The 57,671-nt window shown below is 52.9% G+C and carries 54 protein-coding genes, 1 tRNA gene, 2 rRNA genes, 1 pseudogene and 1 riboswitch (1 of these 59 cut by a window edge); of the genes and pseudogenes, 25 read left to right on the top strand and 33 right to left on the bottom strand.

Features of this window, described 5'->3' with window-relative positions:
- The 3 genes from KO503_RS00870 to KO503_RS00860 all read right to left on the bottom strand — a co-directional run.
- Positions 1-159, bottom strand: partial view of an NAD-dependent epimerase/dehydratase family protein gene (locus tag KO503_RS00870; RefSeq protein WP_215989708.1) — the start only. 852 nt of this gene lie to the left of the window's left edge; 159 of the gene's 1,011 nt are visible here — the first part of the coding sequence; the start codon lies at positions 157-159; its stop codon lies off the left edge, out of view.
- Positions 160-175: 16 nt separating this feature from the next.
- On the bottom strand, positions 176-1,342 hold the full coding sequence (locus KO503_RS00865) for a nucleotide sugar dehydrogenase (protein ID WP_215989707.1): 1,167 nt from the start codon (positions 1,340-1,342) through the stop codon (positions 176-178).
- Positions 1,343-1,461: 119 nt separating this feature from the next.
- Positions 1,462-2,160, bottom strand: coding sequence for a sugar transferase (locus KO503_RS00860; protein ID WP_252730883.1), 699 nt, complete (start codon positions 2,158-2,160; stop codon positions 1,462-1,464).
- A gap of 466 nt (positions 2,161-2,626) precedes the next feature.
- Between KO503_RS00860 and KO503_RS00855 the strand changes: the two genes are divergently transcribed.
- Positions 2,627-4,045 carry a coniferyl aldehyde dehydrogenase gene (locus KO503_RS00855; RefSeq protein ID WP_215989706.1) on the top strand — a complete coding sequence of 473 codons (1,419 nt, stop codon included), beginning with the start codon at positions 2,627-2,629 and terminating at the stop codon, positions 4,043-4,045.
- A gap of 84 nt (positions 4,046-4,129) precedes the next feature.
- Here the strand turns inward: KO503_RS00855 and ychF are convergent, their stop codons facing one another.
- Entirely contained in the window at positions 4,130-5,227 is a 1,098-nt protein-coding gene (ychF, locus tag KO503_RS00850) for a redox-regulated ATPase YchF (protein ID WP_215989705.1), read from the bottom strand.
- 139 nt (positions 5,228-5,366) lie between these two features.
- On the opposite strand from ychF, the gene trpA reads away from it, so the two are divergent.
- Positions 5,367-6,158 carry a tryptophan synthase subunit alpha gene (trpA, locus tag KO503_RS00845; RefSeq protein WP_215989704.1) on the top strand — a complete coding sequence of 264 codons (792 nt, stop codon included), beginning with the start codon at positions 5,367-5,369 and terminating at the stop codon, positions 6,156-6,158.
- Positions 6,159-6,265: 107 nt separating this feature from the next.
- Here trpA and KO503_RS00840 read toward each other — a convergent pair whose 3' ends face one another.
- Entirely contained in the window at positions 6,266-7,171 is a 906-nt protein-coding gene (locus KO503_RS00840; protein ID WP_215989703.1) for an alpha/beta hydrolase fold domain-containing protein, read from the bottom strand.
- A 186-nt stretch (positions 7,172-7,357) separates the two neighbouring features.
- Here KO503_RS00840 and KO503_RS00835 point away from each other — a divergent pair, with 186 nt between their 5' ends.
- From KO503_RS00835 to KO503_RS00825, 3 genes are all read left to right on the top strand, one after another.
- Complete coding sequence (locus tag KO503_RS00835; RefSeq protein WP_215989710.1) at positions 7,358-8,464, top strand: carboxynorspermidine decarboxylase; 1,107 nt, start codon at positions 7,358-7,360, stop codon at positions 8,462-8,464.
- A gap of 48 nt (positions 8,465-8,512) precedes the next feature.
- Positions 8,513-9,760 (top strand): saccharopine dehydrogenase family protein, encoded by a 1,248-nt coding sequence (locus KO503_RS00830; RefSeq protein ID WP_215989702.1) that lies wholly within the window; start codon positions 8,513-8,515, stop codon positions 9,758-9,760.
- A 159-nt stretch (positions 9,761-9,919) separates the two neighbouring features.
- Entirely contained in the window at positions 9,920-11,083 is a 1,164-nt protein-coding gene (locus tag KO503_RS00825) for an alpha-hydroxy acid oxidase (protein WP_215989701.1), read from the top strand.
- A 91-nt stretch (positions 11,084-11,174) separates the two neighbouring features.
- On the opposite strand, the gene KO503_RS00820 is transcribed toward KO503_RS00825, so the two are convergent.
- Entirely contained in the window at positions 11,175-12,329 is a 1,155-nt protein-coding gene (locus KO503_RS00820) for an MFS transporter (protein WP_215989700.1), read from the bottom strand.
- Positions 12,330-12,577: 248 nt separating this feature from the next.
- Here KO503_RS00820 and KO503_RS00815 point away from each other — a divergent pair, with 248 nt between their 5' ends.
- The 3 genes from KO503_RS00815 (at position 12,578) to KO503_RS00805 (ending at position 14,422) form a co-directional block, all read left to right on the top strand.
- Positions 12,578-13,204 carry a 50S ribosomal protein L25/general stress protein Ctc gene (locus KO503_RS00815; RefSeq protein ID WP_215989699.1) on the top strand — a complete coding sequence of 209 codons (627 nt, stop codon included), beginning with the start codon at positions 12,578-12,580 and terminating at the stop codon, positions 13,202-13,204.
- A gap of 127 nt (positions 13,205-13,331) precedes the next feature.
- Entirely contained in the window at positions 13,332-14,045 is a 714-nt protein-coding gene (pth, locus tag KO503_RS00810) for an aminoacyl-tRNA hydrolase (RefSeq protein WP_215989698.1), read from the top strand.
- Positions 14,042-14,422 carry a DUF2237 family protein gene (locus KO503_RS00805; protein ID WP_215989697.1) on the top strand — a complete coding sequence of 127 codons (381 nt, stop codon included), beginning with the start codon at positions 14,042-14,044 and terminating at the stop codon, positions 14,420-14,422. Before pth ends, KO503_RS00805 begins: the two co-directional genes overlap by 4 nt.
- A 76-nt stretch (positions 14,423-14,498) precedes the next feature.
- On the opposite strand, the gene trpB is transcribed toward KO503_RS00805, so the two are convergent.
- The 18 genes from trpB to miaB all read right to left on the bottom strand — a co-directional run bounded on the left by trpB (position 14,499) and on the right by miaB (position 32,040).
- On the bottom strand, positions 14,499-15,746 hold the full coding sequence (gene trpB, locus KO503_RS00800) for a tryptophan synthase subunit beta (RefSeq protein ID WP_215989696.1): 1,248 nt from the start codon (positions 15,744-15,746) through the stop codon (positions 14,499-14,501).
- Between the two features lie 164 nt (positions 15,747-15,910).
- Positions 15,911-16,552 carry a phosphoribosylanthranilate isomerase gene (locus KO503_RS00795; RefSeq protein ID WP_215989695.1) on the bottom strand — a complete coding sequence of 214 codons (642 nt, stop codon included), beginning with the start codon at positions 16,550-16,552 and terminating at the stop codon, positions 15,911-15,913.
- Positions 16,553-16,561: 9 nt separating this feature from the next.
- Positions 16,562-16,909 (bottom strand): lipopolysaccharide assembly protein LapA domain-containing protein, encoded by a 348-nt coding sequence (locus KO503_RS00790; protein ID WP_215989694.1) that lies wholly within the window; start codon positions 16,907-16,909, stop codon positions 16,562-16,564.
- Between the two features lie 10 nt (positions 16,910-16,919).
- Positions 16,920-17,201 (bottom strand): integration host factor subunit beta, encoded by a 282-nt coding sequence (gene ihfB, locus KO503_RS00785; RefSeq protein WP_085848881.1) that lies wholly within the window; start codon positions 17,199-17,201, stop codon positions 16,920-16,922.
- 373 nt (positions 17,202-17,574) lie between these two features.
- Positions 17,575-19,251 carry a 30S ribosomal protein S1 gene (gene rpsA, locus KO503_RS00780; protein WP_215989693.1) on the bottom strand — a complete coding sequence of 559 codons (1,677 nt, stop codon included), beginning with the start codon at positions 19,249-19,251 and terminating at the stop codon, positions 17,575-17,577.
- A 266-nt stretch (positions 19,252-19,517) separates the two neighbouring features.
- Entirely contained in the window at positions 19,518-20,150 is a 633-nt protein-coding gene (locus KO503_RS00775) for an NAD(P)H-dependent oxidoreductase (RefSeq protein ID WP_215989692.1), read from the bottom strand.
- 170 nt (positions 20,151-20,320) lie between these two features.
- Positions 20,321-20,929, bottom strand: coding sequence for a (d)CMP kinase (locus KO503_RS00770; RefSeq protein ID WP_215989691.1), 609 nt, complete (start codon positions 20,927-20,929; stop codon positions 20,321-20,323).
- A 67-nt stretch (positions 20,930-20,996) separates the two neighbouring features.
- Positions 20,997-22,346, bottom strand: a complete 1,350-nt coding sequence (aroA, locus tag KO503_RS00765) for a 3-phosphoshikimate 1-carboxyvinyltransferase (RefSeq protein ID WP_215989690.1) — start codon at positions 22,344-22,346, stop codon at positions 20,997-20,999.
- Positions 22,347-22,462: 116 nt separating this feature from the next.
- Positions 22,463-23,200, bottom strand: coding sequence for a tRNA (guanine(46)-N(7))-methyltransferase TrmB (gene trmB / locus KO503_RS00760; RefSeq protein WP_215989689.1), 738 nt, complete (start codon positions 23,198-23,200; stop codon positions 22,463-22,465).
- A gap of 109 nt (positions 23,201-23,309) precedes the next feature.
- Positions 23,310-23,774, bottom strand: coding sequence for a preQ(1) synthase (gene queF / locus KO503_RS00755; protein ID WP_215989688.1), 465 nt, complete (start codon positions 23,772-23,774; stop codon positions 23,310-23,312).
- Positions 23,775-23,874: 100 nt separating this feature from the next.
- A complete protein-coding gene (metK, locus tag KO503_RS00750; protein WP_215989687.1) occupies positions 23,875-25,056 on the bottom strand; it encodes a methionine adenosyltransferase in 1,182 nt (393 codons plus the stop codon).
- Positions 25,057-25,063: 7 nt separating this feature from the next.
- Positions 25,064-25,115: riboswitch (SAM-SAH riboswitch) on the bottom strand.
- A gap of 37 nt (positions 25,116-25,152) precedes the next feature.
- Positions 25,153-26,604: an apolipoprotein N-acyltransferase gene (lnt, locus tag KO503_RS00745; protein WP_215989686.1), complete on the bottom strand. Its 1,452-nt coding sequence runs from the start codon at positions 26,602-26,604 to the stop codon at positions 25,153-25,155.
- Between the two features lie 49 nt (positions 26,605-26,653).
- Positions 26,654-27,649, bottom strand: a complete 996-nt coding sequence (locus KO503_RS00740) for a transporter associated domain-containing protein (RefSeq protein ID WP_215989685.1) — start codon at positions 27,647-27,649, stop codon at positions 26,654-26,656.
- 42 nt (positions 27,650-27,691) lie between these two features.
- Positions 27,692-28,186 (bottom strand): rRNA maturation RNase YbeY, encoded by a 495-nt coding sequence (ybeY, locus tag KO503_RS00735; RefSeq protein ID WP_215989684.1) that lies wholly within the window; start codon positions 28,184-28,186, stop codon positions 27,692-27,694.
- 76 nt (positions 28,187-28,262) lie between these two features.
- Positions 28,263-29,306, bottom strand: coding sequence for a PhoH family protein (locus tag KO503_RS00730; RefSeq protein ID WP_252730880.1), 1,044 nt, complete (start codon positions 29,304-29,306; stop codon positions 28,263-28,265).
- A gap of 198 nt (positions 29,307-29,504) precedes the next feature.
- The gene (locus KO503_RS00725; protein ID WP_215989682.1) at positions 29,505-29,837 is read right to left on the bottom strand and encodes a hypothetical protein; all 333 of its coding nucleotides are present in this window, start codon (positions 29,835-29,837) and stop codon (positions 29,505-29,507) included.
- Between the two features lie 11 nt (positions 29,838-29,848).
- The gene (locus KO503_RS00720; protein WP_215989681.1) at positions 29,849-30,421 is read right to left on the bottom strand and encodes an OmpA family protein; all 573 of its coding nucleotides are present in this window, start codon (positions 30,419-30,421) and stop codon (positions 29,849-29,851) included.
- Between the two features lie 257 nt (positions 30,422-30,678).
- Positions 30,679-32,040, bottom strand: coding sequence for a tRNA (N6-isopentenyl adenosine(37)-C2)-methylthiotransferase MiaB (gene miaB / locus KO503_RS00715; RefSeq protein WP_215989680.1), 1,362 nt, complete (start codon positions 32,038-32,040; stop codon positions 30,679-30,681).
- Positions 32,041-32,277: 237 nt separating this feature from the next.
- On the opposite strand from miaB, the gene KO503_RS00710 reads away from it, so the two are divergent.
- The 3 genes from KO503_RS00710 to KO503_RS00700 all read left to right on the top strand — a co-directional run bounded on the left by KO503_RS00710 (position 32,278) and on the right by KO503_RS00700 (position 34,382).
- Entirely contained in the window at positions 32,278-33,138 is an 861-nt protein-coding gene (locus KO503_RS00710) for a glycosyltransferase family 2 protein (RefSeq protein ID WP_215989679.1), read from the top strand.
- A 170-nt stretch (positions 33,139-33,308) separates the two neighbouring features.
- Positions 33,309-33,737, top strand: a complete 429-nt coding sequence (locus KO503_RS00705; protein WP_215989678.1) for an FKBP-type peptidyl-prolyl cis-trans isomerase — start codon at positions 33,309-33,311, stop codon at positions 33,735-33,737.
- A 138-nt stretch (positions 33,738-33,875) separates the two neighbouring features.
- On the top strand, positions 33,876-34,382 hold the full coding sequence (locus KO503_RS00700; protein ID WP_215989677.1) for a hypothetical protein: 507 nt from the start codon (positions 33,876-33,878) through the stop codon (positions 34,380-34,382).
- A gap of 19 nt (positions 34,383-34,401) precedes the next feature.
- On the opposite strand, the gene irrA is transcribed toward KO503_RS00700, so the two are convergent.
- Complete coding sequence (gene irrA, locus KO503_RS00695; protein ID WP_215989676.1) at positions 34,402-34,839, bottom strand: iron response transcriptional regulator IrrA; 438 nt, start codon at positions 34,837-34,839, stop codon at positions 34,402-34,404.
- Positions 34,840-35,055: 216 nt separating this feature from the next.
- Between irrA and fabA the strand changes: the two genes are divergently transcribed.
- Positions 35,056-35,565 carry a bifunctional 3-hydroxydecanoyl-ACP dehydratase/trans-2-decenoyl-ACP isomerase gene (gene fabA / locus KO503_RS00690; RefSeq protein WP_215944684.1) on the top strand — a complete coding sequence of 170 codons (510 nt, stop codon included), beginning with the start codon at positions 35,056-35,058 and terminating at the stop codon, positions 35,563-35,565.
- Between the two features lie 87 nt (positions 35,566-35,652).
- On the opposite strand, the gene KO503_RS00685 is transcribed toward fabA, so the two are convergent.
- Positions 35,653-36,024, bottom strand: a complete 372-nt coding sequence (locus KO503_RS00685) for an STAS/SEC14 domain-containing protein (protein WP_215989675.1) — start codon at positions 36,022-36,024, stop codon at positions 35,653-35,655.
- Between the two features lie 174 nt (positions 36,025-36,198).
- Here KO503_RS00685 and fabB point away from each other — a divergent pair, with 174 nt between their 5' ends.
- The 3 genes from fabB (at position 36,199) to KO503_RS00670 (ending at position 38,991) form a co-directional block, all read left to right on the top strand.
- Positions 36,199-37,428, top strand: coding sequence for a beta-ketoacyl-ACP synthase I (fabB, locus tag KO503_RS00680; RefSeq protein ID WP_215989674.1), 1,230 nt, complete (start codon positions 36,199-36,201; stop codon positions 37,426-37,428).
- Between the two features lie 166 nt (positions 37,429-37,594).
- Positions 37,595-38,011 (top strand): hypothetical protein, encoded by a 417-nt coding sequence (locus KO503_RS00675; protein ID WP_215989673.1) that lies wholly within the window; start codon positions 37,595-37,597, stop codon positions 38,009-38,011.
- Between the two features lie 191 nt (positions 38,012-38,202).
- Positions 38,203-38,991: an enoyl-ACP reductase FabI gene (locus KO503_RS00670; RefSeq protein ID WP_215989672.1), complete on the top strand. Its 789-nt coding sequence runs from the start codon at positions 38,203-38,205 to the stop codon at positions 38,989-38,991.
- 212 nt (positions 38,992-39,203) lie between these two features.
- Here the strand turns inward: KO503_RS00670 and KO503_RS00665 are convergent, their stop codons facing one another.
- Positions 39,204-39,476: a hypothetical protein gene (locus KO503_RS00665; RefSeq protein WP_215989671.1), complete on the bottom strand. Its 273-nt coding sequence runs from the start codon at positions 39,474-39,476 to the stop codon at positions 39,204-39,206.
- Positions 39,477-39,666: 190 nt separating this feature from the next.
- Here KO503_RS00665 and KO503_RS00660 point away from each other — a divergent pair, with 190 nt between their 5' ends.
- From KO503_RS00660 to KO503_RS00640, 5 genes are all read left to right on the top strand, one after another.
- Entirely contained in the window at positions 39,667-40,446 is a 780-nt protein-coding gene (locus KO503_RS00660; RefSeq protein ID WP_215989670.1) for a hypothetical protein, read from the top strand.
- A 70-nt stretch (positions 40,447-40,516) separates the two neighbouring features.
- Positions 40,517-41,374, top strand: coding sequence for an alpha/beta fold hydrolase (locus KO503_RS00655; protein ID WP_215989669.1), 858 nt, complete (start codon positions 40,517-40,519; stop codon positions 41,372-41,374).
- Positions 41,375-41,432: 58 nt separating this feature from the next.
- A complete protein-coding gene (locus KO503_RS00650; RefSeq protein WP_215989709.1) occupies positions 41,433-42,218 on the top strand; it encodes an alpha/beta fold hydrolase in 786 nt (261 codons plus the stop codon).
- A 103-nt stretch (positions 42,219-42,321) separates the two neighbouring features.
- Complete coding sequence (locus KO503_RS00645; RefSeq protein ID WP_215989668.1) at positions 42,322-43,527, top strand: TCR/Tet family MFS transporter; 1,206 nt, start codon at positions 42,322-42,324, stop codon at positions 43,525-43,527.
- Positions 43,528-43,607: 80 nt separating this feature from the next.
- Positions 43,608-44,780 (top strand): winged helix-turn-helix domain-containing protein, encoded by a 1,173-nt coding sequence (locus KO503_RS00640; protein ID WP_215989667.1) that lies wholly within the window; start codon positions 43,608-43,610, stop codon positions 44,778-44,780.
- Here KO503_RS00640 and KO503_RS00635 read toward each other — a convergent pair.
- Positions 44,777-45,946: a hypothetical protein gene (locus KO503_RS00635; RefSeq protein ID WP_215989666.1), complete on the bottom strand. Its 1,170-nt coding sequence runs from the start codon at positions 45,944-45,946 to the stop codon at positions 44,777-44,779. The two genes, KO503_RS00640 and KO503_RS00635, sit on opposite strands and share 4 nt — an antisense overlap.
- A gap of 110 nt (positions 45,947-46,056) precedes the next feature.
- Between KO503_RS00635 and KO503_RS00630 the strand changes: the two genes are divergently transcribed.
- From KO503_RS00630 to KO503_RS00620, 3 genes are all read left to right on the top strand, one after another.
- Positions 46,057-46,806: an alpha/beta fold hydrolase gene (locus tag KO503_RS00630; protein ID WP_215989665.1), complete on the top strand. Its 750-nt coding sequence runs from the start codon at positions 46,057-46,059 to the stop codon at positions 46,804-46,806.
- Positions 46,803-48,380: a Mur ligase family protein gene (locus KO503_RS00625; RefSeq protein WP_215989664.1), complete on the top strand. Its 1,578-nt coding sequence runs from the start codon at positions 46,803-46,805 to the stop codon at positions 48,378-48,380. The genes KO503_RS00630 and KO503_RS00625 overlap by 4 nt, the downstream gene beginning before the upstream one ends.
- A gap of 695 nt (positions 48,381-49,075) precedes the next feature.
- A complete protein-coding gene (locus tag KO503_RS00620) occupies positions 49,076-50,431 on the top strand; it encodes a PepSY-associated TM helix domain-containing protein (RefSeq protein ID WP_303506917.1) in 1,356 nt (451 codons plus the stop codon).
- A gap of 445 nt (positions 50,432-50,876) precedes the next feature.
- Here KO503_RS00620 and KO503_RS00615 read toward each other — a convergent pair whose 3' ends face one another.
- Positions 50,877-51,140, bottom strand: coding sequence for a hypothetical protein (locus KO503_RS00615; protein WP_215989662.1), 264 nt, complete (start codon positions 51,138-51,140; stop codon positions 50,877-50,879).
- Positions 51,141-51,198: 58 nt separating this feature from the next.
- Positions 51,199-51,480 (bottom strand): annotated as a pseudogene (locus tag KO503_RS00610) (IS3 family transposase); the annotation flags it as partial.
- A 116-nt stretch (positions 51,481-51,596) separates the two neighbouring features.
- On the opposite strand from KO503_RS00610, the gene istA reads away from it, so the two are divergent.
- Both istA and istB read left to right on the top strand, forming a co-directional pair.
- Complete coding sequence (gene istA, locus KO503_RS00605) at positions 51,597-53,123, top strand: IS21 family transposase (RefSeq protein ID WP_215989661.1); 1,527 nt, start codon at positions 51,597-51,599, stop codon at positions 53,121-53,123.
- Positions 53,113-53,904, top strand: coding sequence for an IS21-like element helper ATPase IstB (gene istB, locus KO503_RS00600; RefSeq protein WP_215989660.1), 792 nt, complete (start codon positions 53,113-53,115; stop codon positions 53,902-53,904). The genes istA and istB overlap by 11 nt, the downstream gene beginning before the upstream one ends.
- Positions 53,905-54,024: 120 nt before the next feature.
- On the opposite strand, the gene KO503_RS00595 is transcribed toward istB, so the two are convergent.
- The 3 genes from KO503_RS00595 to KO503_RS00585 form a co-directional block, all read right to left on the bottom strand.
- Positions 54,025-54,101 (bottom strand) — tRNA-Met (locus tag KO503_RS00595).
- 83 nt (positions 54,102-54,184) lie between these two features.
- Positions 54,185-54,299, bottom strand: a 5S ribosomal RNA gene (gene rrf / locus KO503_RS00590).
- Positions 54,300-54,427: 128 nt separating this feature from the next.
- A 23S ribosomal RNA gene (locus KO503_RS00585) occupies positions 54,428-57,262 on the bottom strand.
- Positions 57,263-57,671: the final 409 nt, after the last annotated feature.

Genomic DNA, 57,671 nt, shown 5'->3' with positions numbered 1-57,671 from the left:
TGACTGCATCAACATCGCATGACGTCGCTCTTTGAGTGCCACATCGTAATAGTCAGACAGGCAATCGAGGCCAATCACTCGAAAGCCGTCATCCAAGAGGCGACGACAAACGAAAGAACCGATAAAGCCGGCCGAACCGGTGACAAGAGCAGTGCGCATTTGAGAAGTCCTTAGATCAGTCCGCGCCAAAGAGGTCGCGTGTGAATATTTTGGCGGTGACGTCTGAAATATCATCCGTGACGCGGTTGGCGACGATCACATCGGCTTCAGCCTTAAATGCCTCCAGATCGTTGACCACACGCGAGCCAAAGAAATCGGGATCCGTCATCACGGGTTCGTAAACGATGACTTCGATGCCCTTGGCTTTGACACGTTTCATGATGCCTTGGATCGATGACTGGCGGAAATTGTCGGACCCCGCTTTCATCACCAGCCTGTAGACGCCCACGATTTTCGGTTTGCGGGCGATGATTTGATCGGACAGAAAATCTTTGCGGGTGCGGTTGGCGTCGACGATGGCGCGGATCAAGTTTTGCGGCACTTCAGAGTAGTTCGCCAGCAATTGCTTGGTGTCTTTGGGCAGGCAATAGCCGCCGTAACCAAAGCTTGGATTGTTGTAATGCGCGCCGATCCGCGGGTCTAAACCGATGCCCTCGATGATCTGCTTGCTGTCCATGCCGCCGGCCATGGCGTAGCTGTCGAGTTCGTTGAAAAACGCCACACGCATAGCCAAATAGGTGTTGGCGAACAGCTTGATCGCCTCGGCCTCATCGGGATCGGTAAACAACACGTCCACGTCTTTTTTGACCGCCCCTTGCAGCAGTAAATCCGCAAAGACTTTAGCGCGATCTGAACGCTCGCCGACGATGATCCGGCTAGGATAAAGGTTGTCGTAAAGCGCTCGACCCTCGCGCAAAAATTCGGGGCTAAAGATCACTTGGGTGGTGTCGTATTCGTCGCGGATGCGATTGATAAACCCAACAGGAACGGTGGATTTAACCACGATCGTAGCTGTTGTATTGACCGAAATGACCAACTGGATAACTTGCTCGACCAGTGAGGTGTCAAAGTAATTGGTGTCGGCATCATAGTTCGTCGGCGCCGCGACAATCACGAAATCCGCGTTTTTATACGCCGCAGCCCCGTCCAAAGTCGCGCTTAGACGCAATTCCTTTTCGGCCAAAAACTGTTCAAGCTCGGCATCCACAATCGGGCTTTTGCGCGCATTGAGCATCTCAACACGCTCAGGTGAAATGTCCACGGCCACAACATCATTGTGCTGCGCCAAAAGCACGGCATTCGATAGGCCAACATAGCCAATTCCTGCAACAGCGATTTTCATAGGTTATCCATTTTAACTTAGCGCATATCTTCCAAAACTTCTGAGCTGCACCAAGTAAGCTACGGCCAGCCTGATCCGCCAAGCTCTAAACCTCAGAATCCCTCATTACGCAAATCATCCTATTGACCAGTCCGAAGCACCATAACTTTAACGGTTTGAAAGATGATCGAAATGTCGTTCCAAAACGAAACACGCGAAACATACTGCAAATCAATCTGAATGCGTTCGGCATATGTAATCGAATTACGCCCAGAGACTTGCCAAGGGCCTGTCACGCCTGGACGCACAGACAATACAGCATCTGCAGCTTCTTGATACTGAGAGCTAATTTCTTCCATTGTGACCGGACGCGGGCCAACAATTGACATCTCACCTTTAAATACATTGAAAAACTGAGGCAACTCATCGATCGATGTTTTGCGCAGCAGTGCACCAAGACGTGTAATTCTAGGGTCGTTTTCCAGTTTGAAGTCTGTAAGCCAAGTCGCTTTTTCAGCAGGGTTATTTTCCAAATATTCGAGCAGCTTTACATCTGCATCAGCCACCATAGTGCGAATTTTCCAGCACTTGAACTGACGTCCATCCTTGCCAACACGTTTGTGACCAAAAAAGAGTGACCCGCCATCCGACTTAATGAACGGCGCAACAATGCACAGCAAGACTATAACGAATGGAGCAACGAGAAGCGTGAAAGCAATATCAAACACGCGTTTAGAGAACATGGAGGTGATAGTGATCAAAGTGCTTTGTGTTTCCAAACGATCTGCGCCCTTAAACGTGTCGCGCTCGCCAGAAATGTTAGTCGAGATATGTGCCATCGAATTGCTCCAAGTCCTATCGAAAGTTCTTACATCAAGTGCTGAACGATAATTTTAATTACCACATTCATATGTTGAGTTCACCCACCTGTTACCAAATTATTAACTCTTCTAGTGTCTTTTTTTGCGAAACTTTTTTGTACTTTACGTTAAGGCACTGAAAACGAACAAAAGACATATTTCACACCTAACAACTATAAGGCGACTTGTTCAATTATTAGGCAACATTTGAACTTTATCCTTACATTAACCAAAGTTAGTCGCGATTCGTTTCGAACTTATATCGCGCCTTCGCATAGCTACAACTCTGGAATTCCCGCCTTGACCGGATAGGTGCGGATGATTGCTCATTCTTTTCTTTTTTAACAAAAGCCGCAACAGATCACTGCCCCCATAGATCAGTCAGCCCATATTCGGTAAGATCATGACAAATGCGCAGGCTGCGCCCAGAATAAAGTGCTATAAGATGAAGACTGATCCCGCCCTCTCTCAACTGCCCGCGCAGTTTAATACCCTAAGGACAGCGCACAGGACGGCGCGCACCGCTGACTTTGAAACGCGGCGGGCATGGCTGGATAGCTTGGAAGCGTTTCTCATAGATTTCGAACCTCAGCTGATCGCGTCAATGCAAGCTGATTTCACCCATCGCAGCCGCGAGGAATGTCTATCGCTCGATCTGGGTACATCCATAAGCCAAGTCCGATACCAGCGACGTCATCTGAAATGGTGGATGCGAAAGCACTATGTGCTGCCACCTATGACCTTTTGGCCTGCGCGCGCATATACTCAGGCACAACCGCGCGGCGTGGTCGGCATCATGGCCCCTTGGAATTTTCCGGTTTACTTAGCCATCGCTCCCCTTGCCGCAGCGCTTGCGGCGGGCAACCGCGTGATGATCAAACCCTCAGAGCTGAGCCCGCAGACATCGAAGGTCTTGGCCGAAGGGCTTGCACAGTATTTCAGTGCCGAAGTTGTTCAAGTGATCTTAGGCGGCGCAGATGTCGCCGCTGCGTTCTCTGCCCTGCCCTTTGATCATTTGCTGTTCACCGGCTCTACCGCCGTTGGCCGCAAAGTGGCGCAAGCTGCGGCGCAAAATCTAACGCCGGTGACATTGGAACTTGGCGGCAAATCCCCCGCCGTTGTCATGCCGTCTGCCGATCTGGATCAGGCGGCACGGCGGATTATCTGGGGCACAACAGTCAATGCAGGGCAAGTGTGCGTGGCCCCCGATTACGCTTTAGTGCCGCGCGATCAAATGGATGCATTTGTTACATTGGCAGAAAGCTATCTGCACACGTTCTATCCCAAAGGTGCCGCCAGCACAGACTATTGTGGCGTGATCTCCGAACGGCATTTGGCGCGGATGGATGATCTGTTGACCGAAGTTGAGGCACGCGATGTCAAAGTCATTCAACTTTCAGAAGAGGCCATCCCTGACGGTCAGCGCAAATGCGCACCAGCCTTGGTGATCGATCCGCCATTGGATTGCGCCATGATGACGCAAGAAATATTCGGGCCGATCCTACCCATTATTCCTTATGACACTGTAGAGCAGGCGTTGAGCTTCGTGAAGACGCGCGATCACCCGCTGGCGCTTTATGTCTTTGCGCAAGACAAAGAAGACCAAGACCTATGGCTTGAGCGCTCGACCTCTGGCGGAGTAACGATCAATGACACAGTGATTCATGTGGCCGTAGACAGCCTGCCCTTTGGCGGCGTTGGTGCATCAGGATATGGCGCCTATCACGGCAAGGCAGGGTTCGAGACCTTCAGCCATATGAAACCCGTTCTACACCAAGCCAAATGGAACGCTATGAGCCTGACAGAGCCGCCGATGACAGGCGTGAAAAAACGATTGATGAAACTGGCGCGTAAGTTGATGTAGTTGGATAGCGGCCCATCACCCTTCGAACCAACTCAAAAGGCCGCCCTCATCAGGCGGCCTTTTGGTATAAAATGATCAATAGGCTTACGTGTTGAACAAGAAGTGCATCACATCGCCGTCTTTGACGATGTAGCCTTTGCCCTCAGCACGCATTTTACCGGTTTCTTTGGCTTTTGTTTCACCTTTGCATTCGATGTAATCATCATAAGCAATGGTTTCCGCGCGGATAAAGCCGCGTTCAAAATCGCCGTGGATCACACCTGCAGCCGCAGGTGCGCCTGTGCCTGCAGGGATCGTCCAAGCGCGGGCTTCTTTTGGACCAACTGTGAAATAGGTTTCCAGTTTCAACAACTGATAGCCTTCGCGGATCAAACGGTCGAGACCCGCCTCTTCCAAGCCCATCTCGCCCAAGAACATCTCGGCTTCCTCAGCATCAAGCTGGGAAATCTCTTCTTCGATCTTGGCGGAAATCACCACGGCGCCCGCACCTTGTGCAGCGGCCATTTCAGCCACAGCCGCAGAATGCGCGTTGCCTTTTGAGGCATTTTCTTCTTCGACGTTGCACACATACAAGATCGGCTTTTGCGACAACAGCTGCAGCAAGCGCCACGCTTTGGCGTCGTCTTCATCCACTTGGACAGTCCGTGCAGGCTTGTCGTTTTCAATCGCGTCTTGAGCAGCAGCCAAAAGACGGTCTTGCTGGATAGCGTCTTTATCGTTGCCCTTGATTTTACGCACGAGACCAGAACGACGTTTGATGATGCTCTCAAGATCGGCCAGCATCAATTCGGTCTCAATCACGGAGGCATCGTCAACAGGATCAACGCGGCCCTCAACATGGGTCACATCGCCGTCTTCAAAACAGCGCACCACATGGGCAATCGCGTCACATTCGCGGATGTTGGCCAAGAACTGGTTACCAAGGCCCTCGCCTTTGGACGCCCCTTTGACCAACCCTGCGATGTCAACAAATGTCATACGCGTTGGAATGATGGTTTTCGAACCTGCGATTTCGGCCAAAGCGTCAAGGCGCCCGTCTGGCACGGCCACCTCGCCCACATTGGGCTCGATGGTACAAAACGGAAAGTTCGCGGCCTGCGCGGCTGCGGTTTTCGTCAAAGCGTTAAAAAGCGTCGACTTGCCCACGTTTGGCAGTCCAACGATACCCATCTTGAAACCCATGTCGCGTCCTTTTCCGTGTCGATTCCACGCGTATCTATGCGCCAATTTGCAATCGCGCAAGACCAACAGGCACGCTTGCCCATTGCACTTGGGCCAAAGATCGGCGAAACCTGAGCGCAAACGCAGAACGGAGCCTGATATGACACGGATCGACGATAAATTTGCCGCGCTGAAAGCCGCAGGGAAAAAAGCCTTCGTGGCCTATGTTATGGCGGGTGATCCTGACGAGGAAAAAGCGCTCGACATCATCAAAGCGCTGCCTGCCGCTGGCGTCGATATTATCGAGTTGGGCATCCCCTTCACCGATCCGATGGCAGATGGCCCCACCATTCAGCTTGCTGGCCAACGTGCGCTTGAGGCGGGCATGACCTTGCAAAAGACACTTGATATGGCCGCAGCCTTTCGCGCAGTCGACGACACCACTCCGATCGTGATGATGGGCTATTACAACCCGATCTATTCACGCGGCGTGGACACATTTCTGGCGGACGCGAAAGCGGCGGGCGTTGACGGCTTGATCATTGTCGATTTGCCCCCTGAGGAAGACGACGAGCTATGTATCCCAGCGCAAGCCGCAGGTCTGAACTTCATTCGCCTCGCGACACCCACCACAGACGCGCAGCGGTTGCCCAAGGTTTTGACCAATACCTCTGGCTTTGTGTACTATGTGTCGGTGAACGGCGTGACCGGCGCGGCTGAAGCGTCAGGCGACAGTGTTGGCCCTGAAGTGGCGCGGATCAAATCACACACGGATCTGCCCGTGATCGTTGGCTTTGGTGTGAACACGCCTCAGAAAGCCCGCGAAATCGCATCAATTGCAGATGGCACGGTTGTGGGTTCTGCGATTGTGAACCAGATCGCCCAAGGTAAATCTGTCGAAGAGGTTGCAGCTTTCGTGAAAGCCTTGGCTGATGGCGCGCACAGCGCCTAACGCGATTTGCGCTTCAATACGCACGCAGAATCAATATGCAAAGGGAGCCAACGCGGCTCCCTTTTTGATGCGACACGCGTTTGTTGATGCGACACGTCCAGCTCTGACTATAGCTGGCTTTTTAAGAAAAGTGCCGCCTGTTCCAAAGCATTGAAAGACGGGTGATAAAACTGACCGAAATGCGCAAAGCCATGTGGCATATTTTTGACCTGTGTATATGTGAACGTCACGCCAACTTGCGCCAATTCACCTGCCAACCATTTGGTGTCTGACGCCAAGCAGTCCAATTCAGCTTCGCACAGATAAGCAGGCGGCAGATCGTGCATATCAGCTTTGGACAAATCGCCATATTTCGGATCGCTGTGATCCGCGAGATACCAATCCCACATGCGCACCATGGCCTCGGTCGTCAGCCCATGATCGCCTGCGCCAAAAGCCTTGTGCGACGTTGTGTCAAACAGGCGTCGATAACAGCCATACCACAACAGCAGAGCCGAAATCACATGCCCCCGCCCCGCGTCGCGCAGACGCAAAGCCGCCCCCAACGCCAGATTGGCCCCCGCACTGTCACCAGCGAGAACGATCTTGGCATGGGGCTTTGTTTTGATCGTATCGTCAATAAGCTGCATCAGATAATCCAAGCCCGCAGGATAAGGGTGTTCGGGTGCAAGCGGATACTCGGGTCCCAAAACCTCATAGCCGGTCAATGCCGCCAGATCAGTCATAAGCCCACCATGCGTGACTGTATCGCAGGTCACCCAGCCTCCGCCATGGGCGAAAATGATCACCGCCCCGCGATCCGCAGATTTAGGCACAAAGCGCCGTAAAACACCAAGATCCATCACCTCAACCTGATCTGCCAAGCGCCCGACAAGCCCCACCCGCGCTTTGCGGGCCGCTTTGCGGATCATCGGCATATCTTCTTTAGCGTCGCCCACAAGGTTCGGCGCGGAAAACCGTTGCGAAATCTCAAGCAAAGCAGGATCGGGGCGTTTGGAACTTGTTTCAGTCATATCTTGGGCCAGCCATTTTCTAATCAGTTATAGACGTGTCTTTTCTGGAGACAGTTTTTGGCACAGGAGCGCCGCAACACAAGCGAAATCCACCCTTGGCAAAACGGGTTTCTCTTGCCCGAAAGGACAAAAACCACTACCTGAACCCTTCATATATTTTTGAGTGCAGCCGTGAGACCCCCGATGATCCAGACGCCATACTACCTCATCGACAAAGCCCGTCTTTTGCCAAACATGGAAAAGATCGCGCATCTGCGTGAAATGTCTGGTGCCAAGGCCTTGTTGGCGCTGAAATGTTTTGCCAGCTGGCCCGTGTTTGATTTCATGTCCGATTACATGGATGGCACCACCTCGTCGTCTTTATACGAGGTCAAGTTGGGCCGCGAAAAGTTCGGACCTTACAAAGGCAAAGAAACCCACGCCTATTCTGTCGCTTGGGCGGATCACGAAATCGACGAGGTCTTGCACGTCTCTGACAAAGTGATTTTCAACACAGCAGCACAACTCATGCGATTTGAACCCCAATCACGCGACCACACTCGCGGGTTACGCGTCAATCCCGGTGTGTCGACCTCCGACTTTGATCTGGCTGATCCGGCGCGGCCTTTCTCGCGTCTTGGCGAACACACGGCGGCGGGCATCGCCCCTGTCGCGGATTTAATCTCGGGCTTTATGTTTCACAACAATTGCGAAAACGACGATTTTGACCGCTTTGACGACATGCTCTGCCATATCGAGGACCGCTTTGGTGCGCTGATCAAGCAAATGAAATGGATCTCGCTTGGTGGCGGCATTCATTTCACCGGCGATGATTATCCGCTTGCGCGCTTTGCCGAACGCCTGAAACGCTTTGCTGGCGAAAACGAAGTGCAGGTCTATCTTGAACCTGGCGAGGCGGCGATCACGGGATCGACCACCTTAGAAGTCTCTGTGCTGGACACCCTACACAACGGCAAGAACCTTGCCATCGTCGACAGCTCCATCGAGGCGCATATGTTGGACCTCTTGATCTATCGTGAAAATGCTAAAATCAGCCCCAACATCGGCGCGCATGACTGGATGGTTTGCGGCAAATCTTGCTTGGCGGGTGATATATTTGGCGAATATAAATTCGAAAAACCACTTCAAACCGGCGACCGCCTGTCCATTCAGGACGCAGGCGGTTACACAATGGTTAAGAAGAACTGGTTTAACGGTGTTAAAATGCCTGCCATCGCCGTGCGCGAATTGGACGGGTCGGTCAATCTTGTGCGCGATTTTGACTATTCTGATTTCGTTGCGGCGCTGGGGTAAACCCGTAGGCTGCTCACACACCCAACCCACCAAAGGGGGTCTTTTGAATTGACTAAGAACGTACTCATCATCGGCGCTGGCGGCGTCGCTCAGGTCGTCTTGCACAAATGTGCGCAAAACAACGATGTGTTTGGCGAAATCCATATCGCCAGCCGCACGCTTTCCAAATGCGAAAGCTTGCTTGAGACTGTCGCAGACAAAAACGCGATGAAACAAGAGGGCGTTCTTGCGGCGCATCAAGTCGACGCGATGGACACAAGTGCAGTTGCAGCGCTGATCCGCAAAATTGACGCCGAGATCGTGATCAACGTTGGGTCTGCTTTCGTCAACATGACAGTGCTTGACGCCTGTATCGAAACAGGTGCCGCCTACATCGACACAGCGATCCATGAAGACCCTGCAAAAATTTGCGAAACGCCGCCGTGGTACGCAAATTATGAGTGGAAAAAACGCGATTTATGCGCCGAGAAAGGCATCACCGCCATCTTGGGCGCGGGCTTTGACCCAGGCGTTGTGAATGCCTTCGCGCGGTTTGCGATTGATGAATTCATGGACGAGGTCACATCTATCGACATCGTTGACATCAACGCGGGCGATCATGGCAAATATTTCTCGACCAACTTTGATCCAGAAATCAATTTCCGCGAATTCACCGGAACGGTCTATTCGTGGCAACAAGGCGCATGGCAAAGCAACGAGATGTTCGAAGTGGGCAAAGTCTGGGACATGCCTGTTGTTGGGCCATCGCAGGCCTATATGTCTGGTCATGACGAGGTACATTCGCTGTCAGCCAACTACCCGCAAGCCGATGTGCGCTTTTGGATGGGCTTCGGCGACCATTATATCAACGTCTTCACCGTCTTGAAGAACCTTGGCCTTTTGTCCGAGCAACCCGTTGTGACCGCCGAAGGGCAAGAAGTAGTACCACTTAAACTGGTCAAAGCTGTGCTGCCCGATCCATCGTCATTAGCGCCAAATTACACGGGCAAAACATGTATTGGCGATCTGGTCAAAGGCACCAAAGATGGCGAACCTGTCGAGGTATTTGTCTACAACGTGGCCGACCACAAAGACGCCTATAACGAGGTTGGGTCGCAAGGGATTTCCTATACCGCAGGCGTGCCACCTGTTGCCGCAGCGCTATTGGTCGCAAACGGCGCATGGGACACAAAAACCATGCGCAACGTGGAAGAACTTGATCCCAAACCGTTTTTCACCATCATGGACCGCATCGGCCTGCCGACACGCGTTCAAATCGGTGGACTGGGTGGCAAAGACCAAGCCTGGAACGCCTAAATCCGCACACAAAACACTCAAAAGCCCGTATCTTATGCGGGCTTTTGCGTTTCAGACCCGACTTTTCCGCAGCAAGCTGCGAAACATACGAAATTAGATTGCGCGGTATGGCCTGAATTGGTAACTGAACATAACCAATTCAGACCAAAGGGGTGCCTCATGGCCGTCATCACAAACATTGCTGATCTCAAAAGACAACACAAACGGCGCACACCAAAGATGTTCTACGACTACTGCGAAAGCGGGTCTTGGACCGAACAAACCTTTCGCGAGAACACCTCTGATTTTGATCAAATTCGGTTCCGCCAACGCATCGCCGTAGACATGACAGGGCGCTCGACCGAGACAAAGATGATCGGTCAAGACGTTGCCATGCCCGTGGCGCTTGCCCCTGTTGGATTGACCGGCATGCAATGTGCGGACGGCGAAATCAAAGCCGCGAAAGCTGCAGAAAAATTCGGCGTGCCGTTTACCCTGTCTACGATGTCTGTGTGCTCTATCGAAGAAGTCGCCAAGCACACGACCAAACCTTTTTGGTTCCAGCTTTATGTCATGCGCGACCAAGAGTTTTTGGAAGGGATCATCCAGCGCGCCAAAGACGCCAACTGTTCCGCGCTCGTTCTGACGCTCGATTTGCAAATCTTGGGCCAACGCCACAAAGATTTGAAAAACGGGTTGTCTGTGCCTTTGCGCCCAACAGTTGGCAACATGTTAGACCTCGCGACCAAATGGCGTTGGGGTATGGGCATGCTGGGCACAAAGAACAAATCTTTTGGCAATATTGTCGGCCATGCCCGCGGCGTCAGCAACATGGGGTCTTTGATGACATGGACAGCCGAGCAATTCGATCCGCGCCTCGATTGGGACAAAATCGCAAAAATCAAAGAAATGTGGGGCGGAAAGCTCATCCTTAAAGGCATCATGGAACCTGAAGACGCCCGCAAAGCCGTCGAAGTGGGCGCAGATGCCATCATCGTGTCGAACCATGGTGGACGTCAGCTGGATGGTGCTTTGTCATCAATCAAAATGCTGCCCGCGATCATCGATGCCGTGGGCGACCAGATCGAAGTGCATCTGGACAGTGGCATTCGCTCTGGGCAAGACGTGCTTAAAGCCATCGCAATGGGGGCAAAAGGCACTTATATTGGTCGCGCCTTTATTCACGGTCTTGGGGCCAATGGCGAAGCTGGCGTTACAAAAGCGCTTGAAGTGATCCACAAAGAAATGGATCTGACCATGGCGCTGTGCGGACGCAGGCATATCGAAACAATGGATCGCGAGACAGTTCTTGTGCCGAAAAACTTTGCTGGCGACTGGGCCTAATACACCTTAGACAACGAACTCTGCGCTCAACATCGGCTGAGCGCAGAGTTCATTTGATATTCTTACAAAACGAAATTCACACGCCTGAATGCTAAGTTGCGGCACGTTTTGATTTGATCATCAACACAGCCGGGATGATCGTTGCGACCAGACCTGCAACGATGACAAAGGCCACGCGCAACCCCCAGTGCTGAGACACAAATCCGATCAATGCAGGCCCAATAAAAAAGCCTGAAAATCCGAACATCCAAGCGCGAGACATCGCAATGGCGCGTTGTTCACGGTGCACAAGTTTGCCCAACAGTGAATTGGCCGTGGGAACAATCACCGCCATACCGACGGCTGAAATACCAATCCCCAACAAAGCAACCGTTTGCGTCGACGCAAGGGCCATCACCAAAGACCCGATCACGCCAAAAACGCCGGACCAAAGCACCACACGTTTTTCACCTAGTTTTTCTGTGAACACCTGCCCCAAAAGGCGCACGGTGAACATCACCAATCCCAGCGTGGTGGGGCCGAAACTGCCATGCCCGACAGCGCCCCCCAATTCGCGCTCGATGAATAAAGCCGACCAAGATTCCGTGGCGTTTTCGCCCACAAATGACACGAACAACATCACAGACACTGTCAGAATAAAGAACCATGGTAAGGACGCCGGCGCAGCGGCATCGCCCTCGTCTTTATGCATGGGCTTCCAGTTTTTTTCCCATGTCAGTAAAGACACTAGCAACAAGACCCCTCCCATAAGCGGAAAGACTTCGGCGATGCCCATACCAGATTGGCGCATCCAGCCCACAGCCAGCGCCGAAAGACCAAAGCACAGCGAAAACATCGCATGATTGACGTTCATCAAATGCAAACCGTGGCGTTCCTCAAGTTCGGACAGGCGCATGTTGGACGTGATGTCAAAACCAGACACCCCTGCCCCCAAAACCACCATCATCACAAACATAAACGGCAACGAATGCGCAAATACTGGCAGCTGCGACAGCAACGCCAAAAGCACGGCCAACACAGGCAGTTGATATTTTCCAAGCGCTTTCGCCACTTTAGGGGCCAGAAACATCGCCGCCATACCGCCGATGGCAGCCGTCATAAGGGCCCAGCCCAATTGCGCGTCAGAAGCGCCGACTTGCGCTTTCAGTTCCGGCACCATGGCCGAAAAGGTCCCCCAGTATAAGCCAACAATCCCGAGACCAAAAAACGGCGCCCGTGACACTTTCACAGCTTTCAAAATAGACATAGTACTCTCCCCCAGCGCGGCCCAAACGGGCGTCAGGTCAATTGTCGACCGCATCACTCAAAGCGCTTTGGTCAAGCTATTGGAAAGCGAAAAGTCATACAATACAACTTCGCGACCTCTCGGTTCACTCTTTGTGACCTTGGATTACAAAAAACTCTTTCAATTATAGGGAATCTCGCCTATACGCGCGACTTCACGCGGGTCTACAGCCTTGGAGGAGGCCCGCCCTAAAACATTGGAGAATTATTATGGCTGGTCAGATTCCTGATTTTGTAGCCACGGAACGTACGGGGACAGGCAAGGGCGCCGCTCGTCAAGCACGTCGCGACGGCTTGGTTCCAGGTATCGTTTACGGTGGTGAAGCAGATCCTTTGCCGATCAACATCCCGTTCAACGTTCTTTTGAAACGCCTCAAGCAAGGCCGTTTCTTATCCACTTTGTTCAACCTCAAAGTTGAAGGTCAAGAAGACGTTCGCGTCATCTGCCGTGGTGTTCAGCGCCACGTTGTTAAAGATCTTCCAACACACGTTGATTTCATGCGTCTTAAGCGCGATTCACGCATCAACCTCTTCATTCCTGTTGAGATTGTTGGCGAAGAAGAAGCACCTGGCATGAAAAAGGGTGGCGTTGTAACGCACGTTCGTACAGAGGTCGAGCTTATCGTGACTGCTGGCGACATTCCTGAGAAAATCACTCTGGACGTGTCTGCAGGTAACCTCGGTGATGTGTACCACATCTCTGACATCACGCTTCCTGCAGGTGCTAAATCTGTGATTGACCGTGATTTCGTTATCGCAAACATCACTGCACCAGCTGGTCTGGGTTCATCTGATGATGAAGACGAAGCGACAGAAGTAGAAGCAGCAGAAGCGTAAGCTTTTCCGCTCTTCGACAAAATTGAAACGCGGACCTTCGGGTTCGCGTTTTTTTGTGCGCAGCCTCAATCACCCGTAGCGTAACACGTCCTGTTCCCCTAAAATTCTTTCAAACAGGAGACCCCACATGAAGCTTTTCGTCGGCCTCGGCAATCCCGGTGCAAAATACGCAAGCAATCGCCACAACATCGGCTTTATGGTTGTTGACCGCATCGCCGAAGAGGCGGGATTTGCGCCTTGGCGTGCCAAATTTCAGGGAAAAGTGTCGGAAGGCAAACTCGGCAGCGAAAAGGTTGTCTTGCTCAAACCAGAAACCTTTATGAACCTCTCAGGACAAGCCGTGGGCGAAGCCATGCGGTTTTACAAACTTGAACCTGCTGATGTTGTGGTCTTCCACGATGAACTGGATTTGGCCCCCGGCAAAGCTCGCGTCAAAACCGGCGGCGGTCATGCGGGTCACAACGGTTTGCGATCCATGCACCAACACATCGGAGCCGATTATGACCGTGTGCGTTTGGGCATCGGCCACCCCGGTCACAAGGATCGTGTGGCAGGATATGTACTATCTGATTTTGCCAAAGCGGACCAAGACTGGCTGGATGACTTGATCCGTGGCTGCGTGGATGGCGCTGCGGCCTTGGCGCAAGGTGACAGTGCTAAATTCGGTAACGCTGTGGGTCTACGCGTCAATCCGCCACGTTCAAGCGGCGGCAAGCAGACTGCCAAACGACCAGAGGCCGCTCCCGTGACGGCCCCCAAGCCTGCCAAGGCTGCTGCACCGATAAGCGCACAGCCGGACGCCCGCAGCCCGCTCCAAAAGCTCAAGGATAAGTTCAAATGATCAAACCGCACACAAGTGAAAATGTACTGGGCGGTCCCTTGAAGCTTTGTTCGACGACACCGCTGACAGGCTACTTTCGCGATGGTGCTTGCAACACCTGCACTGAGGACACTGGGTCACATACCGTCTGCGCGGTCATGACCGATGAGTTTTTGGCTTATTCCAAATATGTCGGCAACGACTTGTCGACGCCGCATCCCGAGTTCGGGTTTGTTGGCCTGAAGGCTGGTGACGCTTGGTGCTTATGTGCTGGACGTTTTCTACAGGCCCATGACGAGGGCTGCGCGCCTAAAGTCAATCTAGCGGCCACACATATGCGGGCGCTCAATATTGTGCCTTTGGCAGTTTTAAAACTGCACGCCGTGGATGCGGCGTAGTCGCCACCTTCGTTAAAATGCAAAACGCGAGACATTAGATGCCTCGCGTTTTAAAATTTAAACGTCTCCGACGATGTTATTCAACGTCGCGTCCTTCAGCCCCCATTTCCATGCCCAAGTGACGCGCAACGGTGAAAATATCTTTGTCACCACGTCCACACATGTTCATGACGATCACGTGGTCTTTTGGCAATGTTGGTGCAATTTTCATCACATGAGCCAAGGCGTGGGACGGCTCAAGCGCTGGAATGATGCCTTCGGTGCGGCACGAGAATTGGAACGCCTCAAGCGCTTCTTTATCGGTAATGGACACATACTCAGCGCGTTTGGTATCATGTAGCCATGCGTGTTCAGGACCGATACCAGGATAATCAAGCCCCGCAGAAATCGAGAACCCTTCCAAAATCTGACCATCGTCATCTTGTAGCAAATAGGTGCGGTTGCCGTGCAAAACGCCAGGGCGTCCGCCAGTCAAAGAGGCACAATGTTCCATTTTGGAATTCACGCCTTTGCCGCCAGCCTCGACCCCAATGATGCGCACACTGTCGTCATCCAAAAACGGGTAGAACAGCCCCATCGCGTTGGACCCGCCACCGATGGAAGCGATCACTGTATCAGGCAAACGCCCCTCGCCCTCATGTTCAGGCAGCTGCCAGCGGACTTCTTTGCCAATGATCGCTTGGAAATCGCGCACCATTTCAGGGTAAGGGTGCGGCCCCGCCACTGTCCCGATGCAGTAAAACGTGTTGTGAACGTTCGTGACCCAATCGCGCAATCCATCGTTCATCGCGTCTTTCAACGTGCCACGGCCAGAGGTTACAGGCACCACTTCAGCGCCGAGCAATTTCATGCGGAACACGTTGGGCGCTTGGCGTTCAACGTCATGTGCGCCCATGTAAATCACGCATTCAAGACCGAACTTAGCACAGACGGTTGCCGTCGCCACACCGTGTTGGCCAGCGCCCGTTTCAGCGATGATGCGAGTCTTACCCATGCGCCGCGCCAAAATGATTTGGCCCAACACGTTGTTAATTTTATGCGCGCCGGTGTGGTTTAGCTCGTCGCGTTTGAGGTATATCTTCGCACCGCCAAGCTCGTTGGTCATGTTCTCAGCGAAATACAACGGGCTTGGACGGCCCACGTAATGCTTCCATAAATGATCCATCTCGGCCCAAAAGCTTGGGTCGGTTTTGGCTTTTTCAAACTCTTCCTCAAGGCTGAGGATCAATGGCATCAAGGTTTCAGACACAAAGCGCCCGCCATAGTTGCCAAAGCGGCCCTTTTCATCGGGACCATTCATAAAGCTGTTGAAAAGATCGTTCATCTGGAGGCTCCCAAAGTATGCCACACATGCGGCGTCATACGAAAATTCTTATCAGTCCCGAAGGATGTAGCGCACAGGTGCGGGGCGGTAAAGCGATGCAGCATTATGGTGGGCAAAATACTCAAACAAACGCCCGCGATCTGGGCATGGGCATTTTAAGGGCATCAAGCTGCGCGGATGGCTTTGATAAACGCGCGTATTTTAACAGGGTCTTTAACCCCCGGAGCACTTTCAACACCTGAGGATACATCCACCTGTTTCGCACCCGTCAGTTGAATGGCTTGCACAACGTTGTCGGGTGTCAATCCGCCAGCCAGCATCCAAGGCGCGTTCCAGCCACGTTTGGAAATGAGCCGCCAATCAAAACTCAGCCCATTGCCACCGGGCAAAGCCGCGCCCTTTGGCGCTTTGGCATCCACCAAAACCTGATCGCTAACCAAGCCATAGGCATCGAGCGCTTGGATGTCTTGTGGTGTAGAGACGCCAACAGCTTTCATCACAGGCAGGCCATAGCGCGCACGGATCGCTTTGACTCGCTCTAAGTCTTCTGCGCCGTGAAGTTGCAACATATCGACCGGCACTTCGCCCATCAGGCGGTCCAGCTCTTCATCCGTCGCATTTACAACCAAGGCCACCTTGGCCACGCCCACAGGCACATCTAAAGCCAGATCGCGCGCCACAGGCACGGATACATTGCGGGGGGATTTTTCAAAGAACACAAAGCCAAGGTACTGCGCGCCCGCCTCAACGGCAGACGCAACAGCCTCGGGCGTTTTCAGCCCACAAATCTTAACGCGAGTGTCCATGTGTCAGACTTATGCGTCGAGCAAAGCGAGCACTTCGTCGCCTTCTGATTTCGCTTTGGCGACTTTGAGCTTAGACACTTCGCGCGCGAGTTTATCTTTTTCGCGGCGATGCTTGGTGGCGGCTGCACGGTGTTTGTACTCGCGCATCCATTCCCAAACGAAACCGATCAACAGCCCCGCGATGATCGCGCCAAAAATGACGATGAACATCGGCAATGAGACTGAGTAACCAACACCCAAGTAGTCTGCCAACTCAGCGGGCAAAAGGTCAAGTGTCACAACGGCACGATTTGCCAAAGCAATCGTGATAAGCGCGACAGCAAGCGCCGCGAGGAAAACATAGCGGATGGTGCGCATTGGGCGCTCCTTACTCTTCGTTTAAACGGTCACGGAGCAATTTACCGGTCTTGAAAAACGGAACATGTTTTTCATCAACAGGAACACTTTCGCCAGTCCGTGGATTGCGCCCCATTCTGGCATCGCGCTTCTTAACTGAAAACGCGCCAAAACCGCGCAGCTCGACACGATCGCCTTTGGCCATAGCTTCGATAATTTCTTCAAAGATCGTATTCACGATCCGCTCGACGTCCCGTTGGTATAGATGCGGGTTGTCGTCTGCGATCTTCTGAATGAGTTCAGATCGGATCATGAAAAGGTCCCCCTAAAAAATTGGTGCTTCGCTTTTTAAGCATAGCTAGCTTCCAAGACTATAGGACGCGAATTTGCATCGTGGAATAGTTTCCTTAACGGTCAGGGCGATTTTTTGACCTCTAATGCGCTGATCTTGGGCCTAAATTCTGACAAAACACTGTTTTGACACCTGCGTCCGTCGTTTGGCGGCACAAAGATTTCAATTCGTGTCTTTGCGATTCGCACCTCTGGCGCAGATCCGGTGCTGATTTCAGCAATCTGGCGTCATGCAGTACGTCGCGCATTCCGGTCACATGAGCTGATCAACGAAAGACGGCCCCGCGCAAAACGCAGGGCCGTCAAATGGATAAGAGTATTTCGCTTGCGCGATATTAGTCTTCAGATTTCAAAGCTGCACCAAGGATGTCGCCCAAAGACGCACCTGAGTCAGAAGAACCGTACTGTTCAACCGCTTCTTTTTCTTCAGCGATTTCACGTGCTTTGATGGACAGGCCAAGACGACGTGTCTTTTGGTCCACATTGGTCACGCGTACGTCAAGCTTATCGCCAACGTTGAAACGCTCAGGACGCTGGTCAGCGCGATCACGTGCAAGGTCGGAACGACGGATGAAGGATTTCGCACCTTCGTACTCAACTTCAACGCCGCCTTCTTCGATCGCTGTCACAGTGACAGTCACGATAGAGCCGCGTTTCACGCCTTCAACTGCACCAGAGAAGCTGTCGTCGAGCGCTTTGATGGAGAGAGAGATACGCTCTTTCTCAACGTCAACTTCGGTGACAACCGCTTTAACAACGTCCGCTTTGCGGAAGTTCTGGATCGCATCTTCGCCGCGCTCTTCCCATGACAGGTCAGAGAGGTGAACCATGCCGTCGATGTCGCCTGGCAAGCCAACAAACAGACCGAATTCGGTGATGTTTTTAACTTCGCCTTCAACTTGTGTGCCCTCTGGGTGTGTTTCAGCGAACACTTCCCATGGATTACGTTGAGTCTGTTTGAGACCCAAAGATACACGACGTTTGGAAGAATCGATTTCCAAAACCATCACTTCTACTTCTTGTGATGTAGAAACGATTTTGCCTGGGTGTACGTTTTTCTTTGTCCAAGACATTTCAGAAACGTGTACGAGACCTTCAACACCTGGCTCAAGCTCAACGAATGCGCCGTAGTCAGTGATGTTTGTCACGCGGCCCATGTGAACTGTTTCGAGAGCGAATTTCGCTTCAACAGCATCCCAAGGATCGTCTTGCAATTGTTTCATGCCCAAGGAGATACGGTGTGTCTCTTTGTTGATTTTGATCACTTGAACGTTGATGCTCTCACCGATTGTGAGGATCTCGGATGGGTGATTCACACGACGCCATGCCATGTCAGTGACGTGGAGCAAACCGTCTACGCCGCCAAGGTCAACAAACGCACCATATTCGGTGATGTTCTTAACAACGCCTTCAACAGCTTGACCTTCAGTGAGGTTGCCGATGACTTCAGCGCGCTGTTCTGCACGAGATTCTTCAAGGATAGCACGACGTGATACAACGATGTTGCCACGGCGGCGGTCCATTTTCAAAATCTGGAACGGCTGCTTGAGACCCATCAATGGGCCAGCGTCACGCACTGGGCGTACGTCAACTTGGGAACCTGGCAAGAAGGCCACGGCGCCGCCGAGGTCAACTGTAAAGCCGCCTTTGACTCGACCAAAGATAGCACCGTCAACGCGCTCTTCAGCAGCGTAAGCTTTTTCAAGACGATCCCATGCTTCTTCGCGACGCGCTTTATCACGAGAAATAACAGCTTCGCCACGTGCGTTTTCAACACGGTCGAGGAACACTTCAACCTCATCGCCAACAGCGATGGAGGGAGCTTCGCCCGGGTTGGAGAATTCTTTAAGATCAACGCGGCCTTCCATTTTGTAGCCTACATCGATGATGGCTTGGCCAGCTTCGATTGCGATGATTTTACCTTTTACGACAGACCCTTCTTGAGGTGTGTCAATTTCAAAGCTTTCCGCGAGAAGAGCTTCGAAGTCTTCCATAGTGATGTTCTGAGCCATGTGGTCTCAATTTCCTTTTCAAAACGTATATTCGGGCCTCGTGGTTGTTTCCACGGGTCTTAGTTTCATTGCATCCCAAGCCGACATTGAGCGCCGCACATGATGGTGAACACACAAAAACAAAAAGAGCCTGAGGCATTCCCCCGGCTCTACTCACCACATCTGCGACTCTTTACGGTCTTTAGACAGGGCCGCGTATAGGTGTTTTCCGACCTGATAGCAAGAGGGGCAAGACCTATTGGCCCTGCCCCGCATGACAAAAGCGCTTATTCTACGAAGGTAAACATCTCGTCGCGTGACTTGCGGACCTTTGGCAAATTGACCAACCAGTCGTTCGCTTCGTCGCGATACCCTAACGCAAGTATGACTTGAGACTTCAGGCCTTTCGCGGCCAATCCAAGTGCTTCGTCTACAGCCGCCGGATCAAAACCTTCAATCGGGGTTGCATCAACGGCCTGTTCTGCTGCGGCCAACATTGCAAAACCGAGCGCGATATAAGCCTGACGCGCAGCGTGACCCGCATTTACGGCTTCAGGCAAAGAAAGATACAGAGCTTTTAGGCCTTCATAATAGGCCGTCGCCATTTCAGTCGGGCCGCCACGTGCGACTTCACCGCGCTCGCGTACCGCATCGATGCGCTCCGCTGTGTAATTGTCCCAAGCGGCGAAAACCAAGACATGAGAGCAATCTGCCATCAAAGACTCGTTCATTCCCATGGTTGGAATGCCTTCGCGTGCCTCTTGGCCGCTGACCACAAAGACCTCAAAAGGCTGAGACCCTGATGACGTCGGCGCTAGAGAAATCGCATCTAAGATCGCTTCAAGTTGGTCCGCAGGAATTTTCTTAGAAGGGTCGTATTTTTTGGTCGCGTAGCGCCATTGCATAAGATCTTTGAGCATTGATGCCTCTTCTGTGTATGTCGTTGAAATATAACACTGCACCTACGCCCATCATGCTAAATATCAATAAGAAACACCTCTGCATTCTCGCACAGCCTCTCTATCATGGCGGCGAGAGGTGCGTAATCAACATGATCACGTCAAAGCTGCAAGGCTCATTTTCAGTACGCTTATCTTTGCTTGAGCTTGACCAAAGCCACCACCTGCGCGATGGCGTCTTCGATGCTCATGTTTGAAGTGTCGATGATGGTCGCGTCATTCGCTGGCTTAAGCGGCGCTGCGGCGCGAGCGGAATCACGTTCGTCACGTTCACGAAGGTCGTGCAAAACTTGCTCGACGGTGGTGTTCTCGCCCGCAGCAATCAATTCATCAAAACGGCGTGTGGCGCGCACCTCATCTGAGGCAGTGATGTAAAGTTTTACAGTGGCGTCAGGGCAAATCACCGTGCCGATATCGCGCCCATCCAAAACAGCGCCACCAGAGCGACGCGCAAAAGCTTGTTGAAAATCAACCAAAGCCTCGCGCACCTCAGCAATAGCGGCCACGCGACTGGCCGCTTGGCCTGCATCGCCCGAGCGCAAATCATCGCGTTGCAAATCTTCGGCTGTCAGGGTTTGCGCTGCCTCGATAGGGGACAAGCCCTCAAAGGTTTTCGCCCCTGTAGCGCGGTACAAAAGCCCTGTATCCAAATGCGCAAAGCCAAAAACCTCGGCCACGGCACGAGACACTGTGCCCTTGCCTGCTGCGGCAGGTCCGTCGATCGCTACACAAAAACTCATGCGTCTTCCCCTATTTAGGCGTTAAACATTGCAAGCGGTCCAATGGAGTGCAAGTCAAAGTTTTGCGTCAGTCCTTTGTCCGCTGAATGGATGCGCCAAGGTCCGCCATAAGTGTCTCGAACACAGGGAAAGAAGTTGCGATGGGGGACCCATCATCAACGGAAACCGGTTCATTTGAGGCCAACCCCATGACAAGGAACGACATCGCAATGCGGTGGTCAATAAAGGTGGCACAAGTCGCGCCCCCTTTGACACCATTGGGACCGCATCCGTGCACGATCAGCGTGTCTTGATCTTCTTCGATCTGAACACCGCATTTTTCCAAACCGCGCGCCATCGCATCAATGCGATCGCTTTCTTTCACGCGCAATTCTTTGACGCCCTTCATCACAGTGATGCCTGTCGCAAAGGACGCAACCACAGACAAAACTGGGTATTCATCGATCATCGATGCTGCACGCGCTGGCGGCACTTCGATGCCTTTGAGTTGAGAATATTTTACCCGTAGGTCAGCAACAGGTTCGCCACCCTCTTCGCGCTCATTTTCAAATGTGATATTCGCGCCCATCTCAACCAGCGTTGTGTACAACCCGTTGCGCGTGGTGTTTTGGCTCACGCCAGGCACCAAGATGTCAGACCCCTCGATAATCAAAGCCGCACAGACAGGAAAGGCAGCAGAACTTGGATCACGCGGAACGGCGACAACTTGCGGTTTCAATTCGGGGCGACCTGTCAGGGTGATTTTATAGCCTTCAGCCACCTTTTCACTCACGACCTCAGCCCCGAAGCCGCGCAACATACGTTCTGTGTGGTCGCGCGTGGCTTCTTTTTCGATCACCACAGTTTTGCCGGGGGTGTTTAGTCCCGCCAAAAGTACGGCAGATTTCACCTGCGCGGATGGCATTGGCGTGGTGTATTCCACAGGCGTCGCATCACCAGTGCCCACAAGTGTCAACGGCAAACGCCCACCAGAGCGGCCAACAGACGTTGTGCCAAACAAGGCCAACGGATCGGTAACGCGCCCCATAGGGCGTTTGCTCAACGAGGCATCGCCAGTAAAGGTCACAGCGAAAGGTGACGTGGCAACGCAGCCCATGATCAAGCGCACACCGGTGCCAGAGTTACCGCAATCGATCACATTGTCAGGTTCGGAAAAGCCACCAACCCCAACACCATGCACGGACCATTCGCCCGCGCCGTGATCCACGACATCCGCGCCCAGCGCTTGCATCGCTTTGGCCGTGTCCAGCACATCTTGGCCTTCAAGCAGGCCCGTGATCTTGGTCTCACCCACTGCCATCGCGCCAAAAATCAATGCGCGGTGCGAAATAGATTTATCGCCCGGCACAGAGGCCACGCCTGACAAAGGGCCAGATTTGCGGGACATCATCGGGATAGGGGTGCCGTGGCCGGACATGGGTCTCTCCTTATGCAGCGCGCTGCGCTGATACATCATTTGTAAAACTGATAGCGCAAACAGAAAATAGGGTCCATCCACGTCGTCGTCATAAAGCCAACTTTGGCGTCCCGCCCTTATGGGCGGCGGAACGTCATGTAATGCGGCGTGCGGCCCTCGCGTAGTGCTTTTTGCTCGTAGCGCGTTGAAATCCAATCTGGCCAAGACTCACTCAGATCTTTCGGGTCGCCCTCAAAGACAAAGCCCGCCTTTGGCACCTCTTCCATCGTTTGACGCACATAATCAGGAATGTCCGTGGCAACACGAAATTCTGTGCTCGGTTTCATCGCTTTAAACAGCGGCACCAAGTGTTCTTGCGTCACAAAACGCCGACGGTGATGCCGTGATTTTGGCCAAGGGTCAGGATAGTTCAAGAATGCTTTTTCAAGACTCTCATCAGGCAAAACATCAAACAGATCGCGCACATCGCCGGGATGTACCCAGACGTTTTGCGTGCCGAGTTTGCGAATTTTACCCAAAAGCATCGCGACACCATTCATGAACGGTTCGCAACCGATGATTTCGACCTGCGGATAGGTTTCGCCCATATGTACCAAATGCTCGCCGCCACCGAATCCAATCTCAAGCCAAACAGGTTTGCCCTTGAATTTGGTGGCCATATCGATGGGCGTGCGATCAGGATTAACATCCCAACCCACCCCACCAGGCGACAGTGCATCCAGATCCTCAACAAGATAATCTTTTTGTGCTTGGTTCATCGTTTTCCCATGGATACGCCCATAGAAATTGCGCCAAGGGGCACCAGATTGGTGTGCGCCAGGAGGCGTCTTTTTGGGTGTGTTCTCATCGGTCATGAGCAGCGATTTATCAGGGCTTTGGCGCGGCGGCAACCACTGGCTGTCATCAAGGATATGTCAAAGTAAAACCTGTCCCCGCCTCGCTGCACCAACACTGACAAAAGACTCAGCCGCGTCCGCGATATGGCGGCACTCCCTGTTCGGGAATCCATAGGTCTTTGGGTTCTGGCCCAGAGGCCCAAAACACATCAATCGGAATACCGCCACGCGGATACCAATAAGCGCCTATGCGCAGCCATTCAGGATCCAATAATTCCGTTAAACGCTTGCCGATATAGACAGAACAATCCTCATGGAACGCACCGTGATTGCGAAACGATCCCAAAAACAGTTTAAGCGACTTGCTTTCGACCAGCCATTTACGCGGCACATAGTCGATCATCAGATGACCAAAATCAGGCTGACCTGTCATTGGGCAGAGTGACGTAAACTCGGGCGCCGTAAACCGCACCGTATAGCGTTCGCCAGCGTGTGTATGTGGCACCCGCTCAAGCTCGGCATCTTGTGGTGAATTGGGCAAGTCGGTCGCACCACCAAGTTGCGTGAGTTTGCTTGTGTCTGTTTGAACCATAGATCACCTTTAACATTTTTACCCGTTCTAGCTGCGCATCACACAAAGCAAAAGGGCGAGGTTGCCCCCGCCCTCTTTGAAATCAATGGAACTGCATACGTTAGATCGCGTTGATCAAGGCCTGTGCCAAATCGGTACGTTCCCACGAAAAACCGCCATCCGCTTCAGGGGATCGACCAAAGTGGCCGTAAGCCGCTGTGCGTGCATAGATCGGCTTGTTCAACTCAAGATGGGTGCGAATGCCGCGTGGTGTAAGATCCATAACCTTTGGAATGGCTGCCTCGATCAGCGCGGGGGCCGTATCGCCGGTGCCGTGTAGATCGGCGTAGATCGACAGAGGCGCAGAAACGCCAATCGCATAGGACAATTGGATCGTGCAGCGCTTGGCCAAGCCAGCCGCGACAACGTTTTTCGCCAAATAGCGTGCGGCATAGGCCGCAGAACGATCCACTTTGGTCGGGTCTTTGCCAGAAAACGCACCGCCACCATGCGGTGCTGCGCCGCCATATGTGTCGACAATGATTTTGCGACCCGTCAGACCCGCATCGCCGTCAGGGCCACCGATGACAAACTTACCTGTTGGGTTCACATGCCACACGGTTTCTGGGGTGATCCAACCTTCAGGCAGGACTTCCAAAATATAGGGCGTGATCAGCTCGCGCACATCCGCGGACGACATGGTTTCGTCTAGGTGCTGCGTGGACAAGACCAAGGATGAAATGCCGACAGGTTTGCCATCGCGGTATTGCACCGACAATTGCGATTTCGCATCAGGGCCCAAGCGTGGCTCGGTGCCGTCTTTGCGCACCTCCGCCAAACGGCGCAAAATAGCGTGAGCATATTGGATCGGCGCGGGCATAAGCGCCTCGGTTTCATCCGTGGCATAGCCGAACATGATGCCTTGATCGCCAGCGCCTTCGTCTTTGTCGCCTGCCGCATCAACCCCTTGGGCGATATGGGCCGATTGTTCGTGCAGATAGTTGGATACTTTGAGCGTATTCCAATGGAATTTATCTTGCTCATAACCGATGTCGCGTACACAATCGCGCACGATACCGTCAATTTTGCCCATGTATTCGGTGAGCTTTGCGGAATCAGACAAGCCAACTTCGCCGCCGATCACAACACGATCCGTGGTTGCAAATGTTTCCGCTGCAACCCGTGCTTCGGGTTCTTCGGTCAAAAATGCATCCAGAACGGCATCAGAGATGCGATCGCACACTTTATCGGGGTGGCCTTCGGATACAGATTCCGAGGTAAAAATATAATCTTTGCGAGACATGGGGTGGTGCTCCGTTATTTCATGTCGCCCATCACGTCAGGAAGCCGTTGTGGCGGGCCGATATGTTAAGTGCGATATAGCGCGGTCTGGGTCGGGTCAAACGGTTTTTCGAAATCGCTCTTTAAGTGGCAACAGCCATGCACATAGCGCAAGAAAGCTTAACAGACCCAAAGCGACCCGTTCGCCGTGGCGCGCATAGAACGTAGGCGGCAATGGGGCTGGCAGCGCTGCGGTCACAGCCCCCGCCTGCCCCAAAGGGATAAACGCTTGAATACGGCCACGCGCATCGGTGATCGCAGATATGCCAGTATTGGCCGCACGCACCATCGGCAGACCCGTTTCAATCGCGCGAAATCTGGCCTGCGCAAGGCTTTGCTGCGGCCCTGTGAGAGTTCCAAACCATGCGTCATTGGTGATCTGTAACAACCAATCTGGGCGCTCGACACTGCGGGCATCACGTGGAAAAATCGCCTCATAACAGATCAATGGCAGGGCTTTTCCCACAGCGCCAAAATCGAACAGCAATTCGTCTTGGCCTGCAGAAAACCCGAAACCAGCCTGCGCCGTAAACGTGCGCAAACCTATGGCGCTCATAATCTTTGGCAAAGGCATATATTCACCAAACGGCACCAAATGGCGTTTGTCATAAATCGCCTCGACTGCGCCACTCGCGCCGATCACCGCGGCAGAATTATACCCCTGAAAGCCCTCAACACGTTGCAAGCCGACGACAGCTTTCGCGGTTCCTGAGCGTTCAGCCACCAGATCAAGATAGCTCGCTGCCGCATAAAGCGGCGCGGGCACAGAGGTTTCAGGCCAAATGACCAAATCGGCCCCTTCTGGCGCAGAGAGATCCAAAGCGCGTTCGAAAAAGATCGGAATATAAGCAGGATCCCATTTGAGATGCTGCGCCGCGTTGGGCTGTACGATTCGCAATTTATGGGGCGTATTCGCGGGTACAGGTTGGTTGAGCTGCCACATACCAAGGCCAAACACGGCAGCGAGCCCACACACCGGCATCATCGTCGCATACATGCTGCGCGCCAAGTAAGCTTGCGCCCCCAGTGCGGCCAGACCAAAGGTCAAAGCCGTCAAACCATAAGGCCCGACAAACGCAGCAATCTGCGCCACGGGGCTGTCGAGCCAAATATAGGCAGGCAAGGCCCAAGGGAAACCGGTGAACAGATAGCCGCGCAACAACTCGGTCAACGACCAAAAGACCGTGAGCGCCAAAAGCCCTGCGCCAAAGCGTTTGGCGCAATAAAAGGCTGCGCTCCAAAACAGGGCCAAGCCGCCAGCCATGCCAAATAGTGCAAAAGGGATCATCCAACCATGACGCGCCGGTTCAACCAGAAAAGGTTCTGCGATCCAAAAGATGGAACTTAAAAACGTGCCAAAGCCAAGCCACCAGCCCAGCGCCGCCGCAGCACGGGGCGTTTTGGCCCCAGCCCAAAGGTAGGCAGCAATGCACAACCCTATCAACGCAATAGGCCAAGCCTGAACAGGTGCCTGCCCAAGCCCTCCAGTTAGACCAGCAAAAAACGCCATGCTGCGCGGCGCTCGCACAGCGCTAAAAAGGCGCTGTGCCGCCGACATGTTAGGCTTGTTCCGTTTCGGGCGTAACAGTCAGGACTTGTGCCTTCGGAGCTTTGGCTGCATTGGGCAAGCGCACCCGAATGCGCTTGATCCGGCGCGGGTCTGCATCGATGATTTCGAACTCGGCCCCAGATACGTGTGGGATCACTTCGCCGCGCACAGGCACACGCCCCGTCAACAAAAACACCAAGCCACCAAGCGTGTCTATTTCTTCATCCGCATCGTCTGGCGTCAGGCGCAATCCGATTTCATTCTCGAACTCATCCATCGGTGTTTTGGCCAAAGCAACATAGATACCATCGCCCTGCTGCGTCCAGTATTCGTCTTCTTCAACGTCATGTTCGTCTTCGATTTCGCCGATCACCTGTTCGACCAAATCTTCGAGCGTAACCAACCCGTCAACCCCGCCGTATTCATCGATGACCAAGGCCATATGCATACGATCCGATTGCATTTTGGTCAGCAACACCCCGATGGGCATAGAAGGCGGTGCATAGATCAACGGACGCAGCATTTTCGACAAATCGAAATCTTCGCCCTTGCCATTAAATCCGTGGGTCAACGCGAAATCTTTAAGGTGGACGAGACCAACGGGCGAGTCGAGCGTTCCATCATACACAGGCAAGCGCGTGTTGCCACTTTCGCGGAACACTTTTACCAGATCATCTTTTTTGATGTCAGAGGGCACGGCCGTCATATCCGCTTTAGGCACAGCCACATCGTCAACCCGCTTAGAGCGCAGGTTCATCATACCCAAACGTTGTAATTGCACCGGCTCGCGCTGTTGCGGCACCGTTGTGCTGGGCACATCGTGTTCGGATGATGATGAGAATGAAGACAATACACGCGTGATCCAGCTTGGTTTAGAAGCTTGTGGCACAGGGCCATACACATCAGGTGTGTTTTGCGTCGGGGAGAGGCTCATTTCTGAGAGTCTCTTGGGGTCTGGGCGCGCGCTTTGCGCTGCCGTAGAAGACCCAGGCTCGGTGTCGCCCATGCGTCCTTTCCAAAATTGATAGCCGAAATGCGGCCTAGTGCCCTAATATGGGTCAGGTATACCTAAAGTTTCAAGTAGTTCTGTCTCAAGTTGTTCCATTAGCGCTGCATCTGCATCACTTATGTGATCATAACCCAGCAAATGTAGTATCCCATGCACGATCAAATGTGTCACATGGTGCTCGAATGGCTTGCCTGTTTCACGTGCTTCCGTCTCGCATGTATCGTAAGAAATCGCGATATCGCCCAGTTCAATCGCACCGAAAACATCGGCCTCAGGCACATCGGGAACACAGCCTTCATCTGCGCCACGCTCGAGAGCAGGCCAAGACAGCACATTGGTGGCCTTGTCCTTTTCACGAAAATCCGCGTTCAGCTCTTTGATACGTATGTCATCGCAAGCCAAAACAGAGACCTCGCAATCATCAGGATCAAGACCCAAACGTGCACAGATCGCATTCATGGCCACACCGGAAATGGCCTCAAGGTCGAGCGCCGCATCCCAGCGGGCATCGGCGATATCAATGTCTATTTGCATATGCAAAGTGCCCTATGTTCAAACTGAATTGGCGCACAAACTCGCTGCGCTTGGCGCCTTGCCCTCATCAGCCTGCTTACGTTGCCTCATCAGCCTCATAGGCCTCAATGATTGCCGCCACAAGCGGATGGCGCACCACATCTTTCGAGGAAAAGTAATTGAACGAGACCTTTTTAACGCCTGACAAAACCCGTTCAGCATCGCGCAAGCCCGAAGCCATGCCCCGTGGCAAGTCGATTTGCGTGCGGTCCCCCGTGATAACCATGCGCGAGCCTTCGCCCAGACGCGTCAAAAACATCTTCATCTGCATCGTGGTGGCATTTTGGGCTTCATCCAAAACAACAAAAGCACGACTTAAAGTGCGGCCACGCATGAACGCCAGCGGGGCGATTTCGATGGTCTTTTCTTCTTTAAGCTTGGCAATCAATTTGGCGGGTAAAAAATCATCCAAGGCATCGTAAAGCGGCTGCATGTAAGGATCGACTTTTTCACCCATATCGCCGGGCAAGAACCCCAAACGCTCGCCCGCTTCCACAGCTGGACGCGAGAGAATGATCTTATCCACATGACCGTTGATGAACATGTTCACACCAACAGCCACAGCCAGATAGGTTTTGCCCGTACCCGCAGGCCCGATGCCAAATGCCAATTCGTTGTTGTACAGGCTTTCTACATAGGCCTTTTGCGCTTGGGTGCGTGGCTCGATTGTTTTCTTGCGCGTTTTAATCTCGGAGCCTGCGCCCTTGAACATCTCTATTTGGTCAGCTGGGAATGCCCCGTCACCACGGCGCGCATCGGCCTTGCCAGATTGAGATTTATTGCCTTTGCCCATGCGAATGGTTCCAGAAATCTCGCCTTCATCGATATCGCGTCCAGCGTCCAATTTCAGGTAAAGTTCTGTCAGGGTTGAACAGGCCAATGCGCGTGGTTCTTCCTCGCCCATCACGGCCAAGATATTCCCGCGCCGTACAATCTGAACCGAAAGATTGGTTTCGATCTGCGCCAAATTGCGGTCGTATTCGCCGCACAAATCTATAAGCGATCGGTTGTCATCAAACTCAAGCAGAGTTTCAAAACCGTTGTCTTGTGTTCGCGGGGGTGTCAGCACGCTGGTGGCCAAATGTCTCTCCGACTCTAAAGGGCTATACCCTAATGGTGCCAAGGGATTGTGGTCAGCGCAAGCCATGATACAAAATATTCACACAGTCGCGCAAAATTTGGCGCATGCTTGGTCATTGTGACAGCACAGTTATCCCCCGAAAATCATAAAAAAGCCGCCCCCAAAGGAGCGGCTTTGAAAATCTTAACGTTTAGATCGTTAGATAGGATCACCAAAGACGGACCCTGATTTAAACGGACCAATCGCTGTGTTTGGCGCGGCGGACCCAGAACAAACTGGTTTGCCGTATTTATCGACGCGTGGGGACAAATAGCCCTCGACACCATCATCGATGATCCAGTGGTCACACCCGATTGGATCGATCCAGATACCTGCTTGCAATTGCGACAGGTGCTTGGAATCAAATCCGCGATCGACTGTTTTGTTTTGCTTGCTGCCCAAGGCGGCACCCGCACTTTCAGTCACAACGTTTTCACAGGCTGACAAGGAAACAGCGACACCAAGAATGGCAATAACTTTGATAGCTTTCATTCTTTCGCTCCTTACTTGATGCAGATAATTTCAACGCGACGGTTTTTTTGCATGCCTGCACCCGTCCCATTAGACGCGATTGGCATACGCTCACCGTAACCACGAACGTCCGCGATACGCGCGCCTGTGCCAGCTGCGATTTTTGCAACGGCATTGGCACGATTATAGCTGAGGCGCATGTTGTATTCGTCTGATGCGCGGCTGTCGGTGTGACCGATGATTGTGTAAGCTGTGGCCCCCGCTTGCGCGAAGAAGTCAGTCAAACGTTTGCGACCCGCCGCAGAAATCGTATATTTATCTGTTGCGAACAGCTGATCTGAATTCATAACAGCACAGGCCTGAACGGGGTGACAGGTTGGGTTGCCCTGACGATCAACTTTAAGGTCCATATAGCCCTCAACGCCGTCATCCATGACCCAATGCTCACACCCATCTGGGTCAATCCAGATGGTTGGTGCATAGCGTTCGCCATTCACTGTACCAGAAATTACTTGTGCCTGCGCGGCAGTTCCAACGAAAGCCGTGGCGGCGATCAAAGAGCCCGCAAGTACTGCTCGTCCTTTAGAAAGAAGTTCGTTTACCACGTCTTCAGTCTCCCTTGTTAACGCTTTCGGAGTATTTTACTCTACACCTTAACATGAACCACGTTTTGATGCCCTACTCACAAATATATGTGCAGGATAGCAAACTTCGTAGAATTGTGAAGAAAATTCACCACATATCGTGTCGATATCCGCAACGGTCACTAAAATTGCGTCACATTGTCGACGTTACGTAAAGCATCGAGACCTTTTTTTCTCTGCATGGCCGTGGAAACGATGCCTTATTGGAGAGACCGTGATCAGTCGATCAACTTGCCTTCCAAAGAATTCGTCTTGCTTTGGGTGATTCTCACAGTACGAATATCGCCAATCTCCACGCCTTCAACAGGGGCGTGGACCGCATGAAGATACTCGGATTTCCCGATCATCTGCCCTTCAAGACGGCCTTTTTTCTCGAACAACACCGACACATCGCGGCCAACCATGCTTTCTTGGAATGCATATTGTTGCTCAGAAATCAGCGCTTGTAAGCGGTGCAGACGCTCCATGGCCACGTCATGATCGACCATTTTATCGTCTTTTTCAGCAGCAGGGGTCCCCGGCCGCGCAGAGTATTTGAATGAGTACGCAGAGGCATAGCCCACCTCACGCACAAGCGCCATGGTGTCTTCGAAATCTTGGTCGGTCTCCCCCGGAAAGCCGACAATAAAATCACCGGACAAAGCCATATCGGGACGCGCCTCGCGCATACGTTCCATCAAACGAATGTATTGTTCGGCCGTGTGCTTGCGGTTCATTGCTTTGAGAATTTTGTTTGACCCAGATTGCACCGGTAAGTGCAGATACGGCATCAATTTATCGCAATCGCCATGCGCTGCGATAAGATCGTCTTCCATATCATTGGGATGCGATGTGGTGAAACGAATGCGCTCCAACCCATCGACTTTCGCCAAATTACGAATGAGCTTTGCCAAGCCCCATGTGTCCTTTGATCCACCAGAGACTTGCCCATGGTAGGCATTAACATTCTGGCCCAAAAGCGTAATTTCACGCACGCCACGTTCGACCAAATCTTGCGCCTCACGCAAAACGCGGTCCGCGGGGCGCGACACTTCGGCTCCGCGCGTGTAGGGCACAACACAAAAGGCGCAAAATTTATCGCAGCCTTCTTGCACCGTCAAAAATGCCGCTGGCGCACGGCGCGCTTTGGGGCGATTGGGCATAGCGGTAAATTTGTCGACCTCTGGAAAATCCGTATCGACAGCCGTGACGCCATTGCCCACTTTGGCTTCCAATTCGGGCAAACGGTGATAGGCCTGTGACCCTACAACCAAGTCGACCATGGGCTGGCGCCGAATGATCTCTTCACCCTCGGCCTGCGCAACACAGCCCGCCACACCGACTTTCAAATTCGGATTCGCCAGCTTGATGTCTTTATAGCGCCCAAGATCTGAATAGACCTTTTCAGCTGCCTTTTCGCGAATGTGACAGGTGTTGAGCAAAATCATATCAGCTTCTTCGGGGCTGCTGACCTCGGTATATCCTGATCCGCCCAGCGCCTCGACCATACGCTCTGAATCATAAACGTTCATCTGGCAGCCGTAGGTTTTTACGAACAGCTTTTTAAGTTCAGCTTTTGTATCAGCCTTGGGGTCAGACATGCTATTGATCCGTGCGTTTAGGAGGTGTATTTGCTGGGCCTAGCTACACAAAAGCGCGCCACCTTGCAATCCACTGTCCGCGCGCCCATCCGGCCATCAGCGCACAATAGCGTACCACTGAGACCCATTTGCCAAATATTGCGCCACAGATTGCGGCTCTAACACTTGCAATCCTATGTAGTTCATGGCTTTTTTACCGAAAACGGCAACACTTCGATGTGGTGTGCAGGAGACATGATGCGTTTTGATAGCTTAGAGATTTTTCTAAAGAGCGGCACCGACGCTTTGGCCAAAGGGCCTGTGGCGATCATTTTTGCTGAAGATTTGATCGAGATCGACACCTGCTTGCGTCATCATTTGTCTTTGGGGTTCAAGTCGTTGATCCTGTTTGGCCCCGAGACAATGACCTTGCCACCGGCTGTTGAATTGAAAATTCATCGCGTCACTTACGACACCCGCGCGCCAAATATGTTGACCAATGCCGTCAACGCCCTGATCAAAGCGGCGCCCGACATATGGATGTACTACTGCTACAACGCTGAATATCTATTCTATCCGTTTTGCGAAAACCGGACTGTCGGCGACATGTTGACCTTTCACACAGAAGAGCGCCGCTTTGGGATGCTCACCTATGTGGTGGACTTATATGCAGGCAATTTGGATGAGGCCCCCAACGCTGTGTCCCTTGAGGATGCGCATCTGGACAAATCTGGCTATTATGCTCTGGGTCGTTCAAGCACTGAGGGCCCCAAAGAGCGCCAGCTCGACTTTTACGGCGGGCTGCGGTGGCGGTTTGAAGAACACATGCCGACCGCACGACGCCGCATTGATCGCATCGCCATTTTCAAATCCCAAAAGGGGTTGGAGCTGCGTGAAGACCACACATTCAACATGGAAGAATACAACACGTTTTCATGCCCATGGCATCATAACATCACCGCCGCCATCGGCAGTTTTCGCACCGCAAAAGCACTGAAAGCCAACGCTGGGTCTGCGTTTGATATCCACACCTTTCGCTGGCACAACTCTGTCGAATTCGAATGGCACTCGCAGCAGCTGCTGGATTTAGGACTGATGGAACCGGGGCAATGGTTTTAGACTGCGCATACTTGGCGTACCTCACTATATGGCGACGCCTGTGAACTTGAATATGCTGCCTGCTTTACATCCAGAATAAGTTCCCTATCCTAGCCGCCAATCTTGAGCACCCGCGCCACATAGGTTTTAAGCGGCCTCACAATTCACCCCAAAATCGAAAGAGTTTTCTGATGTCCGAAGTCAAATCCGGCGACAAAGTTCGCATTCACTATAAAGGCACCCTTACTGACGGGACTGTTTTTGACAGCTCTGAAGGCCGTGACCCATTGGAATTCACTGTTGGCGCAGGCCAAGTGATCGTGGGCATGGACAAAGAAATGGTTGGCATGACTGTTGGCGAAAAGAAAACCATCGTCGCTGTTGCAGCAGAGGCTTACGGCCCACGTCAAGACGAAGCACAACAAGATGTGCCACGCGAAATGATCCCCGCTGAAATTCCACTCGAAGTCGGGATGCAATTGCAAATGCAATCGCCAGAAGGCCAAGTGATCCCTGTGAGTGTTGTATCTATCGGCGAAGACGTCGTGACATTGGACGCGAACCATACTCTGGCAGGAAAAGACCTGACATTCGACATCGAGCTTGTTGAAATCGCCTAAAGGTTAACGGCGCGCGGGTGATCTTAGACCTTGCGGTTTAAGGGGCAGCGCATGTACCGACCTTAGATTTAAGACGGCTCGTCGCGGCGGGCCGTCTTTTTTATTGCCTCAGATGCCATGGGATGACAGATTTTTCAGATGATAAAACCTATAGATTTCACGTCTGATTGCGCCAATTGCGCCGCCCTATGTTGCCTGTCTTTGGCCTTTGATCAAGGCGACAGCTTTGCTCATGACAAAACGGCAGGAACGCCCTGTCATAATCTGTCTGGTTTTGACTGCGCCATCCATAAAGACCTGACATCACAGGGGTATTCTGGCTGTGTCGCCTATCAATGTTTGGGCGCTGGGCAGCGGGTTACAGCGCTGTTTGACATCACATGGCGCGATGATCCCAAAATGACGGCCCCAATGATGGACGCGTTTCGGCAAATGCGTGCGGTGCAATCTGTGCTACAACTGCTTGAAGCCGCCAGTGCCCTGCCCTTGCCCACTTTGCAAGAACAAGAACGCCGCCTTTGGCTGAGCCAAATTACGCCAGAACACTGGACGCCGCGTGCATTGGAAACTTTTGAGGATGAGGGGATCGAGGCCGCGATTAAAATTTGGCTACGTGGATTGGCAAAGTTCGTCCCTACCACGTAATCAATCAAAAACACGCAGCTTAGGTTTTGCGCAAGCGGATCACCACATCAACAGAGGCAATTTCCATACCATCAGGGGCCATAGGCAGACCCACAATTTTCAAATCCTCTGCAGGAGCATCGGTCAACTCACCGCTGTCTTCCCAAAAGAAATGCGGATGCTCGTCCATGTTGGTGTCGAAATAGGACCGCGTGCCGTCGACAGTGACCTCTTGCATCAGCCCCGCATCACAAAAGGCGCGCAGCGTGTTGTATACGGTGGCCAGCGATACTTTTTCGCCAGAGCTGCACACATTTGAAAACAAGCTTTCCGCCGTAACATGACGATCTTGACCATCCCCCACCAACAGCGCTGCCAAAGCAACACGTTGACGTGTGGGGCGCAGATCGGCACTGGCCAGCCACGCTTCGCCGCGCCGCGTTTGCACGCTCAATGAGGGGCTGTTTTGTTGGCTCATGTCATTCATTCGCGTCTCGCTTCGAAAAAAGCCTCTTGATGAGGCCCTCCAATTGGCTCGTTTTGACAGTATAAGGCCTTGCGCGGGTGTTATTCAAACGAAATCCCCAAATTCGCTTAAACCAAGACGCCCCCCTGTACACTTGCACGTTTTACTCACACAGTGATACAGAGCCTTCAAACTGAAAAAAGACCCTAACATAAGGCAATCGCATCTATGGCCGATTTTCCGACGAGCTTTGACAAAGAAGACCTACTTAAATGCGCCCGTGGCGAACTGTTTGGTGCAGGCAATGCCCAGCTTCCAGCCCCACCCATGTTGATGATGGACCGCATCACCGACATTTCAAGCGATGGCGGCGCACATGGCAAAGGTCACGTGATGGCAGAATTCGACATCACACCGGACCTGTGGTTCTTTGAATGCCACTTCCCTGGCAACCCCATTATGCCCGGATGTCTTGGCCTTGACGGGCTGTGGCAGCTTACAGGTTTCAACCTTGGTTGGCGCGGCTGGACAGGTCGCGGCTATGCTTTGGGTGTGGGCGAGATCAAACTCAAAGCCATGGTGCGCCCAGAGGCCAAGCTTTTGACCTATGAAATTGATTTCACCAAAGCCATCCAAACCCGCCGCCTCACCATGGGTGTGGCCGATGGCATCGTCAAAATTGACGGCGAAGTGGCTTACGAAGTGAAAGACATGAAAGTGGCTTTGTCTGAAAGCTAGGGACCTGAGGCTCGGCGCTTTGGCGTTGAAAAAGGCGGCGGCATGAAAGTGCTGCCGCTTTTTCGCATCTCATATAGGTGCAGGTCATCAACTGTTCGAACTTAGCCAATCCTCAGCCAGTGCGGTCTCACTTGGTTCGAAACTCTTGATTTCAAGCCCCGGGAAAAGTGCGCCCTCAACCACAGCGGCTTTGCGCAGCCACGCCGCTTCAGTGACCACAGCGCATTTGTCAAATTTGGCCAGAAGGCCGAACAGCTTTGGAAGGCGACTCATTTCAACGCCGAACGCTCCCAATGTTGGCATTGAGAAATCCGCAATTCTGTACAGCATACGGCCTTGCGTCACATCATCAGACAACGCAATAAGTTGATCCAATCCAGCGCGCATACCATCCGCATCAAGCGTACCTGACAGCTTGATATCCAAACGGTCCGCTGAGTGTTTCGTAACAGTAAACATAACAATGTCCTCCTAACTTATCCTCTGTATCCTAATAGATAGGAACGTAGGGTCGTTGATCTCAATCAACGCACAGGGCTTACGATGCCTAAACCATCTCTCACAGCCCCTCCCCCCTTGCACCCGTCCCCTTGCCTGCCTTACATAAGAGCAAACTTATAAAAGGAGCACGCCATGCGTCGTGTCGTTATCACAGGTCTTGGAGTTGTCTCCTCTATCGGCAACAACGCCGAAGAAGTCTTGGCCTCTCTCAAATCAGGCACCTCTGGCATCACTGCCAATGAGGATATGAAAGAATACGGGTTTCGCAGTCAGATCGCGGGCAACGTAAAGCTCGACATTAAAGATCACGTTGAAAAGCGTGCGCTGCGCTTCATGGGGCCGGGTGCGGCTTATGCCTCTATCGCGATGTCTCAGGCGATTGCGGATTCTGGCTTGGAAGAGAAAGACGTCATCAACTTTCGCACTGGCCTAATTGCAGGATCTGGTGGTCCGTCCACTTCAGCGATGTTTGCAGCGCACCAGACCGTTTTGAAGTCTGGCGCAACCAAACGCGTTGGTCCGTTTGCTGTGCCAAAATGTATGGGGTCTACGATTTCTGCGAACCTCGCGACAGCGTTCCAGATCAAGGGCATCAACTATTCTATCACGTCAGCCTGTTCCACATCCTTGCACTGCATCGGGTCTGCGTCCGAGCAAATCATGATGGGCAAACAGGACGTGATGTTTGCAGGCGGCGGCGAGGAATTGGATTGGTCCTTGTCTTGTTTGTTTGACGCCATGGGCGCGATGTCATCGAAGTACAACGACACGCCAGAGAAAGCGTCCCGCGCATTTGATGCGAACCGTGATGGTTTTGTCATCGGCGGCGGTGGTGCGATCTTGGTGCTCGAAGAACTGGAGCACGCAAAAGCGCGCGGCGCGAAAATCTATGCAGAAGTCACAGGCTACGGTGCGACATCTGACGGCGCAGACATGGTGGCCCCATCCGGCGAAGGCGGCGAGCGCGCGATGAAAGTGGCCCTGTCCACACTCGGCGCAGATCGCAAAATCGGCTACATCAACGCACATGGTACATCCACACCTGTGGGCGATGTGGGCGAAGTTGAAGCTGTCCGCCGCACTTTTGGTGAAGGAAACACTCCGCTGATTTCATCCACGAAATCCATGACCGGCCACTCACAAGGCGCGACCGGCGCGCAAGAAGCCGTCTACTGCTTGCTTATGCTGCAAAACGACTTCATCGCGCCGTCGATCAATGTGGAAACGCTTGATCCAGCGATCCATGCAAATGAGATCGCAACCACACGCATCGACAATGCGGGCCTAGATAGTGTCATGACCAATTCGTTTGGCTTTGGCGGTACGAATGGGTCTATGATTATGTCAAAATACCGCGATTGATTATAACGCAGATCCAACATTTCAACGGCCATGCCTCACTGCGTGGCCGTTTTTGTATCTCATGCCACACCTCCAACTGCAGGCCAGCAAGAACGACCAAACGGCTTTACTCAACTCCTTATCTTCAATAGGTTTTTTCAAACGCTTTTATGTAGGGACGGACATGATGAAATCAGCTTTGACACTTTGCATCCTAGGGGCAGCTTTGGCTGGCTGCACCCAAGGGTCAGACAATTTACCAGTGCGCACGACACCGCAAGCACAACACCCAAGCGATTGGGCACGCGCGCAATCTGGCATTGTTTCTGTTCAAAATGCACGAAGCACGGTCGCGATGGCGCCAGTACCGCAAGGCAACCCTGTACCGCAGGACACATGTGGTGCCTCTCAGTATCAAAGCCTCGTCGGCGGCCCATCGCGCGCGACATCAACTCTGAACATTCCGGGCAGCTCTAGACATTACGGCAGCCAAGAAAACGTCGCCACGAACACACCCTCACGTTTGAACTTTGTGCACAGCGGCACGGCCGTAGAGTCCGTGATCGACCCAACATCCACAGTCATTCGCGTATTCTGCGGCTAACCCCGACGGACCTTGTTCGCCAAGCAACACAACACCACCCCCCAGCTTCATAGCTGCGGGTGGTCGGCATTTGAGGATTGTGGCGGGTCAAGTCTTACACAAGACCTTAGCAGCCCCTCACGCGGCGCAAAAACTTGACGTTGCGTGCGAAACACGCCAAATAAACGACCAACCAAATAAGGGGTTTTACGATGGCGGATCTACTCAAAGGCAAACGCGGTCTCATCATGGGGGTCGCAAATGAGCGCTCCATCGCTTGGGGCATCGCGCGGTCTTGTGCGGCTGAGGGTGCCGAATTGGCGTTCACATATCAAGGCGAGGCCTTTGGCAAGCGCTTGGCCCCTTTGGCCGCGACCGTTGGCTCGGACACTATGGTCGATGTTGACGTCACCAACCCCGAGCAAATGGACGCAGCTTTTGCGGCGCTCAAAGACAAATGGGGCACACTGGATTTCGTCGTGCACGCCATTGCCTATTCTGACAAAAACGAACTGACGGGCCGCTTCCGCGATACATCTGTTGAGAACTTCAAAAACTCGATGCATATCTCGTGTTATTCGTTCATTGACGTGGCCAAACGCGCGGCAGAACTGATGCCTGACGGCGGATCTTTGATCACACTGACCTACGGTGGCTCAAACCGTGTTACGCCGAATTACAACGTCATGGGCGTGGCCAAGGCGGCGCTGGAATCCTCTGTACGCTACCTTGCCAATGACCTTGGCCCTCAAGGCATTCGCGTCAATGCGGTCTCACCTGGTCCGATGAAAACACTTGCAGGTGCTGCCATCGGCGGTGCGCGTCGCACTTACCGCTTTGCCGAAGAAAACGCGCCTTTGCGCTCAAACGCGACCTTGGACGCTGTTGGTGCAACGGCTGTATACCTGAATTCAGATGGCGGTGCCTACACCACAGGCGAGATCATCCGTGTTGACGGTGGCTTCCACACCATCGGTATGCCGCAAGTCGAAAACCTGTAGGGCAAGGCCTGCCCAAAATGAAACGGCTCGCAATTTTGCGAGCCGTTTTGCGTTTATTCAGACCTATGAAGTCTGAATTTTCCAAGGCCATACCAAACGTTAGACGCGCTAGTCACGAGCCTGATCTGGCGTCCGTGCCTCGGGGCACTCGCGGGGGGCAACATATCGCCCCACTTACGCTTTCGAAAGAGGATACCATCGCGGTCATGACCTCAACGTATATACGTTGTAAGCTCCAAACCACCGCGCTGCTGTCTGCCCGTGGCAATCGCAACTGCCATATCCGCAAGGCCCGCACAGCGATAGGTGGCCTGATCCGTGCCTTGATCGTTTTTTGCCTTATTAACTGCAAATGGATGATCACGGAAAACATGTTCCGCCGCATCCCCCGTTTGGCCAGTTTGCAAAACGTCACCACCCAAGAAAATCGGGGCGGGCAGGTAAGCGACAGATTCAGCGTTTATAGATGGCGCGATGCGTTTCAAAACATGGTGAAGCAGGCATAAAAATCGTACCTCTTTTTCATGTTATTATCCTTGTGATAAATTCGCTCACCACACCAAAGACCACCGCATTTCATATGCGCATGGGAATTGGGGCACGCGGCCACAATCTCGCCACATTTGGGACGCATCAAAGCCCAAATAACTAAATCTTCCGCCGGATTCGCACTTTATGGTCTTTCTCATTTTCGCTCTCGCTCTAACGGCTATGGGCGCACCTTTGTTGCGCTCGACACAAACGGTCAACGGGCGGATCACCATAAGCGGGTTTGATGGCACAGGCGTGATAATTGGCTTTATTGTGACGGTTGCCGTTGCCGCCATAACATCGCCGTTGATGGGATTTGGCTTTGTTTTTGCTGTTTTATTACATGAATTCGGCGCAGCTAAGGCCTGCCAATTTGTAGGGCATGATCTGGCACGCGTGCGATTGGTGCCCCTGCCCTACATGGCACCGCCCCGCTCAGACAACGATTTCGATGATGCGCTAAAAGAAAGCTATGCGGCTCTTTATGCGCCCGCCTTGGCAATTTCGCCCATGATTGTGGCCTTTAGCCTGTTCCATGCCAGCGCTGCGGCCTTTCCATTGTTTTCAGATTTCATGCGTGCGCTTGGCATCATGATCGGCACGTTTAATTTCGTGATGCTATTGCCGTTTTTGCCCTTTGCGGGCGGACGCGTTGTGCAAGCGGTTTCCGACAGCTTTTGGCCCAGCCTGTCCACCTGGGTGACACTATTTATGATCGCAGCCTTTACGGCAGCGGCGCTTAAAGATCATTCGATTGCAATGGGCGTCTTGGCCACAGCGGGCGTGCAGAGTCTGCTGCGGCCCAAGCGCACCAAGCATAAGCGCTTATCACCGAACACAGCACTGGTCGTCTTATCGGCTTATGCGTTTTGCATATGCGTGCATTTCACCGCAGGCTGGTGGCTGTTGCAAGATTTGCTCTAACGTTTTGCCTCTGCGCCACAAGCATGGCAAGATCAATTAGACCTATATAAATTTCAAGGCACAGGCAGCTATGCTGAACTCCGAGCGCGGCACATTCACAACCACCGACGGGCTAAAATTGGCTTATGACATCCATGGAGCTGGTACGCCTGTTTTATGTTTGGCTGGTCTCACCCGCAACATGGATGACTTTGATCCAATCGCTGCCAATTTTTCAGACCGCGCGCAGATCATACGTCTCGACAGCCGTGGGCGGGGCGCGTCTGACTTTGATCCAAATCCGCAAAACTATACCATCCCACAAGAAGCCAGCGATGCATTGGCACTGTTGGATCACCTAAATCTTGAACGTGCCGCCATAATCGGCACCTCGCGAGGCGGGTTGATCGCGATGGTTTTGGCCGCCACAGCGAAACATCGGTTGTCGGGTGTTTTGCTCAATGATATCGGCCCCGAGTTGAATCCTGCTGGCTTGGCGCATATCATGGATTATCTTGGCCGACCTTGCGCGTTTACGTCCTTTGAGGAGGCCGCTGAACGATTGCCACGCGCTTTGGGAACGCAGTTCCCAAATGTTAGCCACGTTGAATGGCTGGCTTATGCGAAACGCAGTTGGACGGCAGGTCCAGATCGGTTGCAACTGCGCTATGATCCCAAATTACGAGAGGCCATCGAGGCCCAAGGTGCCTCTGGTGAAACACCAGATTTATGGCCCTTGTTTCATGCGCTCAGCGGTTTGCCTTTAGCCGCATTGCGCGGCGCGCATTCTAATATTTTAACGCCAGAGTGCTGGGTCAAAATGCAGACCGCGCGTCCGGATATGATTGCGACAGAGATACCAGATCGAGGTCATGTGCCCTTTTTGGATGAGGCTGAAAGCACAGAAACGATCATGCGCTTCATCGCTGAATTGCCGATAGGCGCTTAACACAAGATACTGGCGACATCCCATGTGGGATATCACCTCAGCCCCATGAGAGACTGTGATGCACGTGCAAGTGAATGACATTGCCTTAAACATTTTGGATGACGGCCCCAAGGATGCACCTGCGGTGGTGTTTGCGCATCCTCTTGGCACCAATATGCGGATATGGGACGCCGTTTGCGATCACCTGCCCAAATCCTTGCGGCGCGTTCGGTATGATGCGCGCGGTCATGGGGCGACGGATGTGACTCCTGCGCCGTATCGCATGGGACAGTTGGTGACAGATGCCGAACAGCTTTTGGATCATCTCAACATCAAAGACTGCGTTTTTGTAGGGGCGGGATATGGCGGCTTGATCGCGCAAGGATTGGCCGTCAAACGTCTCGATCAAATTCGCGCCATGGTTTTATGTGGCACGGCGGCCAAGCTGGGCCCGCCAGCAGTGTGGGACAGACGTATCGCGCAGGTGAAAGCGGGCGGCACAGAGGCGCTGAGTGCGATTACAACTGAACGCAGTTTTACGCGCTCAGGTCGTGACAGCGAGGTGGCGCGTCAATGGATCAATGTCCTGCGCGACATGTCGGGTGAGGGCTATATCGGCAACTGCAACGCGATTTCTGGCACTGATTTTTACACGCCCACTTCTGGTCTACGCCTGCCCTGTCTAGGGCTATGCGGCATTGATGATCGTATCACCCCACCCGATTTGATGCGCGAGACACTTGAGCTGATCCCCGGCGCAAGATTTGAATTGATAAGACGCTCTGGGCATTATCCGATGTTAGAAGCACCAGAGTCTCTTGCGGCACTGTTGCGTGATTTTCTAACCGAGATAGGCCACGCCTGACGCAGCAAGCATCAACGCGCAAAATCGCCCAATCGGGATTGCAATGCAGACCAACTGGCTTACAACACCGTAACGCTAAACGTTCTTGTCATCGGATTCAGCCATGCGCGCACGCTTGCCCATTATTTTTATTGTTGCGACCATTTTGATCGATGGCATCGGCGCTGGATTGATTTTCCCTGTCTTGCCAGATCTTATCTTAGAAGTCACAGGTAAACCTTTGTCAGAAGCCGCAATTTGGGGCGGCGTTTTGGCGACAGGTTATGCCGTGATGCAATTCGTTTGTGGCCCGATTGTGGGCAACCTGTCAGATCGCTATGGGCGCAAACCGATCTTGATCGCAGCATTGTTTGTGTTGGCCATCGACTATGCGATCATGGCCGTCGCCGGATCAATTTGGTTGTTGTTATTGGGCCGCATCATCGCAGGACTGATGGCCGCGACCTATTCAACAGCCTCTGCCTTTATGGCCGATATTTCAAAACCCGAAGACCGCGAAAAAAACTTTGGCATCATTGGCGCCGCAGTAGGGATTGGCTTTGCCTTGGGGCCGGTCATTGGCGGTTTCTTGGCCGAAGTTGACACACGCGCACCGTTTTGGGTGGCAGGGGCTATGGCCTTGGCCAACGGGATTTTTGGCCTTTTGGTGATGCCCGAATCTTTACCCCTAGACAAACGCCGCCCGTTTTCCATGAAACGCGCCAACCCTTTAAACTCGTTCAAATCAGTCAGTGAATTGGGTGGCGTACGCACGCTGCTTGTGGTGTTTTTCTTGTACCAAGTGGCCTTGTTTGTCTATCCCGCCATTTGGGCCTTTTACGGCCGCGAACAATTCGCCTTTTCGGCACGTGACATCGGGCTAACTCTCTTTGTATTTGGCGTCTCGATGGGGCTCTCGCAAGCCCTATTGGTTGGCCCCATCGTGAAACGCTTTGGCGCTTATAAAACGGCTGTGTTTGGCATGACATTGGAACTGGTGATTTTCGTCACTTTCGCTGTGCTGACCCAAATTTGGCTTGTGTGGATGCTTGTTGCGCTCTCAGGTTTGGGGTCCATCGTAATGCCTGCTCTGCAAGGTATCATGAGCCGCGCCGCAAACGATGACCAACAAGGGGAACTGCAAGGCGTGCTCGGGTCCATTGCAGCATTGGCAACCATCGTCAGCCCCTTGGTGATGACCATGGTCTTTGCGCAATTTTCGCGCCCTGATACGAACTTCTATTTGCCGGGGGCACCCTTTGCAGTCTCGGCGATTTTGATCGTCGCTTGTACTGTGCTTATGCTCAACTGGCGCAAGACCAATCGTTGACCCCGCCGCCCCTCTTTGCACAACAAGCTGCTCGACCCAAACAGGTCAATATGGCAGGTTACCCGCGAAGTGGAGCGAGCATGAGTGTTCTGAAAATATCGAACCGTGACGCACGGCATCTGTGGCTGGCGGGCAATGGTTTAAGCCAAGCGCCAATCGGCACTTTGGATGCCATAGCCGATATTCACGCCCTAGGGTTTGTACAACTCGACACCATTCAGGTCGTATCGCGCGCGCATCATCACATTTTATGGAGCCGCAATCAGGCCTACCGCGAACCGATGATGGACGATCTGTTGGGACAAGGTCACGGCGTATTTGAACATTTCACCCATGACGCCTCAGTCCTGCCGATGAGCACACTGCCACTGTGGCAAAGGCAATTTCGGCGCATGAAAGAAAAGGTCGCGCGATCTTCTTGGTATGGTGATGCTTTGGATGCGCGCCTGCTGGACGAGGTGATGCGCCGCATCGCGGACGAAGGCCCCCTGTCCACCCGCGACTTTGACACGAAAATCGCGGGCACCAAAGAGATCTGGAAACGTCCACCGCACAAAAAGGCGCTGGATTATCTGTGGTATTCGGGCGATTTAGCCACCAGCCATCGCACAGGGTTCACCAAGTTTTACGATCTGGCAGAAAACGTCTTTCCGGCGGACTTGCGCACACAAAAACTGGATGACTTGGAACAGATCGACGGACTTTGCGCCATGGCATTAGACCGCATCGGCATGGGCAGCCTGACTGAAATCCGCAAGTTTTGGGACGCCACCGAGGTCAAAGAGGTCTCGCACTGGGCCAAACGCCAAGGGGGCGATCTGGTCCCTGTCGAGGTACAAGCCTTTGATGGCAGTTGGAGCAAATCTTTCACCCGCGCGGATATAGAACAGCGCTTAGACGCGCTTGAACCGCCTGCACCACGTCTACGTATCCTTAGCCCGTTTGATCCAGCCATCCGCGACCGCACGCGTTTGAAACGTCTGTTTGGCTTTGATTACACTGTGGAAATGTTTGTCCCCGCCGCCAAGCGAATATGGGGATATTACGTTTATCCCGTGCTTGAAGGCGACAGGTTTGTCGGTCGGATCGAGGCCAAAGGGGATCGCAAAAATGGCGTACTGAATGTACTCAACTATTGGATGGAACCTGATGTAAATTCCACCAAAGCACGCATCAAAAAGTTGGACGCCGAATTAGGGCGCTTTGCCAAACTTGCGGGACTGACCAAAGTCAACTGGATCTGCCCGCGTTAACGCGGCAACAGATAGGCAGCTTGCGGCACCGGATCATCAAAGTGTTTGATACTATCGCTCAAGGCCTCATGCATCAAATGCTCGGCCAATTGTGAAAACAACACTTGCTCTGTCGCAGCTTCCCAAAGGAAAAATCCGTAAGACCCAGGAATTGGATTGATCTCGTTGAACCACAGCTCGCCAGTTTCAGTGTTGTGCATGAAATCCATCCGCGGCGCACCGCGCAAACCTAAGATGGTAAAGGCCTTCGAGGCGAAATCATAAAGACGCGCTTGTAGATCAGGGTCAATGTCAGGATTGATGTCACGCGTCAGCGACAACATGCCCTGCGAAGGCACAGCCGTATTGCCCAGTTTTCCGCTGCCCGTGCTGCCCACTTCGGCAGAGGACAGGTATTTTTCTCTAAAGTCGAGCAATTCTGCTGACGATTTAGGGCGCTCGATCGCGGAAAATTTGATCTCGCCCTCACGGTACATCACCGCGATGTTCAGCTCTTCCAGATTTTGAACCTGTGGCTCGACCAAAGCAAAACTGTCTTCTTTCAGCGCGCCTTGCAAATGCACCAACAATTCATCGCGTGATTTGGCCAGTCCGACCCCGATACTAGACCCCAGATTGGCGGGTTTGATGATCAACGGATAGGACAGATCGGCTTCGACACGTGCGCAGACATCATCGGCGTGTTTCATTTCTTTGGCGTTGACCACCACATGCGGCAAAACATTCACACCAACAGAGGCGACAAGCGATTTGGTCGCATCTTTGCGCATCGCCAAAGCGGAATTGATCGCGGAAAACCCAGTGCAAGGGATACCAACGGTTTCAAGCACCCCTTGAATGCGGCCATCCTCGCCAAAGGGGCCGTGAAATACGGGCAAAGCGCAGTCGATTTGTTTGGTCCAACTGCCATCCACTGATGTCAAACATGGCCCCATATCGCCCCAAGCAAATACAACCTCGCGCAGACCTTTGGGCGCAGGGCGAAAACGGTCCAATTGGCGCAAAGCGGGCCCCTGCATAAAGCGGCCATCGAACCCCATATACACCGGTACGACATTGATTTTACGGACATCAACCGCGTCCATCAATTGTTGTGCGCTCACAACACTGACGTCGTGTTCTTGGCTCGGTCCGCCGAAAATGACGGCTAAGTTCAGCTTATTCACGTGTTTGCCTACAATCCATATGGAGTTTGCTTAATCGATACACTAGAAACAGATAAAGCACCATATCTAGTGGTCGACCAAGCGAATATCAGCAGAGTAGGCAAACATCCATGTTCTATGAAAAGAGCGGCGCAGCGACTGGCACTCCGATCATTTTTGCGCATGGATGGGGCCGCGATCATACGGATTTTGTACCAACGGCAGAGCTGATAGGTCAAGCCGCGCCCACAGTATTGCTGGACCTGCCGGGCTTCGGTAAATCACCCCGCCCCGAAGGCGACTGGACCACGCAAGATTACGCTGTTGCTGTGCGTGATTTCTTGAAGTCCGAGTTGGGTATCACAAAGTTTATCTGGGTTGGGCACAGCTTTGGCGGACGCATTGGCTTGCGTCTGGCTGCCATGGCGAACTCACCTATTGAACACCTGCATATCGTGGGTGGCGCGGGCATCAAACTGCCCCGACCTTTGCTAAAACAGATCAAAGGCAAATGGCGTGGCTGGCAATTCAAGAAACAAAAAGCCGCCGCCACATCTGAGGATGCAGTGATTGCCCTTGAGGCGCAATTTGGCAGCGCGGATTATGTGAACAGCCGCGAGCTTGGCCTGCGCGATATTTTCATTCGCACAGTTGAAGAAGATCAAACCCCAGATCTGCCCAAGATCACCTGCCCCACAACTTTACTTTATGGCGGCAAGGACACCGAGACGCCGCCCGCCATGGGTAAGGTGCTGCACCACGCCATTCCTAATTCCACCTATGTTGAATGTCCTGAATTTGATCACATCTCGATCCTGTCGCGCGGCAGACATCAATTGACGACCCACATTCTTGAGACGTTGAAGCGGGGCCAAGCATGATCCTTTTCGCCACAGTTTTACTGATCGCCGCGCTCGCCTGTTTGGTTGTGCAGCGCACCACCACCCTACTGACCTATTTCCAGCAAGAGGAATATGACGGCACACGGTTCGTCGCCTCAAGCCGCGATGTGCGCCTGTTCGACATGCGCGCATCGGCTGCTGTCGTGATCATCTTGCTTGCGGGACTGGCCTTGCCCAAAGCCCTGAGCCTTATTTTGCTCGCCGCAGTCTTTGTGATCATCGCCTATATGGAGCGTCAGTATCGCTATAAAAAACCATTGGCCAAAACCCAGCGCGCTATGCGGATATGGCGGTTGGCTTTGCTGCCTTTGGGCCTTGGTGCATTGCTGGTGTTTCTACATCCCATTTTTGCAATCCTCGTGTTGCAAGCCGTGCCTTTTGCCTTGATCGCCGCGAATATGATTTTGAAGCCTTTCCAAGATCGCATCAACGAAGGCTTTGTCGATCAAGCTCGCACAAAATTGGAAACCCTTGATCCCATTCGCATCGGCATCACAGGATCGTTTGGCAAAACCACAGTCAAACACATGTTTGCAGAAATTTTGGAAACCTCTGGTCCGGTGTTTTACAGTCCCGGATCGATCAATACGGTACTAGGTCACACACGCCACATTCGCCAACGCTTGCAATATTCGCATAAATATTTTGTGGCTGAAATGGGGGCCTACGGCATCGGATCGATCAAACGCCTGTGTGACTTTATCCATCCGCAATACGGCATCATCACGGCTGTGGGTGACGCGCACACAGAACGCTTTGGCAGTATTGACGCCATCGCACAGGCGAAATCCGAACTGGCGGCCGAGACCTGCATTGCTGGCGGCACCATGGTGATCAATGCCGATGTGATGCAATATGCGGCGTTTAAAGCCCTGAAAGACAAATACGGCGACAAGATCGTCACCGTCGGCTTGCAAGGTGCCGATGTCACCATCGATGCTGTTGAGATCGAAGGTGGATCATGGTCGATCGCGCTCAATTCTAAGAACGCGCGCATCCCTGCTTTGACCTTTGAATTGCCCTTGATCGGTGATCATAACGTGATGAACGCCGCCTTGGCTGTGACGCTTGCGCTGTTGATTGACCCCAGCACGGCTGATCAAATCCCCTATTTCACCAAGACCATCGCGCAAATTCCGCACCGTTTGCAAAAGATCGACACACCTGGCTCTGCGCTTATTCTTGATGATGCGTACAACTCTAACGAGCTTGGCTTTATGTCTGCCGTCTCGGCGCTGGACAAATTGGCAAAACACCGTGGTGGACGCCGTATTCTTGTAACCCCTGGCATTGCAGAACTCGGGTTAGAGCACGACCGCGTTCATGATCGTTTGGGCCGTTATTCAGGCACGCGTTGCGATGTGATTTACGCTGTTAACCCAAGCCGCATTGACAGTTTTGTGACAGCCGCAAAACACGAGACGGCTGAAGTGATCGAAGTGCCAACCTTTTTCGCCGCTCGCGCAGCAATTGCAAAAACGCTCACCAAGGATGACGTCGTTCTCTATGAAAACGACCTGCCAGATCTGTTGGAAGAAAAGCGGTTCTTGTAACGGTCTCATTCGAATGGCCGGTCGATCAGGACACTGAGCGCGCTGGATGACATATGGCTTTTAAACATAAATTCGTGCGTTCAAATAAATCGCGATGTATAGAGGCGACATGAACGGTTCGCTACGACATTATCTGAGAGTCTGTTGCGCGGTGCTGATGCTTGCCAGCGGCAGCGTCACGTCCGCAGCGATGATGGCACCGGACCGGACAGATGTAGCGATTACCCAAATGGTTTTGCTGGGTTTTAGCGTTGACGACATCTGTGGAGATTCGCCCACTCACAACCATCGATGTCCTTACTGTCATCTTCTGGACGATCCGCAAGCCCCAGATTCGACTAAAATTGAAACGCGCCTACTGGCCGTGAAGTTCTGGAAATTGACCGCCGATCTACATCGCGCGGCGCAGGCCAGAGATCATGGTCGATCGCCAAGAGCTCCTCCCCGTACAGTCTGATCGCGGCTCAAATCAGAGCCATTTGACCAGAAATGCGGCTCATAGGCCGCCTGAAAGCGCAGACAGCGGTGCGTCCGCGTGCGCATTTCAACGGAGACTCCAATGGAACCATTCCATCTCAACGATGGCGTTTGCATGCGTGCGACACGCCTCACAACTGGCATGTCACGGCCAAATCATTGCAGAGCATTACCTGTGCAACCTGTCGAAACATTCACCGTATCGGAGGGCAATTTCCGTGGCTGATGCAAATAGAAAAACGGGCTCATCTGCCCTATACCGCGCGGTCTGGCGGTGGCATTTCATTGCTGGGCTATTGATTTTGCCTTTCATCTTTATCATTGCCACCACGGGCGGCATCTATCTGTTCAAAGATGAAATCAATAACGCAGCCTATCGCGATTTGCGCATCGTCGCCCCCACCGACGCCGCACCGCTTGCGGCCTCGCAAATCACGGCAAATGCACTGGCGGCTCATCCAGGTGAACTAAAAGCCTATCAGCCTGCCCCAGCGCCTGACCGCGCAGCAGAGGTGAAAATACTGGGCGAAGATGGGTTAAGGAACGCCATCTTCGTTGACCCCTACACGGGCGATGTCTTGGGAACCCTTTGGGATGCGGGGGCCTCGGGCACGCCCGCGATGTATGTGGTGCGCAAGCTGCATTCGCTTGAATATGTTGGTTGGGTCGGAAACCGGATCATCGAGGCTGTCGCAGGTTGGATGGTGTTGCTGACCGCAACGGGTATCTATCTGTGGTGGCCACGGGGCAAAAAGGTCGGAACAGCCACAATCAAAGCCACAAAGGGCCGCCCGTGGTGGCGTGATCTTCACGCTGTGACAGGCATCTATTCGGCAGTATTCATTGTGTTTCTCGCGATGACTGGCCTGCCGTGGTCCTCCGTCTGGGGCGGGTATTTCTATGACAGCGCCTATGCTCTCGGGCTTGGAATGCCGGATGGCTATTGGTCGAACAAACCTCAATCCACCGTGCTCGTCGGAGAGGCTCTCGACCGCACGCCATGGATCATGGAGCAACAACCCATGCCAACATCAGGCGCGTCCTCGGGTATTCCCGCGGGGCTTGATCAAGTCGTTGCCACGGTCGAGGGGCTCGGCATCGTTCCTGGATATGCCCTGAACATGCCATCAGGCGAGACAGGTGTTTTCTCTGCCTCGGTTTATCCTGATGACATCACACAAGAGAGGGTGATCCACCTTGATCAATACACCGGTGAAGTTCTTTATGATGCAGGGTTGAACGATCTCGGAGCGCTTGGCTGGGCTGCGGAATGGGGGATCTCCATTCACATGGGGCAGGCTTGGGGTCTGGTGAACCAGATTGTATTGCTTTTGGTCTGCGTGGCCATGATGGTCATGTCCGTCGCCGCCGGAGCCATGTGGTGGAAACGCCGCCCCACTGGAGAGATAGGCACACCGCAACTCCCGACAGACTGGCGTATCCCGCGTACGGTGCTACTTATGGCCATCGTTGCAGGGATTTTCTTTCCATTGGTCGGGCTGACGCTCATCGTCCTAGCGGTTATCGAAAGTCTGATTTATCTGTCCAGACCACGCAAAGCTCAGGCATCCTGATCTGAATAGGCCATCCGGTGATATGCTGGGTGGCCTATGCGATATTTATTCGATGGCCAGCGGTCACGCCCTTGGACAAGGCCACAATTTCGGCAGTATCCATAATTGGATATGTCAAACAAAAGACCATCATGCCCCAAAGACTGACACGATATGTTGAACCGATCGACCGAGGGACATTTCCTTCGTTTGTGTTGCATATGGCAGCCATCAATAGCAGCCACCTTGTCGTCCGACATCGAAAGACCGACTTGGATTTTAATTTTATTAATATAAATCAATTGGTTATCTCTTTCATCAACAGCCTGAAAGCAAACCTATCGACACCCCAAAACCAACTTTCGACGTCTGTATGCCAACTAGATTTAAACCACTGTAGCATAGAAATAAAAAAGGCCGCCCGAGGGCGACCTTTTGTCTGAATGCAACGCGCTTACTTGAAGCGCTACCTACGCCGTGAGCGCTTCCGCGGCTCTTTTTTCTCGGCAACATTTCGATCCAGAACAACAGTCGAATCGATGCCTTGCCAATAATCGGAGATGAACGGGTTCATCTCTTCATCACAATCCGTCCGCACAAAGTATGCATCGGCGAAGTGATCAAGATTGACTTCATCATCTCTCTCAAATAGCGCTTCGCCGATTGCCTCGATGACCATTTCCACCGCCACGCCGAACCGGTATGCCACCGCATGCATGAAAAGTGGCATAAAAGCAGGTTCATCAAAAATGGACCTGTCCCGCTTTTGTGCCGCTCCGAGTGCTCGTTTAGGCCACCTTGCGTTCGAAAGCGACCGGACTTTTCCAGCCCAGTGCTGAATGACGGCGGCGTGGATTATAGAAGCCGTTGATGTATTCGAAGACGGCGATCTCGGCCTGCCTTCGGGTGTCCCATGTGTCCCGCCAGATCAATTCGGCTTTGATGCTTTTGAAGAAGGTCTCGACGGCGGCGTTATCATAACAATTGCCCTTGCCGCTCATCGATACCTTGAAGCCATGCTGACGCAGGATCTTCTGATAGTCGTGTGAACAATATTGGTTGCCACGGTCGTATGTTGAATGTCACTTGAAACTGACCCGGTAGAGGTCAGAATTGTCACTGAGAATTGACCCATGTGCAACCTTGCCGCTGACGGGATTTGTCGGGGGATATTGGAGTGATAGACATGGGATTTTTGAGCGTAATTCGACGATGGGCTTTAAGGGACAAGATGCCCATTCGCGAGATTTCACGGCGGACGGGGCCGTCTCGGAACACCATCAGGAAGTATCTGCGGGCTGATATCGTAGAACCCAACTTCCAGACGCCGACGCGGCCAAGTAAGCTTGATCCGTTTGCGGAGAAACTGTCGGGTTGGCTACTGATGGAGCAGCGTAAGTCTCGTAAAGAGCGACGCACGGCAAAACAGATGCATGCAGATTTGGTGCAGCTGGGCTTTGACGGATCATATGAGCGGGTCGCCGTCTTTGTGCGGACCTGGAAAGCAGACCGGCAGCGCGCACAGCAAATGACTGGGCGCGGGACTTTTGTGCCCTTTGTGTTCCAGCCTGGGGTAGCGTTCCAGTTTGACTGGAGCGAGGATTGGGCCACAATTGGTGGCGCACGGGTCAAGCTTCCGGTTGCTCATATCAAGCTATCACATAGCAGGGCGTTTCTGGTGCGGGCCTATTTGTTGCAGACCCACGAGATGCTATTTGATGCCCATTGGCATGCCTTCCGTGTGTTCGGCGGTATTCCAAGCCGAGGGATATACGATAATATGAAGACGGCTGTGGATAGGGTCGGTCGCGGCAAACAGCGCGATGTGAATGCACGCTTTTTGGCGATGACCAGCCACTATGTGTTTGAGCCTGAGTTTTGCAATCCAGCGGCGGGCTGGGAGAAAGGTCAGGTTGAGAAGAACGTCCGCGACGCGCGCCATCGCCTGTGGCAGGTCGCGCCTGTCTTTCCGGGCCTTGAGGCACTAAATGAATGGCTGGAAGGTCGCTGCAAAGTGCTGTGGTCGGAGACTGCACACGGCAGCTTGTCTGGCAGTATCACCGATACCTGGGAGGCCGAGAAGCCCGCGCTGATGCCATTGCCAACGGCCTTTGACGGATTTGTTGAGCTGAGCAAGCGCGTGTCGCCAACCTGCCTGATTACTTTTGATCGCAACCGTTACTCTGTGCCAGCGAGCTTTGCGAACCGCCCAGTCAGCCTGCACATCTATCCCGAACGGCTGGTCATCGTGGCCGAGGGAGCCGTGATATGCACGTATGAGCGCATCATTGAGCGGTCGCACCGTCAGCCTGGGCGCGTCATCTATGACTGGCGCCATTATCTGGCCCTTGTGCAGCGCAAACCGGGGGCGTTGCGTAACGGAGCACCGTTTGTCGAGATGCCAGAGGCGTTCCGCAAGCTTCAGAGCCTGATGCTACGTAAGCCTGGCGGAGACCCGGAAATGGTCGATATCTTATCCTTGGTTTTGCAGCATGAAGAGCAGGCCGTGCTCTGCGCTGTAGAAATGGCACTGGACGCAGGCGTGCCGACCAAGACCCATGTCCTGAACCTGCTTCACAGGCTGGTGGATGGAAAGCCAACTGATCTGCCAGACGTGACGCCACCGAGTGCGCTGTCGCTAAGCAAAGAACCCGAGGCCAATGTTGCGCGCTATGACGGGTTGCGCCAAGGAGGTGCGCGCCATGCGTCATGATCCTGCCGGTGCCGCTATCGTCATCATGCTGCGCAGCCTCAAGCTTCCAGGGATGGCCGTGGCTGTGAACGATCTACTTGAACAGGGGGCACCCGCGTTCGATGCAGCCGTTCCGATATTATCGCAGTTGCTTAAAGCTGAGATGGCCGAATGCGAGGTACGCTCCATCGCTTATCACATGAAAGCAGCGCGCTTCCCTGCCTACAAGGATTTTTCTGGCTTCACATTTACTGACAGTGAGATCAACGAAGCTCTGGTGCGGCAACTGCATCGCTGTGAGTTCATGGACGCGGCTGAGAATGTCGTTTTGATCGGTGGTCCTGGCACGGGAAAATCGCATGTCGCGACGGCCCTCGGCGTTCAAGCCATTGAACATCATCGCAAGCGCGTGCGCTTCTTCTCGACGGTTGAGCTGGTCAATGCGCTGGAACAAGAAAAGGTTCAGGGCAAAGCTGGAAAGATCGCTGAGGCGCTGATCAAGACGAATTTGGTGATCTTAAACGAGCTGGGCTATCTTCCGTTCAGCATCTCAGGCGGTGCTTTGCTGTTCCATCTTCTGAGCAAGCTCTACGAGCGCACAAGCGTAGTCATCACCACCAATTTGAGCTTCAGCGAATGGGCCACGGTCTTCGGTGACGCCAAGATGACCACCGCGCTCCTCGATCGCCTCACCCACCGCTGCCACATTCTGGAGACCGGTAATGACAGCTACCGCTTCAAAGCCAGCTCCGAGATCGCGAAACAGAAACGAAAGGAAACATCGGCATTGACCACATCATAACGAAGAAAGCATAACGACTGAGCGGGCCAGATCTCGGTGACAATACCGGGTCAGTTTTAAGTGACATTCAACACCTGAGTGATAAAACTCAAGCCATTGATAATATTGGTGAATTAGTGTTGGTTGCGGGAGTAGGATTTGAACCTACGACCTTCAGGTTATGAGCCTGACGAGCTACCGGGCTGCTCCATCCCGCGACAGGGTATAATCCGGAGTATGAGGATCGTTTAGAGAGATTAAATATGTCCTGCTGAAGGGACATTTCAGAGGTTCTTATTAGGTTTGGCGGTGACCTACTCTCCCACGTCTTAAGACGCAGTACCATCGGCGCAACCGTGCTTAACGGCCGAGTTCGGGATGGGATCGGGTGTTTCACTAGCGCTGTGACCACCAAACCGAATAAGAACCTCTGTTTCACTCCTAGGAGTGTCCAAGTCTAAGTACATTTTACTGTGTGTGTTGGTATGTATGCTTTTGTTTGTCTCAGTATTAGTAAACTTTATCAGTTTTGCTTTTACTGGATCAAATCAAGCCTATCGGGCAATTAGTACCAGTCAACTGAATGCATTACTGCACTTACATCTCTGGCCTATCGACGAGGTGGTCTACCTCGGCCCTCAGGGATACCTTGTTTTGAGGGGGGCTTCCCGCTTAGATGCCTTCAGCGGTTATCCTGTCCGATCATAGCTACCCAGCACTGCTATTGGCATAACAACTGGTCCACCAGTGGATCGTTCACCCCGGTCCTCTCGTACTAGGGGCAACTCCTCTCAAGTATCCTACACCCACGGCAGATAGGGACCGAACTGTCTCACGACGTTCTAAACCCAGCTCACGTACCTCTTTAAACGGCGAACAGCCGTACCCTTGGGACCTGCTCCAGCCCCAGGATGAGATGAGCCGACATCGAGGTGCCAAACACTGCCGTCGATATGGACTCTTGGGCAGTATCAGCCTGTTATCCCCGGCGTACCTTTTATCCGTTGAGCGATGGCCCTTCCACTCGGGACCACCGGATCACTATGACCGACTTTCGTCTCTGCTCGACTTGTCAGTCTCGCAGTCAGGCTGGCTTCTGCCATTGCACTCAACGACCGATTTCCGACCGGTCTGAGCCAACCTTCGCGCGCCTCCGTTACTCTTTAGGAGGCGACCGCCCCAGTCAAACTACCCGCCACACAGGGTCCCGGATCCGGATAACGGACCGCGGTTAGACATCAAACAGAACAAGGGTGGTATCTCAAGGGAGGCTCCACCAAAACTAGCGTCTTGGTTTCAAAGCCCACCACCTATCCTGCACATGTTCGGTCTAATGCCAGTGTGAAGCTGTAGTAAAGGTGCACGGGGTCTTTCCGTCTAACCGCGGGAAGCCTGCATCTTGACAGGCAATTCAATTTCGCTGAGTCTATGTTGGAGACAGCGGGGAAGTCGTTACGCCATTCGTGCAGGTCGGAACTTACCCGACAAGGAATTTCGCTACCTTAGGACCGTTATAGTTACGGCCGCCGTTTACCTGGGCTTCAATTCGGAGCTTGCACTCCTCCTTTTAACCTTCAGGCACCGGGCAGGCGTCAGACCCTATACGTCGTCTTACGACTTCGCAGAGCCCTGTGTTTTTAGTAAACAGTCGCCACCCCCTGGTTTGTGCCCCCAGCTCCAAGTTGCCTTAGAACCGGGCCTCCTTCTCGCGAACTTACGGAGGTATTTTGCCGAGTTCCTTCAACATAGTTCTCTCAAGCGCCTTGGTATTCTCTACCTATCCACCTGTGTCGGTTTAGGGTACGATCTAACGATGGAGCTATTTCCAGGAACCTCTAAGCAGCCCATTCAATCCGATAAGGATGAACTACCCTCGAGATCCGTCACTTCCATCTGGCCCAGGAATATTAACCTGGTTCCCATCGACTACGCCTTTCGGCCTCGCCTTAGGGGTCGGCTTACCCTGCTCAGATTAGCTTTAAGCAGGAACCCTTGGATTTTCGGCGAGGGAGTCTCTCACTCCCTTTGTCGCTACTCATGTCATCATTCTCACTAGTGATCTCTCCACCGGATCGCTCACGCGCCGGCTTCACAGAAAGCTCCTTGTGTCTAAGACCTTCCGAAGAAGGTTAAAGACACATGGAACTATGTCACACTACGCTCTGCTACCACGTATACAAATATACATCCTCAGCTTCGGCTCATGGCTTGAGCCCCGTTACATCTTCGCCGCAGGACAACTTATCTAGACCAGTGAGCTGTTACGCTATCTTTAAAGGATGGCTGCTTCTAAGCCAACCTCCTGGTTGTTTTGGTCGTCCCACCTGCTTTCCCACTTAGCCATGAATTAGGGGCCTTAGCTGGAGGTTAGGGTTGTTTCCCTCTTCACGACGGACGTTAGCATTCGCCGTGTGTCTGCCATCTAGTACTCCCGGGTATTCGGAGTTTGGTTAGGATCAGTAAGCCTGTGGGGCCCCATTACCCATCCAGTGCTCTACCCCCCGGGGTATTCGGATGACGCTCTACCTAAATAGATTTCGCAGAGAACCAGCTATCTCCGAGTTTGATTGGCCTTTCACCCCTAGGCACAACTCATCCCGACCTTTTTCAACAGGTGTGGGTTCGGCCCTCCAGTAAGTGTTACCTTACCTTCAGCCTGGTCATGCCTAGATCACTCGGTTTCGGGTCTGATCCCACAAACTCATACGCCCTATTAAGACTCGCTTTCGCTGCGCCTACACCTAACGGCTTAAGCTTGCTTGTGAGACCAAGTCGATGACCCATTATACAAAAGGTACGCCGTCAGGATTCAAGATCCCTCCGACTGCTTGTAGGCGTCCGGTTTCAGAAACTGTTTCACTCCCCTCGTCGGGGTGCTTTTCACCTTTCCCTCACGGTACTGGTTCACTATCGGTCAGTAAGGAGTACTTAGCCTTCGGGGGTGGTCCCCCGATCTTCAGACAGAATTTCACGTGTTCCGCCCTACTTAATACGTCCCATCGAGCTTCCTATACGGGGCTATCACCCGCTATGGCCACGCTTTCCAACGTGTTCTAGTCACTCTCAAGGCTCGGCTGATCCGCGTTCGCTCGCCACTACTAACGGAGTCTCTATTGATGTCCTTTCCTCCGGGTACTTAGATGTTTCAGTTCCCCGGGTTTGCTCTTTTAAACCTATGTATTCAGTCTAAAAGTACCTGGTTCAATCCATTATAAAGTGCCGTAAAGCAATTATAACAAACTGTCAGGTGGGTTGCCCCATTCGGAAATCCATGGATCAAAGCTTATTCTCAGCTCCCCATAGCTTATCGCAGAGTATCACGTCCTTCATCGCCTCTTACTGCCTAGGCATTCACCAAACGCCCTTCTCGCGCTTGATTTGATCCAGAAAGAGCAAAACTGTGACCGAAGTCACGCCATTTTGCAGACCTACACAAGCTGGTAAGATGTGTAGATGCGCTTTCCAAACCAAAAGCATACATTTTCCCGCCAGATCTATAAGATCTGACATAAGACAACATCCTGTATGAAGGGATGCGTCTCAGCTCGAAGACCGTGCGATCTACGAGCTTGGTTAGTGTACTTGACTTGGACAACATTGCGTTTTGCAACCGCGATACCTGTGATCCGCCGAGGAGGCTTTGCACCGGCCGGCTTCCGAAGAAGCAGCAGTTGAGCTCATCCAAATACTATGGGGAGCAACAATGTTGTTCGTTACATTAAGAACAAATCTCAATGTAACATTTAATCTCTCTATACGATGTCAATCAGCTGGACCTTCCAAAGGAA

Source organism: Pacificibacter marinus (assembly GCF_018860505.1).
GTDB lineage: Bacteria > Pseudomonadota > Alphaproteobacteria > Rhodobacterales > Rhodobacteraceae > Celeribacter > Celeribacter marinus_B.
This window is presented reverse-complemented; position numbering and strand designations above follow the sequence as displayed.

Bases quoted from the DNA above. Each gene is read 5' to 3' on its own strand.
- KO503_RS00650 (WP_215989709.1), top strand. From the start codon at position 41,433: ATGCACGTGCAAGTGAATGACATTGCCTTAAACATTTTGGATGACGGC.
- istB (WP_215989660.1), top strand. From the start codon at position 53,113: ATGCGTCATGATCCTGCCGGTGCCGCTATCGTCATCATGCTGCGCAGC.
- KO503_RS00795 (WP_215989695.1), bottom strand. From the start codon at position 16,552: ATGGACACTCGCGTTAAGATTTGTGGGCTGAAAACGCCCGAGGCTGTT.
- ybeY (WP_215989684.1), bottom strand. From the start codon at position 28,186: ATGCAAATAGACATTGATATCGCCGATGCCCGCTGGGATGCGGCGCTC.
- miaB (WP_215989680.1), bottom strand. From the start codon at position 32,040: ATGTCTGACCCCAAGGCTGATACAAAAGCTGAACTTAAAAAGCTGTTC.
- KO503_RS00860 (WP_252730883.1), bottom strand. From the start codon at position 2,160: ATGGCACATATCTCGACTAACATTTCTGGCGAGCGCGACACGTTTAAG.
- metK (WP_215989687.1), bottom strand. From the start codon at position 25,056: ATGTCTCGCAAAGATTATATTTTTACCTCGGAATCTGTATCCGAAGGC.
- ychF (WP_215989705.1), bottom strand. From the start codon at position 5,227: ATGGGTTTCAAGATGGGTATCGTTGGACTGCCAAACGTGGGCAAGTCG.
- KO503_RS00865 (WP_215989707.1), bottom strand. From the start codon at position 1,342: ATGAAAATCGCTGTTGCAGGAATTGGCTATGTTGGCCTATCGAATGCC.
- ihfB (WP_085848881.1), bottom strand. From the start codon at position 17,201: ATGATCCGATCTGAACTCATTCAGAAGATCGCAGACGACAACCCGCAT.
- KO503_RS00615 (WP_215989662.1), bottom strand. From the start codon at position 51,140: ATGCCACTTTTCATGCATGCGGTGGCATACCGGTTCGGCGTGGCGGTG.
- KO503_RS00655 (WP_215989669.1), top strand. From the start codon at position 40,517: ATGCTGAACTCCGAGCGCGGCACATTCACAACCACCGACGGGCTAAAA.
- KO503_RS00700 (WP_215989677.1), top strand. From the start codon at position 33,876: ATGATAAAACCTATAGATTTCACGTCTGATTGCGCCAATTGCGCCGCC.
- KO503_RS00825 (WP_215989701.1), top strand. From the start codon at position 9,920: ATGGCCGTCATCACAAACATTGCTGATCTCAAAAGACAACACAAACGG.
- fabB (WP_215989674.1), top strand. From the start codon at position 36,199: ATGCGTCGTGTCGTTATCACAGGTCTTGGAGTTGTCTCCTCTATCGGC.
- KO503_RS00815 (WP_215989699.1), top strand. From the start codon at position 12,578: ATGGCTGGTCAGATTCCTGATTTTGTAGCCACGGAACGTACGGGGACA.
- KO503_RS00660 (WP_215989670.1), top strand. From the start codon at position 39,667: ATGGTCTTTCTCATTTTCGCTCTCGCTCTAACGGCTATGGGCGCACCT.
- trpA (WP_215989704.1), top strand. From the start codon at position 5,367: ATGACACGGATCGACGATAAATTTGCCGCGCTGAAAGCCGCAGGGAAA.
- trpB (WP_215989696.1), bottom strand. From the start codon at position 15,746: ATGAACGATCTTTTCAACAGCTTTATGAATGGTCCCGATGAAAAGGGC.
- KO503_RS00640 (WP_215989667.1), top strand. From the start codon at position 43,608: ATGAGTGTTCTGAAAATATCGAACCGTGACGCACGGCATCTGTGGCTG.
- KO503_RS00740 (WP_215989685.1), bottom strand. From the start codon at position 27,649: ATGGGCGACACCGAGCCTGGGTCTTCTACGGCAGCGCAAAGCGCGCGC.
- KO503_RS00725 (WP_215989682.1), bottom strand. From the start codon at position 29,837: ATGAAAGCTATCAAAGTTATTGCCATTCTTGGTGTCGCTGTTTCCTTG.
- KO503_RS00840 (WP_215989703.1), bottom strand. From the start codon at position 7,171: ATGACTGAAACAAGTTCCAAACGCCCCGATCCTGCTTTGCTTGAGATT.
- KO503_RS00675 (WP_215989673.1), top strand. From the start codon at position 37,595: ATGAAATCAGCTTTGACACTTTGCATCCTAGGGGCAGCTTTGGCTGGC.
- queF (WP_215989688.1), bottom strand. From the start codon at position 23,774: ATGGTTCAAACAGACACAAGCAAACTCACGCAACTTGGTGGTGCGACC.
- KO503_RS00705 (WP_215989678.1), top strand. From the start codon at position 33,309: ATGTCCGAAGTCAAATCCGGCGACAAAGTTCGCATTCACTATAAAGGC.
- KO503_RS00630 (WP_215989665.1), top strand. From the start codon at position 46,057: ATGTTCTATGAAAAGAGCGGCGCAGCGACTGGCACTCCGATCATTTTT.
- KO503_RS00855 (WP_215989706.1), top strand. From the start codon at position 2,627: ATGAAGACTGATCCCGCCCTCTCTCAACTGCCCGCGCAGTTTAATACC.
- KO503_RS00625 (WP_215989664.1), top strand. From the start codon at position 46,803: ATGATCCTTTTCGCCACAGTTTTACTGATCGCCGCGCTCGCCTGTTTG.
- KO503_RS00670 (WP_215989672.1), top strand. From the start codon at position 38,203: ATGGCGGATCTACTCAAAGGCAAACGCGGTCTCATCATGGGGGTCGCA.
- KO503_RS00685 (WP_215989675.1), bottom strand. From the start codon at position 36,024: ATGTTTACTGTTACGAAACACTCAGCGGACCGTTTGGATATCAAGCTG.
- KO503_RS00805 (WP_215989697.1), top strand. From the start codon at position 14,042: ATGATCAAACCGCACACAAGTGAAAATGTACTGGGCGGTCCCTTGAAG.
- KO503_RS00790 (WP_215989694.1), bottom strand. From the start codon at position 16,909: ATGCGCACCATCCGCTATGTTTTCCTCGCGGCGCTTGCTGTCGCGCTT.
- pth (WP_215989698.1), top strand. From the start codon at position 13,332: ATGAAGCTTTTCGTCGGCCTCGGCAATCCCGGTGCAAAATACGCAAGC.
- KO503_RS00820 (WP_215989700.1), bottom strand. From the start codon at position 12,329: ATGTCTATTTTGAAAGCTGTGAAAGTGTCACGGGCGCCGTTTTTTGGT.
- istA (WP_215989661.1), top strand. From the start codon at position 51,597: ATGGGATTTTTGAGCGTAATTCGACGATGGGCTTTAAGGGACAAGATG.
- KO503_RS00770 (WP_215989691.1), bottom strand. From the start codon at position 20,929: ATGAGTTTTTGTGTAGCGATCGACGGACCTGCCGCAGCAGGCAAGGGC.
- KO503_RS00710 (WP_215989679.1), top strand. From the start codon at position 32,278: ATGCGTTTTGATAGCTTAGAGATTTTTCTAAAGAGCGGCACCGACGCT.
- aroA (WP_215989690.1), bottom strand. From the start codon at position 22,346: ATGTCCGGCCACGGCACCCCTATCCCGATGATGTCCCGCAAATCTGGC.
- lnt (WP_215989686.1), bottom strand. From the start codon at position 26,604: ATGGCGTTTTTTGCTGGTCTAACTGGAGGGCTTGGGCAGGCACCTGTT.
- rpsA (WP_215989693.1), bottom strand. From the start codon at position 19,251: ATGGCTCAGAACATCACTATGGAAGACTTCGAAGCTCTTCTCGCGGAA.
- fabA (WP_215944684.1), top strand. From the start codon at position 35,056: ATGGCCGATTTTCCGACGAGCTTTGACAAAGAAGACCTACTTAAATGC.
- KO503_RS00775 (WP_215989692.1), bottom strand. From the start codon at position 20,150: ATGCTCAAAGATCTTATGCAATGGCGCTACGCGACCAAAAAATACGAC.
- KO503_RS00645 (WP_215989668.1), top strand. From the start codon at position 42,322: ATGCGCGCACGCTTGCCCATTATTTTTATTGTTGCGACCATTTTGATC.
- irrA (WP_215989676.1), bottom strand. From the start codon at position 34,839: ATGAGCCAACAAAACAGCCCCTCATTGAGCGTGCAAACGCGGCGCGGC.
- trmB (WP_215989689.1), bottom strand. From the start codon at position 23,200: ATGACCGATGAGAACACACCCAAAAAGACGCCTCCTGGCGCACACCAA.